62 protein-coding genes and 1 riboswitch are annotated in these 53356 nt (G+C 69.3%); of the genes, 34 read left to right on the top strand and 28 right to left on the bottom strand.

Translation table 11 applies throughout. The features are described from left to right. Positions 1–597: ATP-dependent Clp protease proteolytic subunit (locus AC1DU6_RS00310; RefSeq protein WP_056191611.1), on the top strand; the 597-nt coding region annotated here is incomplete at its 5' end. Positions 598–603: 6 nt separating this feature from the next. Then, positions 604–1500 carry an alpha/beta fold hydrolase gene (locus AC1DU6_RS00305; protein WP_477855784.1) on the top strand — a complete coding sequence of 299 codons (897 nt, stop codon included), beginning with the start codon at positions 604–606 and terminating at the stop codon, positions 1498–1500. Between the two features lie 5 nt (positions 1501–1505). Here the strand turns inward: AC1DU6_RS00305 and AC1DU6_RS00300 are convergent, their stop codons facing one another. From AC1DU6_RS00300 to AC1DU6_RS00290, 3 genes are all read right to left on the bottom strand, one after another. Continuing rightward, a complete protein-coding gene (locus tag AC1DU6_RS00300; protein WP_477855782.1) occupies positions 1506–2048 on the bottom strand; it encodes a hypothetical protein in 543 nt (180 codons plus the stop codon). 68 nt (positions 2049–2116) lie between these two features. Further along, complete coding sequence (locus tag AC1DU6_RS00295) at positions 2117–2521, bottom strand: DUF1801 domain-containing protein (RefSeq protein WP_477855780.1); 405 nt, start codon at positions 2519–2521, stop codon at positions 2117–2119. Between the two features lie 3 nt (positions 2522–2524). Next, positions 2525–2947, bottom strand: a complete 423-nt coding sequence (locus AC1DU6_RS00290) for a copper chaperone PCu(A)C (RefSeq protein WP_477855778.1) — start codon at positions 2945–2947, stop codon at positions 2525–2527. A gap of 133 nt (positions 2948–3080) precedes the next feature. Between AC1DU6_RS00290 and AC1DU6_RS00285 the strand changes: the two genes are divergently transcribed. Next, positions 3081–6407 (top strand): P-loop NTPase fold protein, encoded by a 3327-nt coding sequence (locus AC1DU6_RS00285; protein ID WP_457351338.1) that lies wholly within the window; start codon positions 3081–3083, stop codon positions 6405–6407. Here AC1DU6_RS00285 and AC1DU6_RS00280 read toward each other — a convergent pair. Beyond that, the gene (locus AC1DU6_RS00280; RefSeq protein ID WP_457322861.1) at positions 6404–6823 is read right to left on the bottom strand and encodes a hypothetical protein; all 420 of its coding nucleotides are present in this window, start codon (positions 6821–6823) and stop codon (positions 6404–6406) included. The two genes, AC1DU6_RS00285 and AC1DU6_RS00280, sit on opposite strands and share 4 nt — an antisense overlap. Before the next feature lie 146 nt (positions 6824–6969). On the opposite strand from AC1DU6_RS00280, the gene AC1DU6_RS00275 reads away from it, so the two are divergent. The 4 genes from AC1DU6_RS00275 to AC1DU6_RS00260 all read left to right on the top strand — a co-directional run bounded on the left by AC1DU6_RS00275 (position 6970) and on the right by AC1DU6_RS00260 (position 10842). Continuing rightward, the gene (locus tag AC1DU6_RS00275) at positions 6970–7365 is read left to right on the top strand and encodes a GntR family transcriptional regulator (protein ID WP_477855776.1); all 396 of its coding nucleotides are present in this window, start codon (positions 6970–6972) and stop codon (positions 7363–7365) included. Further along, positions 7362–8249: an ABC transporter ATP-binding protein gene (locus AC1DU6_RS00270; protein ID WP_056191604.1), complete on the top strand. Its 888-nt coding sequence runs from the start codon at positions 7362–7364 to the stop codon at positions 8247–8249. The genes AC1DU6_RS00275 and AC1DU6_RS00270 overlap by 4 nt, the downstream gene beginning before the upstream one ends. Then, positions 8249–9700 carry a hypothetical protein gene (locus AC1DU6_RS00265; protein WP_457322860.1) on the top strand — a complete coding sequence of 484 codons (1452 nt, stop codon included), beginning with the start codon at positions 8249–8251 and terminating at the stop codon, positions 9698–9700. Before AC1DU6_RS00270 ends, AC1DU6_RS00265 begins: the two co-directional genes overlap by 1 nt. Before the next feature lie 132 nt (positions 9701–9832). Beyond that, positions 9833–9923: riboswitch (cyclic di-GMP riboswitch) on the top strand. A 94-nt stretch (positions 9924–10017) separates the two neighbouring features. Beyond that, positions 10018–10842 (top strand): hypothetical protein, encoded by an 825-nt coding sequence (locus tag AC1DU6_RS00260; RefSeq protein ID WP_477855773.1) that lies wholly within the window; start codon positions 10018–10020, stop codon positions 10840–10842. 150 nt (positions 10843–10992) lie between these two features. On the opposite strand, the gene AC1DU6_RS00255 is transcribed toward AC1DU6_RS00260, so the two are convergent. Beyond that, positions 10993–11439 carry an SRPBCC family protein gene (locus AC1DU6_RS00255; protein WP_200955211.1) on the bottom strand — a complete coding sequence of 149 codons (447 nt, stop codon included), beginning with the start codon at positions 11437–11439 and terminating at the stop codon, positions 10993–10995. A gap of 87 nt (positions 11440–11526) precedes the next feature. Continuing rightward, positions 11527–12003, bottom strand: coding sequence for a flavin reductase family protein (locus AC1DU6_RS00250; RefSeq protein WP_056191594.1), 477 nt, complete (start codon positions 12001–12003; stop codon positions 11527–11529). Positions 12004–12134: 131 nt separating this feature from the next. Between AC1DU6_RS00250 and AC1DU6_RS00245 the strand changes: the two genes are divergently transcribed. Continuing rightward, positions 12135–13043: a M48 family metallopeptidase gene (locus AC1DU6_RS00245; protein ID WP_056192583.1), complete on the top strand. Its 909-nt coding sequence runs from the start codon at positions 12135–12137 to the stop codon at positions 13041–13043. On the opposite strand, the gene AC1DU6_RS00240 is transcribed toward AC1DU6_RS00245, so the two are convergent. The 6 genes from AC1DU6_RS00240 to AC1DU6_RS00215 all read right to left on the bottom strand — a co-directional run bounded on the left by AC1DU6_RS00240 (position 13044) and on the right by AC1DU6_RS00215 (position 17786). Continuing rightward, positions 13044–13676, bottom strand: coding sequence for a Crp/Fnr family transcriptional regulator (locus AC1DU6_RS00240; RefSeq protein WP_056191593.1), 633 nt, complete (start codon positions 13674–13676; stop codon positions 13044–13046). It lies immediately after the preceding gene. Between the two features lie 173 nt (positions 13677–13849). Then, positions 13850–14527, bottom strand: a complete 678-nt coding sequence (locus tag AC1DU6_RS00235; protein ID WP_082532346.1) for a helix-turn-helix transcriptional regulator — start codon at positions 14525–14527, stop codon at positions 13850–13852. A 117-nt stretch (positions 14528–14644) separates the two neighbouring features. After that, positions 14645–15289: an MBL fold metallo-hydrolase gene (locus tag AC1DU6_RS00230; protein WP_457322858.1), complete on the bottom strand. Its 645-nt coding sequence runs from the start codon at positions 15287–15289 to the stop codon at positions 14645–14647. Positions 15290–15475: 186 nt separating this feature from the next. Beyond that, positions 15476–17218 carry an FAD-binding oxidoreductase gene (locus AC1DU6_RS00225; protein WP_477855769.1) on the bottom strand — a complete coding sequence of 581 codons (1743 nt, stop codon included), beginning with the start codon at positions 17216–17218 and terminating at the stop codon, positions 15476–15478. 156 nt (positions 17219–17374) lie between these two features. Further along, positions 17375–17620 (bottom strand): hypothetical protein, encoded by a 246-nt coding sequence (locus AC1DU6_RS00220; RefSeq protein ID WP_457320242.1) that lies wholly within the window; start codon positions 17618–17620, stop codon positions 17375–17377. Further along, positions 17565–17786, bottom strand: a complete 222-nt coding sequence (locus tag AC1DU6_RS00215) for a hypothetical protein (protein WP_056191584.1) — start codon at positions 17784–17786, stop codon at positions 17565–17567. The genes AC1DU6_RS00220 and AC1DU6_RS00215 overlap by 56 nt, the downstream gene beginning before the upstream one ends. A 259-nt stretch (positions 17787–18045) precedes the next feature. Between AC1DU6_RS00215 and AC1DU6_RS00210 the strand changes: the two genes are divergently transcribed. Then, positions 18046–18381 carry a hypothetical protein gene (locus tag AC1DU6_RS00210; protein ID WP_457320244.1) on the top strand — a complete coding sequence of 112 codons (336 nt, stop codon included), beginning with the start codon at positions 18046–18048 and terminating at the stop codon, positions 18379–18381. A gap of 21 nt (positions 18382–18402) precedes the next feature. On the opposite strand, the gene AC1DU6_RS00205 is transcribed toward AC1DU6_RS00210, so the two are convergent. Beyond that, complete coding sequence (locus tag AC1DU6_RS00205) at positions 18403–19095, bottom strand: hypothetical protein (protein WP_235531777.1); 693 nt, start codon at positions 19093–19095, stop codon at positions 18403–18405. A gap of 107 nt (positions 19096–19202) precedes the next feature. On the opposite strand from AC1DU6_RS00205, the gene AC1DU6_RS00200 reads away from it, so the two are divergent. Together AC1DU6_RS00200 and AC1DU6_RS00195 are read left to right on the top strand one after the other, a co-directional pair. Continuing rightward, positions 19203–19709, top strand: coding sequence for an MOSC domain-containing protein (locus AC1DU6_RS00200; RefSeq protein WP_457320246.1), 507 nt, complete (start codon positions 19203–19205; stop codon positions 19707–19709). Between the two features lie 74 nt (positions 19710–19783). After that, positions 19784–20692 (top strand): hypothetical protein, encoded by a 909-nt coding sequence (locus AC1DU6_RS00195; protein ID WP_457320248.1) that lies wholly within the window; start codon positions 19784–19786, stop codon positions 20690–20692. Between the two features lie 57 nt (positions 20693–20749). On the opposite strand, the gene AC1DU6_RS00190 is transcribed toward AC1DU6_RS00195, so the two are convergent. After that, positions 20750–22213: an aminotransferase-like domain-containing protein gene (locus AC1DU6_RS00190; protein ID WP_457320250.1), complete on the bottom strand. Its 1464-nt coding sequence runs from the start codon at positions 22211–22213 to the stop codon at positions 20750–20752. Beyond that, complete coding sequence (locus AC1DU6_RS00185) at positions 22213–22797, bottom strand: LysE family translocator (protein ID WP_477855766.1); 585 nt, start codon at positions 22795–22797, stop codon at positions 22213–22215. The genes AC1DU6_RS00190 and AC1DU6_RS00185 overlap by 1 nt, the downstream gene beginning before the upstream one ends. A gap of 96 nt (positions 22798–22893) precedes the next feature. On the opposite strand from AC1DU6_RS00185, the gene AC1DU6_RS00180 reads away from it, so the two are divergent. From AC1DU6_RS00180 to AC1DU6_RS00150, 7 genes are all read left to right on the top strand, one after another. After that, entirely contained in the window at positions 22894–24087 is a 1194-nt protein-coding gene (locus tag AC1DU6_RS00180) for a PQQ-dependent sugar dehydrogenase (protein ID WP_477855764.1), read from the top strand. A gap of 3 nt (positions 24088–24090) precedes the next feature. Then, a complete protein-coding gene (locus AC1DU6_RS00175; protein ID WP_457320256.1) occupies positions 24091–25302 on the top strand; it encodes a helix-turn-helix domain-containing protein in 1212 nt (403 codons plus the stop codon). Positions 25303–25328: 26 nt separating this feature from the next. Next, positions 25329–25973: a Vgb family protein gene (locus tag AC1DU6_RS00170; RefSeq protein ID WP_457320258.1), complete on the top strand. Its 645-nt coding sequence runs from the start codon at positions 25329–25331 to the stop codon at positions 25971–25973. An 81-nt stretch (positions 25974–26054) separates the two neighbouring features. Beyond that, complete coding sequence (locus AC1DU6_RS00165; RefSeq protein ID WP_457320260.1) at positions 26055–26816, top strand: DUF899 domain-containing protein; 762 nt, start codon at positions 26055–26057, stop codon at positions 26814–26816. 5 nt (positions 26817–26821) lie between these two features. After that, complete coding sequence (locus AC1DU6_RS00160) at positions 26822–27379, top strand: hypothetical protein (protein WP_457320261.1); 558 nt, start codon at positions 26822–26824, stop codon at positions 27377–27379. Further along, entirely contained in the window at positions 27336–28259 is a 924-nt protein-coding gene (epsC, locus tag AC1DU6_RS00155) for a serine O-acetyltransferase EpsC (RefSeq protein ID WP_457320263.1), read from the top strand. The genes AC1DU6_RS00160 and epsC overlap by 44 nt, the downstream gene beginning before the upstream one ends. Before the next feature lie 36 nt (positions 28260–28295). Then, entirely contained in the window at positions 28296–28688 is a 393-nt protein-coding gene (locus AC1DU6_RS00150; RefSeq protein ID WP_477855760.1) for a YybH family protein, read from the top strand. On the opposite strand, the gene AC1DU6_RS00145 is transcribed toward AC1DU6_RS00150, so the two are convergent. Next, complete coding sequence (locus AC1DU6_RS00145; protein ID WP_477855759.1) at positions 28685–29917, bottom strand: potassium/proton antiporter; 1233 nt, start codon at positions 29915–29917, stop codon at positions 28685–28687. The genes AC1DU6_RS00150 and AC1DU6_RS00145 overlap by 4 nt on opposite strands. Before the next feature lie 5 nt (positions 29918–29922). Further along, complete coding sequence (locus AC1DU6_RS00140; protein WP_477855757.1) at positions 29923–31071, bottom strand: mechanosensitive ion channel family protein; 1149 nt, start codon at positions 31069–31071, stop codon at positions 29923–29925. Between the two features lie 206 nt (positions 31072–31277). Here AC1DU6_RS00140 and AC1DU6_RS00135 point away from each other — a divergent pair, with 206 nt between their 5' ends. The 9 genes from AC1DU6_RS00135 (at position 31278) to AC1DU6_RS00095 (ending at position 38291) form a co-directional block, all read left to right on the top strand. After that, positions 31278–31568 (top strand): DUF2789 family protein, encoded by a 291-nt coding sequence (locus AC1DU6_RS00135; protein WP_457320270.1) that lies wholly within the window; start codon positions 31278–31280, stop codon positions 31566–31568. Beyond that, on the top strand, positions 31565–32536 hold the full coding sequence (locus AC1DU6_RS00130) for an extracellular catalytic domain type 1 short-chain-length polyhydroxyalkanoate depolymerase (RefSeq protein WP_457320272.1): 972 nt from the start codon (positions 31565–31567) through the stop codon (positions 32534–32536). Before AC1DU6_RS00135 ends, AC1DU6_RS00130 begins: the two co-directional genes overlap by 4 nt. 57 nt (positions 32537–32593) lie before the next feature. Continuing rightward, complete coding sequence (locus AC1DU6_RS00125) at positions 32594–32929, top strand: ArsR/SmtB family transcription factor (RefSeq protein WP_056191556.1); 336 nt, start codon at positions 32594–32596, stop codon at positions 32927–32929. 7 nt (positions 32930–32936) lie between these two features. Beyond that, positions 32937–33443, top strand: coding sequence for an arsenate reductase ArsC (locus tag AC1DU6_RS00120; RefSeq protein ID WP_457320274.1), 507 nt, complete (start codon positions 32937–32939; stop codon positions 33441–33443). Beyond that, positions 33440–34114 carry an aquaporin gene (locus AC1DU6_RS00115; protein ID WP_477855753.1) on the top strand — a complete coding sequence of 225 codons (675 nt, stop codon included), beginning with the start codon at positions 33440–33442 and terminating at the stop codon, positions 34112–34114. The genes AC1DU6_RS00120 and AC1DU6_RS00115 overlap by 4 nt, the downstream gene beginning before the upstream one ends. A 115-nt stretch (positions 34115–34229) precedes the next feature. Beyond that, complete coding sequence (locus AC1DU6_RS00110; RefSeq protein WP_477855751.1) at positions 34230–34721, top strand: MarR family winged helix-turn-helix transcriptional regulator; 492 nt, start codon at positions 34230–34232, stop codon at positions 34719–34721. Continuing rightward, a complete protein-coding gene (gene arsN2 / locus AC1DU6_RS00105) occupies positions 34712–36571 on the top strand; it encodes an arsenic resistance N-acetyltransferase ArsN2 (RefSeq protein ID WP_457320278.1) in 1860 nt (619 codons plus the stop codon). The genes AC1DU6_RS00110 and arsN2 overlap by 10 nt, the downstream gene beginning before the upstream one ends. Positions 36572–36573: 2 nt before the next feature. Next, complete coding sequence (locus tag AC1DU6_RS00100; protein ID WP_457320280.1) at positions 36574–37758, top strand: MFS transporter; 1185 nt, start codon at positions 36574–36576, stop codon at positions 37756–37758. After that, a complete protein-coding gene (locus tag AC1DU6_RS00095) occupies positions 37755–38291 on the top strand; it encodes an arsinothricin resistance N-acetyltransferase ArsN1 family B (protein WP_457320282.1) in 537 nt (178 codons plus the stop codon). Before AC1DU6_RS00100 ends, AC1DU6_RS00095 begins: the two co-directional genes overlap by 4 nt. On the opposite strand, the gene AC1DU6_RS00090 is transcribed toward AC1DU6_RS00095, so the two are convergent. From AC1DU6_RS00090 to AC1DU6_RS00080, 3 genes are read right to left on the bottom strand one after another with little or no spacing between them, the layout of a single operon-like run. Then, positions 38275–39804 (bottom strand): tryptophan halogenase family protein, encoded by a 1530-nt coding sequence (locus AC1DU6_RS00090; RefSeq protein ID WP_457320283.1) that lies wholly within the window; start codon positions 39802–39804, stop codon positions 38275–38277. The two genes, AC1DU6_RS00095 and AC1DU6_RS00090, sit on opposite strands and share 17 nt — an antisense overlap. Continuing rightward, positions 39801–40298: a PIN domain-containing protein gene (locus AC1DU6_RS00085; RefSeq protein WP_457320285.1), complete on the bottom strand. Its 498-nt coding sequence runs from the start codon at positions 40296–40298 to the stop codon at positions 39801–39803. Before AC1DU6_RS00085 ends, AC1DU6_RS00090 begins: the two co-directional genes overlap by 4 nt. 7 nt (positions 40299–40305) lie before the next feature. After that, positions 40306–40557: a type II toxin-antitoxin system Phd/YefM family antitoxin gene (locus AC1DU6_RS00080; RefSeq protein ID WP_056191539.1), complete on the bottom strand. Its 252-nt coding sequence runs from the start codon at positions 40555–40557 to the stop codon at positions 40306–40308. Between the two features lie 206 nt (positions 40558–40763). On the opposite strand from AC1DU6_RS00080, the gene AC1DU6_RS00075 reads away from it, so the two are divergent. Next, complete coding sequence (locus AC1DU6_RS00075) at positions 40764–42128, top strand: cation:proton antiporter (protein ID WP_457320288.1); 1365 nt, start codon at positions 40764–40766, stop codon at positions 42126–42128. Positions 42129–42266: 138 nt separating this feature from the next. Continuing rightward, the gene (locus tag AC1DU6_RS00070; RefSeq protein ID WP_477855746.1) at positions 42267–42803 is read left to right on the top strand and encodes an HPP family protein; all 537 of its coding nucleotides are present in this window, start codon (positions 42267–42269) and stop codon (positions 42801–42803) included. Here AC1DU6_RS00070 and AC1DU6_RS00065 read toward each other — a convergent pair. Then, positions 42800–43903: an alpha/beta fold hydrolase gene (locus tag AC1DU6_RS00065; RefSeq protein WP_457320292.1), complete on the bottom strand. Its 1104-nt coding sequence runs from the start codon at positions 43901–43903 to the stop codon at positions 42800–42802. The genes AC1DU6_RS00070 and AC1DU6_RS00065 overlap by 4 nt on opposite strands. Before the next feature lie 69 nt (positions 43904–43972). Between AC1DU6_RS00065 and AC1DU6_RS00060 the strand changes: the two genes are divergently transcribed. Then, on the top strand, positions 43973–44470 hold the full coding sequence (locus AC1DU6_RS00060) for a DUF7482 domain-containing protein (RefSeq protein ID WP_457320294.1): 498 nt from the start codon (positions 43973–43975) through the stop codon (positions 44468–44470). On the opposite strand, the gene AC1DU6_RS00055 is transcribed toward AC1DU6_RS00060, so the two are convergent. From AC1DU6_RS00055 to AC1DU6_RS00025, 7 genes are all read right to left on the bottom strand, one after another. Beyond that, entirely contained in the window at positions 44371–45591 is a 1221-nt protein-coding gene (locus tag AC1DU6_RS00055; protein WP_056191533.1) for an acyltransferase family protein, read from the bottom strand. The two genes, AC1DU6_RS00060 and AC1DU6_RS00055, sit on opposite strands and share 100 nt — an antisense overlap. Positions 45592–45677: 86 nt before the next feature. Then, complete coding sequence (locus AC1DU6_RS00050; RefSeq protein ID WP_477855743.1) at positions 45678–46631, bottom strand: hypothetical protein; 954 nt, start codon at positions 46629–46631, stop codon at positions 45678–45680. Next, entirely contained in the window at positions 46598–47173 is a 576-nt protein-coding gene (locus tag AC1DU6_RS00045; protein WP_477855741.1) for a hypothetical protein, read from the bottom strand. The genes AC1DU6_RS00050 and AC1DU6_RS00045 overlap by 34 nt, the downstream gene beginning before the upstream one ends. A gap of 113 nt (positions 47174–47286) precedes the next feature. After that, on the bottom strand, positions 47287–47979 hold the full coding sequence (locus AC1DU6_RS00040) for a LytR/AlgR family response regulator transcription factor (RefSeq protein ID WP_477855739.1): 693 nt from the start codon (positions 47977–47979) through the stop codon (positions 47287–47289). Continuing rightward, positions 47967–49034: a sensor histidine kinase gene (locus AC1DU6_RS00035; protein ID WP_477855737.1), complete on the bottom strand. Its 1068-nt coding sequence runs from the start codon at positions 49032–49034 to the stop codon at positions 47967–47969. Before AC1DU6_RS00035 ends, AC1DU6_RS00040 begins: the two co-directional genes overlap by 13 nt. A gap of 75 nt (positions 49035–49109) precedes the next feature. Continuing rightward, positions 49110–49364 (bottom strand): hypothetical protein, encoded by a 255-nt coding sequence (locus tag AC1DU6_RS00030; RefSeq protein ID WP_056191525.1) that lies wholly within the window; start codon positions 49362–49364, stop codon positions 49110–49112. Beyond that, the gene (locus AC1DU6_RS00025) at positions 49361–49573 is read right to left on the bottom strand and encodes a hypothetical protein (RefSeq protein ID WP_477855735.1); all 213 of its coding nucleotides are present in this window, start codon (positions 49571–49573) and stop codon (positions 49361–49363) included. Before AC1DU6_RS00025 ends, AC1DU6_RS00030 begins: the two co-directional genes overlap by 4 nt. A 185-nt stretch (positions 49574–49758) precedes the next feature. Here AC1DU6_RS00025 and AC1DU6_RS00020 point away from each other — a divergent pair, with 185 nt between their 5' ends. From AC1DU6_RS00020 to AC1DU6_RS00005, 4 genes are read left to right on the top strand one after another with little or no spacing between them, the layout of a single operon-like run. Further along, a complete protein-coding gene (locus AC1DU6_RS00020; protein ID WP_457321948.1) occupies positions 49759–50895 on the top strand; it encodes an MlaE family ABC transporter permease in 1137 nt (378 codons plus the stop codon). After that, entirely contained in the window at positions 50895–51671 is a 777-nt protein-coding gene (locus tag AC1DU6_RS00015) for an ABC transporter ATP-binding protein (RefSeq protein WP_457388933.1), read from the top strand. Before AC1DU6_RS00020 ends, AC1DU6_RS00015 begins: the two co-directional genes overlap by 1 nt. Continuing rightward, entirely contained in the window at positions 51668–52708 is a 1041-nt protein-coding gene (locus AC1DU6_RS00010; protein ID WP_477855733.1) for an MlaD family protein, read from the top strand. Before AC1DU6_RS00015 ends, AC1DU6_RS00010 begins: the two co-directional genes overlap by 4 nt. Then, complete coding sequence (locus AC1DU6_RS00005) at positions 52705–53328, top strand: PqiC family protein (RefSeq protein WP_477855732.1); 624 nt, start codon at positions 52705–52707, stop codon at positions 53326–53328. The genes AC1DU6_RS00010 and AC1DU6_RS00005 overlap by 4 nt, the downstream gene beginning before the upstream one ends. The last annotated feature ends 28 nt before the right edge of the window (positions 53329–53356 follow it).

The raw sequence follows: 53356 nt of genomic DNA, 5'->3' as shown, positions 1-53356 counted from the left end.
ATGCAACACCACACCCTCGCCGCCGAAGACAAGGCCGCCAAGAAAGACGCCCCCGAGAAGATGGAAGAGCAGCTGCTCTTCAAGGGCCGCTTCGTGATGATCTTTGGCGAGATCGACGACAAGATGGCGCACGCCACCTGCCGCCGGCTGCTGGCCCTGTCGCAGGACTCCGATGCACCGATCACGCTGCTGATCTCTTCCCCTGGCGGCCATGTGGAGAGCGGTGACGCCATCCACGACATGATCCGCTTCGTGCGCGCCCCGGTGAACGTGATCGGTACCGGCTGGGTGGCCAGCGCCGGCACCCACATCTACCTCGCCGTGCCCAAGGAGCGCCGCTTCGCGCTGCCCAACACGCGTTTCATGATCCACCAGCCTGCCGGTGGCGCTGGCGGCCAGGCCAGCGACATCGCCATCCAGGCCAAGGAGATCCTGCGCGCGCGCGAGCGCCTCGCCACCACGATCTCGCGCGAGACCGGCCAGCCGCTGGAGCGCGTGCGCTCAGACATCGAGCGCGACTTCTGGATGAGCACGGAAGAGGCCATCGCCTACGGCCTGGTGTCGCGCGTCATCGAGCGCCAAGTGGACCTGGGCTGACCCGCGATGCGTGTCTCGGCCAACGGCGTGCAGATCGAAGTGGACATCCACGGCCCGGACAACGGCGAGCCCTTGCTGCTGATCATGGGCCTGGGCATGCAGCTCATCGCCTGGCCCGAGGGCTTTGTGGACGAGCTCGTGGCCCGCGGCTTTCGCGTCATCCGCTTCGACAACCGCGACGTCGGGCTGAGCCAGCCCTTCGATGAACTCGGCACGCCCAATATCCCGATGGCGGCCCTGCTGCACACGCTGCGGCTGCCGGTGAAGGCCCCCTACCAGCTCAGCGACCTGGCGCGCGACACCGTTGGTGTGATGGACGCACTGGGCATTGCCAAGGCCCATGTCTGCGGTGCGTCCATGGGCGGCATGGTGGCCCAGCATCTGGGTTTTTCACATGGCCAGCGCCTGAAGAGMCTGACGCTGATGATGACGACCAGTGGCGACCGCAGCGTGCCCAAGGAGAGCCTGAAGGTGCGCCGTGCGCTGCTGTCGCGCCCGCGGCCGGCCACGACGCCGCAGCAGAAGTTCGAGAACATCCTCGACCACTACGCCAGCCTCTACGGCATCATCGGCAGCCCCGGTTACCCACCCGAACCCAGCCAGTTGCGCGAACGCCTCGCGAGCGGCGTGAAGCGGTCCTTCCGGCCTCAGGCAGTCGCTCGCCAGATCGTGGCCGTCGCCGCCGATGTGCACCGCGCCGAGCGGCTGCCACGCATCACGGCGCCCACCCTCATCGTCCACGGCGAGGACGACGCGCTGATCCCGGTCGCCGCGGCGCATGACCTGGCCAAGCGCATTCCCGGCGCTCGGCTGGAAACCATTCCCGGCTGGGGCCACGACCTGCCGGAGGTGCTGTGGCCGCGGCTGGCCGCTGAAATCGCGGCCAATGCGGCCCGGGCCTGAGGGCCTCAGCCCTCGGCGCCGCCCAGCTGCTCGACCGCCTCGTAGGCCCTGACCGCAGCGTCGGCCTCGGCGGCGCGCGCGGTTTTCTCCGCCTGGGCGGCGGCCTTCTCGTCGGCCAGCTTGGCCTCGTAGGCCTGCCGCTCCATGGGGGAGACCGTGCCATCCTCGTCGGTATCGGCCGGCTCGTACGTCGGGGTGGCGCTGGTGCTGACCGCGGGCGTCTCGCTGCCGGCAGGCGCCGCACCGCCTGCGCCGCCGTCACTGGCATCCGCCGGGGGCGCCTTGGGCGCGCTGGCCTGGAGTTGCTGTGAAGTCACCTGGACGTCGCTGCCATCATCCAGCCGCGCCGGCAGGCTCTGGGCACTGGGCGCCGCCTGGGCGGCCTGAGTGACAGTGCCGGCTCGCTTCGCGCCCTCTACCGAGATATTGACGACCACGGCCCGCTGGCTGCCGCTGTCCAGCTCCTTGGCGGGCTGCTCGGTGCGGTCGACGGAGGCGCCGCCAGTCAGGGAACTGGCCGGGGCTTGGGTGTTGACGGCGGCGACCATGGGCAACTCCGGAGTAATCATGGGCTATCGGCAACCCTGGCCAGAACTGAACGGGCTTTACGCCCGCTTCACTGGCCCGCGACGCTCGCCCGCTGCGGGTTGCCCAGCTCGGCATTGAGCACGACGGCCGCGTTCACCAAGGCCAACGCGGTGTCGCGCTCGAATGGCGTGTCCTCTTGCAGTTCCAGCGTGCGCAGCTCGAACTTGCCGCCACCGCGCATGCGCGGCTCCAGATGCAGCAACCGCTTGCCGCGCCAGAAGCCGAACAGCACGCGCTCAGGCTCGGCGCGGATCAGCAGCACCGGGCCGTTGCTGAAGTAGACGAGGTGGCCCCACTTGAGCTTCTCCTCCAGGCCGGGCGCCGCCTCCAACACGGCCGCGCGCAGCGCCACCACCTGGGCCTGTTGCCAGCCGCCGAGCGCGGCGACATAGCCGTCGGGGTCGGCGGCATCAACGATGTACATCTTCGCCATGCGTCAGCGCGCCTGCGCCTTGATCTCGACCGTCGTGCGCTGCTTGTCCTCGCCCTCGACGGTCAGCGTCAGCGGCACGGTCTCGCCGGCCTTGATCGGACCCTTGAGGCCCATCAGCATGACGTGATAGCYGCCGGGCTTGAGCGCSACGGCCTGGCCGGCGGGCAGCGGCAGCGCGTCGACGGCGCGCATCTTCATGACGCCGTCGTCCATCTTCATTTCGTGGATCTCGACCATGGCCGCCACTGGCGAGCTGGCCGCCACGACCTTGGCCGGCTTGGCCGAGGTCAGCTGCATGAAGGCGCCGGTGGCCTTCTGCGGCGCGACGGTGGCGCGCACCCAGGGGTCGTCCACCCTGACCAAGGGGCTCTGGGCTTGGGCAGCGAAGGCGGCGAACAGGGCGGAGGCGATGAGCAGGCGGCGCATGGTTTGGTCTTGAAACGGAAGGCCCCCATTGTGGCGAGTTCGGGTTCGCCCTGATCGGCGCGCGCCCGCTGCGGGAAACGCATTGACGTCCGGCAAGGGCCGCGGAGAACATGCGCCCAAACAGGGAGAAGACATGAAAATGCGCGTTGCAGAGCCAGGCCCGGGCCAAGAGGCCGGGACGTATTCGCTGATCCAGTTGCGCGCGCCCGGCGCTCGCTCCGGGCCGCAGGTCGCGGTCAGCGATGAACTGCTGAACGCGTTGCGCCGGGCCGCCCGTATCAACGAAGGGACGCAGGACGCGCAGGTCACGTTCGCGTCGCTGCTGCTGGGTTTGTCGCTGACGGAGGGTGGCCCGGGGCGCTGGCTGCGCCAGCGGCTTGAGACGACGGGCCAGGCGCTGGAAGCGCTGCTGCGGCTGGCCAAGTCAAGCCGCACGGCCTACGACGCGCTGGCCGCCCAGCCCGCGCTGGAACTGCCCACGCCTGAGTCCTTCTCCGCCTCGGCCACACGCGCTATCGAGCTGGGCGGCGCGGCGACCGGCACCGGTTTCGTCGCCGACGTGCTGATGGCCATGCTGGCCACGCCGGGCTACCACGACGCCGACTTCCAATCCCTGGGCATCGACCGCATCGAATGGGCCCAGGCCTTGCAAGCCGCACGGCCCCACGGCTTTTCGCCGCCGATCGTGCAGCCTGCCAGCGGCTCTACCTTCACTCCCGAGGTCGCCGCCACCGCGCCTGCGGAAGACGGGCAGCTCGATCTGAATCGCATGGAAAGCCACGTGGCCCACGTGCTGAGCACGGCGCACGCGCTGGCCGGGAGCGCCCCGATCACGCCGCTACACATCCTGGAAGTGGCACGCGCGCAGGCGAACAGCGGCTCGCAGTCCTTCGAGCGCCTGCGGCAGTTGATGGGCCCGCTGCCCGGGCTGTCGCCGCCCTCTGCGACGGTGCTGCCCGGCGAGACGCTGGCACCCGAGCTGCGCACGCAGCTTGCACGTGCCCAGCGGCCGATGGAGGGCAGCACGGAGTACCGCACGATCTGGGGCCGTGACCTTATCACGGCGGCGTTGCTCTGCCCGGATGACGCCGTGCTGCCCGCCGTGGCCGGCGGGCGCGACGCCCTGGACCAGTTGCGCGATGCCTGGTACCGCTACGTGGTGGCCGACACCGTGAGCCGCCCCCCGAGCGATTGGGCCTTGTGGTGGCGCGAGGCCGGCGTGCCCCTGCCCCAGCAGCCGCGTGCCGGCTATGCCGTGGAGAACGATGTCGGCGAGGACCGCCTGGGCATCGGCGCCGAGGCGGCTGCGTTCGCGCGACTCATCCTCGACAAGGACGTCAAGCCACCGCTGTCCATCGGCCTGCTGGGCGACTGGGGCTCAGGCAAGTCCTTTTTCATCGAGCAGATCAAGCGCCACATCGGCGGCCTGCTCGAAGAGAAACGGCCCGAGCTGCATGCGTCGGTCGTGCAGATCGAGTTCAACGCCTGGCATGCGTCCGACACCAACCTGTGGGCCAGCCTCGTCACGAACATCTTCGACGAGATCTGGCGCACGGTGTCGGCGACGGACGAGAACATCGACCCCGAACAGGCCCGCGCCAAGCTGGGTGAGCAGATCGCGCTGGCACGCGGTGCGGTGCACGAAGCGCAGGCCCAGGTCGAGACCGGGCGCATCGCGCTGGCCAAGGCCGAGAAGGAGCTGCAGGCCAGGCAGGAACTGCTAGCCCTGACCCACGTGGCCGGCAAGGAGGTCAAGCAGCGCATCGACAAGCTGGCGCTGGCGGCCGGCTGGCGTGCTCCCATCCAGACCATCAACGACGTGGACAAGGCCGCGCGCGACCTGCTGGCGTCCGGCCAGCGCCTGCGCCAGATTGGCGCCGCGTTGCTCGAGCGGCCCGGCTGGCGCATCGGCTTGCCCGTCACGGCCTGCCTGGCCCTGGCCTGGCTTGGGCTGTCTTTGATCGACGCCGCCCGGCTGTCGGCCTGGCAGCAGCATATGTCCCAGGTGCTCACGACGGTGGCGGGCCTGGTGGGTGCGGTCATCGCGCCGCTCAAGCTGGCCAAGGGCAAGGTGGATGCGCTCGCCGACCAACTCGGCCATGTCCAGTCCGAGTTCGAGCGCAGCCTGAAGGACATGAAGGCCTCCGACAGCGCGGGCGACGCCGAGAAGGCGCAACTGCTCGAGCGCGCGCGCCGCGAACTGGAAAGCAACGAAGAGCGGGTGAAAGTGGCCCGCGCGCAACTGGCCGAGTTGATGAACCAGCAGGTGGCGCTGGACCCGGCGCACCGGCTCGGCAGCTTCTTGCAGGAGCGCGTGCAGTCAAGCCCTTACCGCTCCCAGCAGGGGATCATTTCGCTGGTGCACAAGGACTTCAGCGAGCTGTCGCTCTACATGAAGCGCCTGCGCGAAGAAGCCGCCCGCAAGGCCGAGACGCCGGGGGCCGGCGATGACACCGCCGCCCCGGCCGACGGGGCCGTGAAGATCAAGCCCATCGACCGCATCGTGCTCTACGTCGACGACCTCGACCGCTGCCGCCCCGCGCAGGTGGTGAACATGCTGGAGGCCGTGCACCTGCTGCTGGCGCTGGACCTGTTCGTCGTCGTCGTGGCGGTGGATTCGCGCTGGCTGACGCGTGCGCTGGAGGTGCACTACAGCGAACTGCTGGGCACGGTCCACGCGGCCGACGCCGACGGCCTGCGCGAATCGACGCCGCAGAACTACCTGGAGAAGATCTTCCAGATCACCTACGCCCTGGCGCCGATGCGGGCCACCCATCTGCGCGACTACGTCGACGCCCTGGCAGGGCAAGCCCTGTCCACGCCGTCCGAGGCGGCCGGGCTCGCGCCCGCTGCGGCCGCGGCGCCCCTGGCCCCGAGCGACGCGTCGTCGCTGCCCGTTGCGCCCACTTCTGCCGAAGTCCCGACGCCGCCGCAGCCACCGGTGCCGCAGGGCTCCGCCGCGGCCGTCGCGCCGCAACAGCCGCGAACCGCCCGCGCCATCACCATCGGCGCCCAGGAGCGCGAACTCATCGTGTCCCTGGCGCCGTTGCTTGGCACGCCGCGCCTGACCAAGCGGCTGGTCAACGTCTATCGCGTCATCAAGGCGAGCAAGTCGGCCGACGAACTCGATGCCTTCGAAAGCGGTCGCCGCTCCACCACCTGCCTCGTGATGCTGGCCATCCTGTTCGGCCGCCCGCTCGTCGCCAACGAACTGTTGCGCGGCATCCATGAAGGGACCACGCCTTTCGACAACGGCGGCATGCGCCTGATCGACGCCCTGAAGGCGCGCGTGCCGCCCAATGACGAACCCCTGCGCGTGACCGACGCCTGGCGGCAGACCGCCGAGCTGCTGGCATCCATCGGCATCCTGCACACCGTGGGCGCATTTGCGCGTGAGCCGCAGGAGGTGGCCCGCTACTCGCTGGCTTCGGGGCATGCCTGGCACACCTGGCAGCGCTAGGAGAGGGCGGGCACGCTGCCCGACAACAGCAAGGCAAGCCCGTCTGCGTGTACCCATCCCATTGCAGCGCGGGCTGGGCCCGCCTGCTCGGCGGGCTGGGCGCGGCCCGAGCTGAACTTGATCTTGTCATCGGTCAACAGGGCGCTCATCAGCAGGCTGGGCGGCTTGAGCAAATGTTGAAGGCCTGGGTTCGCGCCGCAGCCTCCCGCTGCAGAAGGGCCAGCATGCGCGCCTCGCGCTGCCTGCACCCGGCCATCCAGGGCCACCGCGCTGTGAGCAATCCCTGCAGCGTCAACCGGGCTCAACAAAGCCTTACCGTTGTGCGCTAAGGCGTGACGGTCACAGCTCGGCCAAACACCCGCCCAGGCCTTCTGCTGCGACTGACAGATGCCGCTCAATTCCAGCAGCCGCTTCACGTTTCTTTCGCCATCTCCTCGATGCTCTTCGTGAGGTGACAGAGGGGTTGGCCGCGGTGGGAAGCAGATGCCGCCCACCCTCAGCACAGGGCTTGACAGCCGCTGTCCACGTGTACTATCGTACTGATACACGTAGGCAGTTAACGATGGATCCCACCCATTTCGTCCACATCAACACCGGCTCGCCCGAGCCCATCTACCGCCAGCTCATCGAGCAGGTGAAGCGGCGCGTCGCGGCCGGGCAGCTCAAGGCCGGCGACGAGATCCCCTCGGTGCGCGAGCTGGCCCAGGCCCTGGCCGTGCACCCCATGACCATCTCCAAGGCCTATTCCCTGCTGGAGTCCGACGGCGTGTTGGAGCGCCGCCGGGGGCTGTMGATGGTGGTGGCGGCGCAGCACCAGCGCGCCCAACCCACTGCCGACCGCGTCGAGCTGCTGCGGCCGACGCTGGAGAAGGCGGCCGCCGAAGCGCGGCAACTGGAGCTCCCCAAGACCCAGGCCCTGCAGCTGTTCAAAACCATCCTCGACGAGACGCAAGCATGACTGCCTCCTCCGCCCACTTTCCCCACTCCGACACCGCCACCGCCGAACTCGCTGGCGTCAGCCTCGCCTATCCCAAGGGCGAGGCCGTGCTGAAGGCGCTGGACTGGACGTTGCAGCCGGGCCAGGTGGTCGGCCTGCTGGGCCGCAACGGCTGCGGCAAGACGACGCTGCTGGAGACGCTGCTGGGCCTGCGTGAACCGCAGCAGGGCCGCGTGCAGCTGTTCGGCCAGGACGCCGCGCGGCTGGATGACGCGGCGCGCGCCCGCATCGGCTATGTGCCCCAGCAGAGCGACCTGTTCGAGAGTTTCACCGCGGCCCAACTGCTGGCCTACTTCAAGAGCTTCTACCCGCGCTGGAACGAGTCCAGGGTCGAGGGCCTGCTGTCGCGCTGGGATATCGCCCGCGACAAGCCCATACGCAAGCTCAGTGGCGGCCAGCAGCAGCGCCTGTCCATCATCCGCGCGCTGGCCCACGACCCCGACCTGCTGGTGCTGGATGAGCCCGTCGCCAGCCTTGACCCCGTCGGCCGGCGCGACTTCCTGCGCGAGCTGGTCGACCAGGTGCTGGACCGCGGCACGACCGTCGTGTTCTCCACCCACATCCTGTCCGACCTGGAGCGGGTCGCCTTCAACCTCGCTTTCCTGAGCGGCGGCCGCATCGCCCTGCAGGCGCCGCTGGACGAGCTGCTGGAGCAGGTGCGCGCCTTCACCGGCACCGTCACCGAACTGGCTAGCCTGTTCGCGCGGCTGAACGCCCAGCCGCTCAAGCGCACGCCGCTGGAGGCCGGCCGCGAGCGCGTGCTGGCGCGGCTGCCGGCCGGCGTGAGCGCGCCGCTGGACGCACAGGCCGTCAACCTCGAAGACCTGTTCGCGGAGCTGACGTGATGAARGCCGCCCCCTACAGCCAATTGCTGCTGGCCTTCTGGCGCCAGCGCGATCGCGAATCCCCCTGGGGCCGCCGGGCGCTGTTCGCCCTCGCCGTGCTGGGCCTGGCGCTGGGCGTCTACCTGGCGCCGCAGCTGGCGATGCCCATGCTGGCCCTTTCGGCGGCACTGGTGCTGATGTCGCTGTGGATGGCCATCATCGGCAGCCTCATGCAGCAGAACCATCCTCATGCCGCGCGCTTCGTGCCCGGCCATCTGCGCCAGACGCTGGAGTCCGCGCTCGCAGCCTGGGCCGGCTTGTCRCTGGGCAGCGCAGCCCTGCTGTGGCTTTGCCTGCCGCAGATGCCCTCCTTCGCCCTGCTGCTGCTGGGCGCCGCGGCCGTGCTGGCCTTCATGGGCTGGGCGACGCGCGAATGGCAGCTCTGGCTGGTGATCTCCATCGGGCCGGTGCTGTTCTTCGGCACCGGACTGGACCGGCGGCTGGCGCCTCTGGGCACCGCGCTGCGCGAGCTGTGGCTGGCCCAGCCGCTGTCCGTGCTCGCGCTGAGCCTGCTGGCCCTGGGCTGGTCGCTCACGCGGCTGTTCGGCAGGGGCGACGCGGCCCACGCCGAGGCCTATGCCCGCCTGGGCCGCATGCGCCGCGCCGCCGAGGACAGCATGCAGGGCAAATACGCCGGTGCCGCCGCCTTCGGCCGGGTGGGCGAATGGCTGAGCCAGCCTTTTGCGCTCGCCGTGTCGGCCTGGCAGCGCCATGTCGTCGCGCAGGCCGAACCGACGGGCCAGAGCGCCATGCGCCGCGCCGAGATCGTGCTGCATGGCCGGCAGCACTGGCTGCACCAGAGCCTGGGCGCCGTGATGGCCGTGGGCATCGCCGCGCTGAGCTTCTTCATCGCGTTTGCGCTGGCCGGCCAGGGCCTGCAGGACAACTGGACCAAAGGCGCCTACGGCATGGCCATCGGCCTGGCGAGCATCGGCTTCAACCCTTGCTTCACCCTGCCCAACATGCTCTGGCACAGCCGCCGCGAACAGGCCCTGATGCGGCTGCTGCCAGGCCTGCCGCAGGGAGAGGCGCTGAACCGCGCGGTTGCGCTGATGCAGTTGCGCCACGCCCTGGTTGCCTGGGCGCTGACGACCGCCGGCCTGGGCCTGCTGGCCTGGGCCGCGAACAATGCCGCACTGCTGTGCCTGGCCTTTGGCGCCCTGCCACTGAGCACCGGCTGGCTGCTGCGCGCGCCTTCGCGCATGAAGTCGCCCACGGCCTGGACCACCGTCGTGCCCATCCTGGCCTTCATGCTGATGGGCTGGGGCATGTTCCTGCTGCAAAAGGATCTGGGCGCGCCGCTGCCTCTGCTGGCAGGCATCAGTGTTGCGCTCAGCGCCGCGCTGGGCGCATGGCGCTGGCGCACGCTGAGCGCTGCGCCAACGGCCTTGCCGGCCGGTCGCTTGAGCTGAAAACGCTCGGCGCAAGCCCGCCGCAAGCTTCAAAAACCGCTCGTCGCGGGCCTCGCGCCGCTCGCCGGGCGGGGGTCTCGGTTCGTGAACTGACGCACGGACAAAACACGGCTTACATCCGCACACTGCGTCCCATGCAGTCGGCAAACCCGTCGAAAGGCGGGGACGCAAAGCCACCGGTCTTCGTGCTCTGACAGGAGCAAAAGACAGCGGGGCCGCCCTGGGCGGACAAGGACATGTCCGCAGCGTGGCACACGGGGAGGTGCCGGCTACTGCCCAGTAGCCCCACCCTTTGCATCAACCCGAAAGACCACGCCATGAAGTACCAAGCCATTGCCTTCGCTGCCCTCGCCCTGTTCGCCCAGGCCAGCTTCGCCGCCGACCCGACGGCCCAGCTCACCGGCCTCGTGCGCATCGTCAAGAGCGACGGCCAGACCGTCCTCGCCCAGGCCGCGCCCATGCTCGTCGCCGCCAACGGCACGGCCACGGGCGCCATGCCCCAGATCACCGTCAGCGAGAAGGATGCCTTCATCTCCAGCCTCGGCCGCTGCGCCTTCAACTTCAAATACGACGAGGTCAGCGCCTCGGCCGTGGCCACCAGCACCAACCGCATCTACAGCAACGACACACTGATCGCGCAGAACACGYAAATCGCGCTGACGCCCAAGGTCGTCAAGACGATCTGGACCCAGCCCTATCTCTTCGCCGGCACGAACAACGTGAAAGTCGTCGTCAATGTCGACGGCGTGCCGAGCACGGGCTGGGTGCGCATCAACGTGAGCGGCACCTGCGGCAAGCCCGCCGCGGCACCAGCTCCGGCACCCGTGGCCGCACCGCCCGCACCGGCCCCATCGCCCGCTCCCGCACCGGTCGTCTATGTCCAGCCCGGCTCGGGCGACTGGAACAACCTCAACAACGCCTGGGGCTACAGCAACTACGCGGCAACCCAGCTCAAGGGCAAGGGCTATGCGAAGTACGCCGAGATCGTGCGCCTGAACGCCGCCCTCACGACGGCGATCAACGCCAAGAAGATCTCGACCGGTGACTACGGCAGCCTGATGGCGGCCTGGAACGCACTGATGGCCGACCCCGCCTTCAAGGCCGCGATGGCGGCCATCGTGCCGACACCAGGCGTCAAGTAAAGACCCCTCGTCCAGTCCCGCTCCGCTGAACACGAGCGGGCCTAACCGGCCCCCCGAGGGGGCGGCGATGCTTGGCGGCATTGAGCCGCAAGCACATCGCCATGGCGGGCCGGTTAGGGGCGGCCCGTCGCTCGGCCCGAGCGCACCACGTTACTGGTTGATTTCCGGCTCGGCCAGCTGGGCCAGCAGGGTCAGCGACTCCTGCCAACCCAGGTAGCAGGCCTCGGCCGGGATCATGGCCGGGATGCCTTCCTGCTTGATGTGCACCTCGGTGCCGCAGAACACGGCGCGCAGCTCGACGGTCGTCGTCATCTCGCCGGGCAGGTTGGGGTCGTCGAAAGCCGCCGTGTAGCGCAGCTTCTGGCCGGGCACCAGTTCCAGGTAACGGCCGCCAAAGCTGTGGCCGCCGCCGGTCGTGAAGTTGGTGAACGACATCTTGTATGTGCCGCCCACCTTGGCGTCCATCTCGTGGACGGTGCCGGTAAAGCCATGCGGCGGCAGCCACTTGGCCATGGCGGCCGGTGTCGTGAAGGCGCGGTAGACGCGATCGGGCGGGCAGCGCAGCACGCGGTGCAGGGTGACGGTGTTGGTCATGATGGGTTCCGTAGTTGGACAGAGGATGGCCCTCTGTCATGACGACGATCAGAGCCCGACCGGATCGACAACGCCAACCCGGAAAAAACCCTAGATCGGCAACTCGGTGAAATAACGGCCGCCGTGGAAGATCAGCGGCTGAGCGCCGAGCCGGGACGAGCAACGCTCGACTTCGCCGACGAAGATGACGTGGTCGCCCTCCTCGTAACGGCTGCGGTTGGCGCATTCGAAGACGGCAGCAGCCCCCTCCAGCACCGGCGCGCCGCCCGCGCCCTCGTGCCAGGCCACGCCGGCGAAGCGATCGATGTCACGCGTCGCGAAGCGCTGGGCCAGCTCCTTCTGGTCGGCCGCGAGGATGTTGATGGCGTAATGCGAGCCATGCGAGAACACCGGCATGGAGCCGGCGCGGCGCGCCAGGCTCCACAGCACCAGGGGCGGGTCCAAGGACACGGAGTTGAAGGAATTGGCGGTGAGGCCGACCAGGCCGCCGTCCGCAGCGCGAACGGTGACGATGGTCACGCCGGTGGCAAACATGCCCAGTGCGGCGCGGAATTGCTGGCTGTCCATGGGGTGATTGTCGCCAGTCCCGCGCCGCTGTCCTACGAAAGCCGCCATCGCCGCCCAAGCACAATGTCGGCATGGATGCCGACGACTTCCAGGTCCGCGACGACCTGCAGTTCACTGACCCGCCGACGCGCATGTTCGGCGACTGCGCCGACTGCGCCGCCGGCCGCTGCGCGCCCCCGGCCCTGCGCGGCCGCCGCCTGTTCACCGGGCTGCTCGCCGCTACCGGTGCCGCAGCGTTCATGCCAGCCTGGGCACGCGAAGGCGTGGAGGTCGGGCCCAAGAGCAAGTTCACCGGCTTCGTGTCGGCCGACCAGCTGGAACAGGCCGGTGGCCAGCAGTACGCGCTGATGATGCGCGAGGCCGGCCAGCAGCGTGCCCTGGCGCCGATGGACCACCCCCAGGCCCAGAGGCTGCGCTACATCGCCCAGCGCATCATTCCCTTCAGCTACGAATGGAACGACCGCGCCCGGCAGTGGAAGTGGGAAGTCAACCTGCTGGCCAGCGCGCAGCTGAACGCCTTCTGCATGCCGGGCGGCAAGATCGCGTTCTTCTACGGCATCCTCGACAAGCTCAAGCTGGAAGACGACGAGGTCGCCGCCATCATGGGCCATGAGGTCGCGCATGCGCTGCGCGAGCATGCCCGCGAGCGCGTCGGCAAGTCGGCGTTCACGAACGGCATCGTCGAACTCGGCTCGGCCTTGCTGGGGTTGGGCAACGTGGGCCGCGGCCTGGCCGGCATGGGGGCCCAACTGGTCAACCTGCGCTTCAGCCGCGACGACGAAAGCGAGGCCGACCTCGTCGGCATCGAGCTGTCCGCCCGTGCGGGCTATGACCCCGCCGCCGCCGTGCGCCTGTGGGAAAAGATGATGACGGCCAACAAGGGCGCGCCACCGCAATGGCTGTCCACCCACCCGGCCAGCACGACGCGCATCCGCGACATCCAGGCCAACCTGCCCAAGGTCGAGGGCCTCTACAAGCGCGCAGCCAAGCCGGACCAGCGCTTCCCGGTTGCGCCGCCGCTGCAGGTCAGGTCGCGGTAGCTACCAGCGCGCTGGCAGGCTCTTGAGTCGCTGGTATTCGCCGGCCGCCACGCGCCTCAGGTAGCCGCCCAGCTCCAGGTCCTTGACGAGCTTGGACACCATCTCACGCGAGCAGCCCAGGCGCTGGGCCATGCCCTGGTGGGTGAGCGCCAGGTGGCGGCCATCGCCGGTGGTCTCGTCGACGAGGTTCTTGAGCCGGCCGTAGACATCGTTGAGCGCCAGCTGCTTGGTCGACAGCGTTGCGGCGCGGGCGCGACGGATGACCTTGGTCAGCAACTCGAAGGCAAATTCGGGGTGCTCGCTGATGTGGGTCAGCAGGCTGGCCCGCGTGACCATGACCAGGCGGCTGCCTTCTTCGGTGATGACGCTGGCCGAGCGCGGCCCCCCGTCCAGGCTCATCTCGCCGACGTATTCGCCGGGGCCATAGACGCCGTAGGTGATCTCGCGGCCACGGGCGTCGCTGCTGAAGGCGCGCAGCGAGCCGGAGAGGATCAGATAGAGGTTGTCGCCGAGCGAGCTCTCCTCGATCAGCACGATGCCCTTGCGATAGCTGCGTGCAATGCCGCGCGCGGCCAGCTGCCGCAGCGAGGGCGGCAGGGCCAGGAGTTCGTTGTCGAGCGTGTCGTCAGGCATCCGGCGGCGCTCTGAGCATTTGGCTCCGGAGCGCGGTCGAATGTTAGTGCTTGCGGGCCGAGCGCCGGGCCGTCCCTAGCCGGCCCGCCTTGGGCGATGTGCTTGCCGGTCGATCCGGCAAGCATCGCCGTCCCCTCGGGGGACCGGTCAACGTACCCGTTGGACGAGGGGATTCAATTGACCAGCTTGGCCGGCCGCAGCGACGAAACAAGCGGCGGCAGCAAGGCCAACTGCCGCATCAGCTCGCCGATGCTGTCGGCGCCGCTCTTGGCGCGGATGCTCTGGATCTGGCTGCGCACCGTCGAGATCGCCACGCCCTGGCGCTGTGCGACCTCGGTCGGCTTGACGCCGTTGGACAGCGCCTTCAGCACCTCGGTCTCGGCCGGCGTCAGCTGGTAGCGCAGCGCGAACCACTGCGCGGCCAGGTCGCCGCAGAGCTGGCGGCGCTCCAGGATCAGCAGCACCGCCGCCTGGTTGACATCGCGGTTCAGCGGCACGACGACGACATTGGCGCGGCCGCATTCGGCGCGATCGTCACCCAGGCGCAGCAGGCAGCGCCGGCCACTTGCCTCGGCGCCCTCCAGCGCGTCGGCCAGAGGCACCGCGTCGGTCAGCAGGCGGGCCCGCAGATGCTGGCCGACGAGCTCCAGCGGGTGGTTGTCATCCAGCGACGCCCGCGCCGCGAGATTGCTGTGAAGCACACGGCCCGCGCCGTTGAGAAGCACGACGCCGTGGTCGAGCTCCTCCAGCACAAGGCCCATCCATTGGTTGGAAAGCGAGGCCGCCTGACGGCGCTCGCGAGGACGGGAGCCCGGGACCTGCCCCGGCTGCACAAACTCGGACATCCACATCGAAGCACTCCTCGGCCCACCCCATGCGAGCCCTCATCAAAGAGTAGGAGAGCACGTTTCGCTTCGGGCGTAAATGTTGCTGGATGTGTTTGTGAACGAATTACCTCCAACCGCCGTTCAAACGACATCGGCAACATAGGGATTGCTGCGGCGCTCTCTTCCGATGCTGCTTTCCGGCCCATGGCCTGGAATGAAAACGGTGTCGTCACCCATCGGCCAAAGGCGCTGGCGAATGGCGTCGAGCAGCTGCTGGTGGTTGCCGCCAGGGAAGTCGGTCCGGCCGATGCCGCCAGCGAACAGCACGTCGCCGACGAAGGCCCGCCGCGCCGAGGCGGAGTGGAAGACGACATGACCCGGCGTGTGGCCGGGGCAGTGGCGCACGGCCAGGGTCTCATGGCCGATCTGCACCGTGTCGCCATCGTCCAGCCAGCGGTCGGGCTTGAAACCTTCCGCTGGCGGGAAGCCAAACATCTTGCTTTGCTGTGCCAGACCGTCGATCCAGAACTGATCGCCGGGATGCGGCCCGATGATGGGCAGGCCCTGTTCGCGGGCCAGCTGGCCAGTGCCGCCGGCATGGTCGATGTGCGCGTGGGTCAGCCAGATGGCCTTCAGGTTCAGCCCGCGCTCGCTGACGGCGGCCAGCAAACGCGGCAGCTCACCGCCGGGGTCGATGACGGCGGCGTCTTTCGTGACGTCGCACCAGACAAGGGAGCAGTTCTGCTGAAAGGGCGTGACGGGGACGGTCAGGTATTGCAGGGCCATTCGGGTGGAAGCTGATAACAAAGTTTCGAACTGAAGGTCAATGTATCGAATCGGCCCACCGAGCTTCACCGAATGCCAATGCCAAAGTTGCGAAGCCCTTGGGCCGCAAGCAACGTATGAATCGGAAACGAAGCAAGCTGCCGACGGGCTAGCGCGGGTGAGCAGACCATGCGCAGAACTCAATCCTCAAACCCGCACAAACCCGTCCGCGCTCCACGCCTGCGAGCCCACGCCGTGGTGCACGAAGAAGAGACCATCGGGGTCGTACCGCGCCTTCACGGCCCGCAGCCGCGCGGCGTTGGCGCCCCAGAACTCGCGCTGCCAGTCGGCGTTGAAGAAGTTGCTCTCCGACACATAGGAGCCTGACCTCGGCGCCACGCGGCGCAGCGCGGCGGCGGTGGCATCAATGGCGCGCGCGTTGCGGTGCGCGTTGGTCAGGTCGGGCGGGGTGCGGGCCAGGCCCGGGTAGGCGGGCGCCTCGCCGTCGGCCATGATGACCAGCGCGAACGACTCGCACACCGCCGGGTTGGTGGCCGTGTTGGCGGCGCTGGCCAGTGCCGCGGGCGGCGCGCCGGCCAAGCCCTTGTTGAAGTGCAGGTCCAGGTGCTTGTGGCGTGTGCTGTCCAGCAGCGCCTGCACCATGCGGGCGCGCTCGCCGGGCTGCAGCAGCGCGGCGGGCAGCCAGAGGGACTCATAGCCGTGTAGCCAGGCGCCCACCTGGGCCTGGTCGCCTTTCCACCAGCCGTGGTGCTTGGGCGCGCCCTCGCGCGTGTCGGGGATCATGGAGCCGTTGCCCTCCATCCTCCACCAGCCGCGCGCATCGTCCGCCCACGCGCCGGGCTCCTCCACCACGCTGAAGTCCTCGGGCGAGTCCTTCACCCAGTCGAAGAACGGCGCCCACACCTGCTGCGCCTGCGCCTTTTCCAGGCCCTGGCACACCATGGAGATCTTGAGCGTGTTGTCCGGCCCGAACGACGCCTGCTCGCCCCAGTGCGGGTTGAAGAGTGAGTCGGCATAGAAGTCCACGAACCGCGCCACGAGGCGCCGGTAGGCCGCGTCGTCGCGGGCCTTGAACTTGCCCCATGCCGCGCCGAAGTGCTGCGGCAGTTCGTGCGTGCGCAGCGTCACGCGCGTCACCACGCCCCAGCTGCCACCGCCTCCGCCCTTCAGCGCCCAGAACAGCTCAGGGTCTGACCGCTCATTGACCGTGCGTACCTGCCCATCGGCCGTCACGATCTCGGCCTCCAACAGGCTGGACGCCGCCGTGCCAAAACCCTTGGAGAAGCTGCCAAAGCCCCCACTCTGGATGAGCCCCGCCACGCCCACGTCCGTGCAGCCACCGCCTTGCACATAGCGGCCAGCCAATGTCGTCACCGCGTGGTACAGGTCAATCCACACCGCGCCCGCCTGCGCGGACACCGCTGGCACCGGCGCCACCTTGCCCTCGCAGCCCTTGGGCACGAAGCCGTCGTGCAACGTCACCTCGTTCATCGCCCGCGTCCAGATCAACAGCGAGTCCGGCGCGTTGGACGTGCCCTGGTAGCTGTGCCCCGCGCCCTTCACCACCAGCCGCAGGTTGTGCTCGCGCGCGAAGTTCACGCCCGCCACCACGTCCGCCGTGCTGCCGGCCTTGATCACATAGGCACTCGCCGCTGGCGTCCACGCGTCCAGGTAGCCCGACACCTGTGTGCCCCCGGCCTGGTCGCCCACGAAGAACGGGTTGCGCAGGTTCTTCATCAGCACGCCGCAAGCCGCCGCGACGGGGCTGGCCGCGCACGGCGCCATCAGCGGCTCCACGGCCGACAGGCGCTCGCCCACCGCGTCCTTGAGCCGCTGCCACTGCGCGGCGTCGGGCCAGTCCGGGTCCGTCGGCCGCTTGCGCCGCCGCGCCCGGCCCTGTGCATGGGTGACCAACGGCAGCGCCGCCATGGCCGCTGCGCCTTGAAGAAGATGTCTACGAAGCAACGTGAACTCCCTGGGTCATTGGATGAGCACCAGCATTCCACGGCGCTGCGCGCCTGGCAGGCGCGTTGGGGTGAATGGTGGGGCGAGCGGGGCCAGCGGCTGGCCCGCTGGAAAGACGGGCTAAGGCTCGCAGCGCGCCGCCAGATGACCCACGGCGCGATAGAACGACGCCACATGCAGCGCCTGCGAGAACCGCCCGGCCTCGATGTCGCCGCTGATGGCCGCCTGCGCTATGAAGCTGACCTCGATCTCCTCCGACGGGTCGAGCGACTGGGCCGATGCATGGGCCAGGTCGGCCGCAGCGCCGCTGCTATTGCTTGCGGTCGTGCGGCGAGCGGCCCAGGCCGAACAAGAAGATGCCGCCAAGCAGAGCGGTGATCAGCGACGCCATGCCTGATCCAAACAAGGGATGGTGCCCCCACAGGGCCAAGTCATGGTGCTTGAGGGCATGGCCGAACGACAGGCCCAGGAAGGCCAGGCCGACGAGCGCGGCGAACAGCAGCAGYGATACGAAAGCGTGTTGAGCATTCATGTGACTTCCTCAGACTGCAACTTCGAATGGCGGTTTTAGCCAAGGCACCGAAGGTTGGCGAGGCCCAGGTTGAGTGGGGCGTCATCAAGCATGAGGACTTCGCCACGTTTCCGGCACCCAAAATACTGTTTAAATCAACAGTATCATGCCGGGTCGCCGTTGCCAGGTGTGAGGTGCACGCCAAGGCGTTCAATCCCGGCGGCCCAAGGGTCGCCGGGCTTTTTTGCCATCGTGGGGTCGCCAGACAATCCGCCGTGCCATGCCACGCCGACAACGCCGCGATCACCACCACGTCTATGTCGTGCTGCTGTCTGAACGCGTCTGGAACGAGCCAGCCTTTCGCAAGGCCAACCCCGGCCATGACATCGTCAAGCCCTGCCTGTACGTTGGCATGACGGGCCTGGACCCCGATCTGCGCTTTGACAGGCACATGGCCGGCGTGCAGGCCAATCGTTTCGTCCTGAAGTACGGCATGCGCCTGATGCCCGAGCTTTACGAGTTCTACAACCCGATGCCCTACGACGCGGCGCGCGACATGGAAGTGGAACTCGCCATCGGCCTGCGTGAGGCGGGCTACGCGGTGTGGCAGGCGTAGCCGGGAAAGAACAGCGTCAGCTCAGTCCCTGAGACCACGCGCCCAGACGCGGTCGGCGGCCTCGAACATCGTGCGGCCGTCCAGCATGGCCGGGTCGCGGACAAGGGCCAACCAGTCCAGCGTGTCGTGGTGGCTGCCGGGAATCAGGTCGGTCGACCGTTCCGCCACGAGCCAGGCATGCAGCCTGGCATACAGCGCGGGGTGGCGCGCCTGCGCCCAGGCCAGGCCAACGAGATCGCCATAGGCTTCCTCACGCCGCGTGGACCGCATGGCCAGCCAGGCCTGCTGCAGATCCGCGGCCAGGCCGTCCGGGGGCTTGGCGGCGACGAAGCCGGCCGGCACACCATGCCAGGCGCCATCGAGATAGCGGCGGCAATGGCCCAGTTCATGGGCGGCCATCAGCTCCAGGGCAGGGCCGCGCAACGCGGGGTCGAGGGCGTCGATCTGGCGCTGGCCTTCGGGGTTGCCGCGCATCGACAGCACCAGCTTGCAGCGGCCATCGACAAAACCCAGCGCGAGCGGCGCCGTGCCGGGCTCGGCCTGGGGCTGCACGACGATGTCCACCGGCAGGGCGAGCGCCTGGCGAGCATGGGCAATGACGGGCGTGATGCCCTGCAGCCAGCGCATTTCCAGGGCGGTCAGATCGGCGGCGTGAGCGGTCTGCGACAGCGCGACACACACAAAAGCAAAGGTGGAAAAAAGACGTCTCAGCACGGCAGACACTCCTTGAGAGCATCTTCGGGCGTGACCGGACGAGACTTGACTGCCCCGTGCCGCGCATCCGTGAACTATGCGGACCAAAGCCGGGCTAAGGTGTATCCATGAAAACCATGCGCGACCTGATGACGCCGCCGGCCCATATCCAGGGCCGCGTCGAGACCATCATCGTGCGCGGCGCACCGCGCGACCGGGCCCGACGCATCGAGCAGACGACGGCGCTGGCCGGCATTGGCCTGGCCGACGACCGGCTCGGCCAGCGCGGCGAGGCCGAGCTGTCGACGCGCCAGGTCACGCTGATCCAGCTGGAGCACCTGCCGCTGATCGCGGCATTTGCGCGCAGCGGCCCGATCGACCCGGTCGACCTGCGCCGCAACCTCGTCATCTCCGGCATCAACCTGCTGACGCTGAAGAACGCCAAGGTCCGCGTCGGCGCAGCGCTGATCGAGATCGTCGGCCCCTGCGCCCCCTGCTCGCGCATGGAGGAGGTCATCGGCCCGGGCGGCTATGCGGCGATGCGCGGCCATGGCGGCATGACGGCGCGCATCCTCGAGGGCGGCGCCATCCGCGTCGGTGATGTGGTGAGCGTGGGCCAAGCCGTCCTCATCTAGTCCGCACGTTCGACGATGTGGCGCCCGAACTGCACGCATCGCTATCCTGCCCGCCGATCGGGAGGCTACGTGATATGAAAATTGAGCAGGCGTACTACATCAAACTGGGACGCGGGGGCGAATGGGAGTCAAGTGCAATTGCCGGCAACAAGCTTCGTTTGGGCTGGCGCAATCAAAGCATCGAAGACGTTAACGCGGGTCGTTGGGAACTGATTGAGCAGCAACTGCGCCTTGAAAGCCAAGGAAAATTGGGCGTCGGTACAACCGACCTGAACCGCCTGCAGGACATCACGAACTCCGGCCCAAATGACGTTTGGGTGACCTTCCACTTAGCCAAGATGTGGTGGACTCGGCTACTTCCGGGGCCAGTTGAACAGGATGAGATTTCCAAGTTCCGCCGCACCACAGGATGGTCCGACGTCGGTGGCGAGAAGACCTTGTTCGCAAACGAGTTGCCCGGCCGTCTGGCGCAATTGCAGGCGTTTCGGGGCACCGTCTGCAGAGTGACTGATAAAAGCCTGCTGACCCGGGTTCTGACCGGCGAACGGAGCCCACTGTCATCCTCAATAGCCCTTTCTCGCGCCGACCTATCCAATTCGCTCTCGCGAGCCATTTGCGAATTGCATTGGAAAGACTTCGAGACGCTGGCGGATATGGTTTTCCGACATGCCGGCTGGATTCGAAACAGTGTGCTCGGCCAGCAGGCGAAGGCGCTCGACCTGGAACTTATTGAGCCGCTGACTCGCTCCAAGTACGTCGTGCAGGTGAAGTCACAGGCTGGTGTGCGAGATCTGGAAGAAACCATCAAGAGCTTCTCCAAGGACAACTATCGCCGGGTGTATTTCGTCGTTCACACACCGACACCGGAGCTGCGCTTCTACGACCGGCTGCCTGACCATGTCGAGTTGCTCCTGCCCGAACGGCTAGGCGAACTCGCCTTGGAGGCAGGTCTGACACATTGGATAGAAGCAAAGGTCGCATGAGCCGACTCAGTCTGGTCATGACCCAGACGTTCTGCGTCCCAGCGCGCTACCAGCCCTTCAAATCGCTGTTCGCTGCCCGCGCGCCCGCTCCAACACCCGCTGCGCGCTGGTCGTCGCACTGAGCTGATCTTGCAGAAACTGCGCCAGCCGCGGCTGCTGGCTGAAGGCGGCGTTGAAGCGGATGTGCGAGTCGCGAGCGCCATCGGCCGCGAAGGTGGCGCCGCGCACCAGCAGGATGCCGGCGCGAAAAGCCTCCTTCACGACGTTGTCCACGTCGACGCCGGCCGGCAGCGTGCCCCACAGGAACAGGCCGCCCTCGCCCGGATGCTCAAGCAGCACGCCGGCCTGGCGCAGCTGCAGCGTTGCCGCGGCGCGGGCCGCGGCCAGGCGCTGCTGCAGGCGGTCCAGGTGCTTGCGCCAGCGGCCGGCGGCCAGCACTTCCAGCAGCACGTATTCGTTGAGCGCGGCCGTCGTCAGCACCGAGATGATCTTCTCGCGCATCAGCGCCTTCAGCAGCGCCGGCTCGGCCGCCATATAGCCCAGGCGCAGCGCCGGGCTCATGGCCTTGCAGAAGCTGGAGTAGTAGATGACGCGGTCCAGCCCCGAGAGCTGGGCCAGCCGCGTCGGCGCGCCGGGGTGGAAGTGGCCCTGCACGTCGTCCTCGGCGATCAGGAAGTCGTGGCGCTGGGCCAGCATCAGCACCCGGTGCAGGTTGGCGGCCGTGCTGCCCCAGCCGGTGGGGTTGTGCAGCACGCTCTGGATGAAGAGCAGGCGCGGGCGGTGCTCGGTGCAGGCGGCGTCCAGCGCCTCCAGGTCGATGCCGTCGGGCCGTCGCGGCACCGGCACGATGGTCACGCCGGCCTGGCGCAGGCGGTCAAAGAGCAGGAAATATCCCGGCGTCTCGACGGCGACCGTATCGCCCGGGCGCAGGAAGGCGCGGCAGATCAGGTCGATGGCCTGGGTGCCGCCATAGGTCGTCAGGATGCGGCCGGCATCCACGGCCACGCCCTGGCTGCGCAGCAGCATCGCGATGCGCTCGCGCAGCTCAGGCAGGCCCTGCGGCGGGCAGCGCGAAGCCATGCCGGCCGTGGCGCGGGCCAGGCCGCGCTGCACGGCGGCCGCGGGGATGGCATCCTCCAGCCAGGTGGCCGGCAGCGCGCCGCTGCTGGCCAGCAGCACGCCGGCCTTCTGGTCGTTCGCCTGCTGGGCCAGCCAGACAGCCTCCTGCTCCTCGCCGGCTTCCACGCGCGCCGCCTGAGTCAAAAGGTCAGGCATGGCGTCCGCCGGGCCCTCGGCGACGAAGAAGCCGGCCGTGCCGCGCGAGTCGATGAGGCTGGCAGCGACGAGGCGGTCGTACGCGACGACGACGGTGTTGGGGCTGACGCCCAGCCGCGACGCGAGCTGGCGGATGGAGTTCAGTCGGGCCCCGGGCGGCAGCTGGGCGCTGGCAATCAAGGCATGCAGGCGCTGCTCGATCTGGTCGGCCAGCGGCGTCGGGGAGTCGCGGTCCAGAGAAAACATCAGCGCAGCAGCATCAGGGCCAGCACAACCAGGGAGGTGGCCATGATGACATTGAAGGCGCGGCGGCGCGCCGGGCTGGACAGGAAGCGGGAAATGCCGACGCCGAACAGCGCCCACATCGAGACGCAGGGGAAACCGATGAGGGCGCCCGTGAGACTGACGAACAAGGCGCCGCTGACGATGCTCCACTGTGCCGGCATGAAGACCGACGCCACCGTCACCGCGCGGATCCAGCTCTTGGGGTTCACCGCCTGGAACAGCGCGGCCTCCGCGAACCCGACCCGTTCCGGTGRCCGACCATTGGCGGCGGGCGCCACGGCCAGCTTCCAGGCCAGCACCAGCATGTAGAGGGTGCCTGCCAGCTTCAACATTTCGTGCAGCACCGGCCAGGCCGTGAAGACGGCACCCAGGCCCGTACAGGTCGCGAAGGTCAGCACGGCCACACCGGTGTTGGTGCCCAGGATGGCCGGCAGCGTGCGCCGGTAGCCGTAGTGGGCGCCGTTGGCCACCAGCATCATGTTGTTGGGGCCAGGGGTGCTGGACATCAGCAGGCAGTAGGTGGCGAAGGGCAGCATCTCGTTCATGGGGCCATTGCAGCGCCCGGCGGCCGGGACGTGAAGCTACAGCGCGCGGTGCCGTGCGGCGTGCTGTATCAATGCGGCGACCGACACAATGGCCATATGAGCTTCACCCTTCGCGCCGCCTGGGCCCTGGCCGCTGCCGTCGCCGCACCCGTCTGGGCCGAGCCGCCCGCCTATCGCACCCAGGGCCAATGCGACGGCCTGCCCGCCATCACCTCGTTGAAGGTCGCGCCCGAGTTCTGCCTCGCATTGGCCGCCTCCAACCTGGGTCGGCCACGCGGTGTGCTGGCGCTCAGTGCCAACCGCCTGCTCGTCACCGACATGGGCAACTGGAACTCCGGCCATGGCCGGCTGCTGGAGCTGACCCGCGAGCCGGGCCAGCCCTTCAAGGTCACGGTGCTGCTGAAGGGCCTGGACCGCCCGCACGGTCTGCGCAAGGATCCGCAGGGCCATGTGCTGCTGGCCGAGGCGCACCGGATCAGCCGCGTCGAACTGCCCGCGGGCCGGCTGCAGCCCCTCGTCACCGAGCTGCCCACCCAGGGTCGCCACCCGCTCAAGTCTTTCGCCGTCGACGCCGCCGGCGCCCTCTTCGTCAACTACGGCGCGCCGAGCGACCATTGCGAGGCCATGGACGGTGTCGCGGCCGGCACGGCCCAGGGTTGCGGCCAGACGGGCGGCAAGGCGCCGCTGGCGGCGGTCTGGAAGTTCACGCCGAAAGATGGCGGCGCATGGGAGGGCCAGCCCTTCGCGTGGGGCCTGCGCAATTCCGTCGGGCTGGCTTTCCACCCCGACAGCGGCGAGCTCTGGCAGGCCGAGAACAGCCGCGACAGCCTGCCCGGCGACAAATACGACAAGGCCAGCCCGCCCGATGAACTCAACCGCGTCGAACCCGGCCGTCACTACGGCTGGCCGCATTGCACCGGCGCCGACATCCTGGACAGCAGCTACGGCGCGCGCCGCTGCCAGGACTTCACCCCACCGGTGAAGCTGCTGCCGGCGCATGCCGCGCCGCTGGGCATGCTGTTCTACGGCAAGGCCGGGCCGGCGAAATGGCAGGGCAGCCTCGTCATGACCTGGCATGGCTACCAGCCGACGGGCCACCGGCTGATGGCCTGGCGCTTCGATGGCAAACACCAGCCCATGGGCGAGCCGCTGCCGCTGATCGTGGGATGGAGCGCCCAGGCCGGCAAGCACCCGATGGGCGCGCCGGTCGATGTCGACCAGGACGAGCAAGGCCGCCTGTGGATCACCGAGGACCGCAATGGCGACCTGCTGCTGCTCGCGCCGCGCTAGTCCATGGACTCGCTGATCTCCGCCGCTGCCCGCGCGCTGGCCGCGGGTGACGCGCTGGCGGCACTGAAGCGCGTCGCGCTGCGCGAGGACCCGCCTGCGCTGGCCTTGCGCGGCATCGCGATGGCCCAGCTCGGCGAGCTGGCCCGGGCGCGCGAGCTGCTCAGGCGCGCGGCCCAGGGCTTTGGCGCGCAGGAGGCCACGGCACGGGCGCGCTGCGTCGTCGCCGAGGCGGAGGTGGCGCTGGCCATGCGCGACTTCAGCGCCGCACCGCGCGCGCTGGAGGCCGCCATGGCCGCGCTCGAAACGCGCGGCGACCGCGTCAACGCGCTGCAGGCCCGACTGATCGCGGCGCGGCGGCAATTGCTGCTGGGCCGACTCGATGCCGCGGCAGCCCTGCTTGCGCCGCTTGACGACCAGGCATTGCCACCCCTGCCCGCTGCCGTGGCCGCCCTGGCCGGCGCGGAACTGGCGCTGCGCTCGCTGCGCATGGCCGAGGTGCACGCCGCCCTCGCACGCGCTCGCGACGCTGCCGCACGGGCCGGCGTGCCGGCGCTGATGGCCGAGGCCGCCGACGCAGCTGCCGTGCTCGACCACACCGCCGCACGCCGGCTCGTGGCCGGCGCCTGGCAGCCGCTGCGCCTGCACGAGGTGGCCGCGCTGATGGACTCGGGCGCCGTCGTCGTCGACGCATGCCGCCACGCGCTGAGTGCCGGGAAGTTGCGCGTGCCACTCGCCCGCCGCCCCGTCCTGTTCACGCTGTTGCGGGCCCTCGCCGAGGCCTGGCCGGGCGAGGCCGAGCGCGACACGCTGATTGCCCGCGCCTTTCGCATCCGCGAAGTCGACGAAACCCATAGAGCGCGGCTGCGCGTCGAGATTGGAAGGCTGCGTGCCCTGGTCAAGCCCGTCGCCGGCATCGAGGCGACCGCACGCGGTTTTTCGCTGCGCGCTCCGGAGGTGGCCGTGCTCTCGCCACCGATGGAAGGCGAGGCCAGCGAGCTGCTGGCCCTGCTGTCCGACGGCGCCGCCTGGTCCACCTCGGCCCTGGCCCTGGCCCTGGACGCCAGCCAGCGCACCGTGCAACGCGAGCTGGCCGAACTGGAGGCCGCAGGCCGCGTGCGCGCCATCGGCCAGACGCGCTCGCGGCGCTGGCTGGCGCCGCCGCTGACCGGATTCACGACGATCTTGTTACTCCCCGCCGCGCTGCAGCTTGGCTAAGGTTCGCCCATCGCAAGGAGCAAACCATGAACACCGTGATCCACCCCGCCGAGATCGTCCGCGAATACGGCCCCTTCGAAGGCGGCAAGAGCGTCGCCGGCGTCACCCACGATGGTCGGCGCGTCTGGGCCGCCACCGGCGCCGCCCTGGTCGCCTTCGACCCCGCCAGCGGCGAGGCCCAGCAGCGCATCGAGCGCCCCTGCGACGCCGGCACGGCCTTTGACGGCCGCTACCTCTACCAGCTCGCCGAGGCCCGCATCGACAAGATCGACCCCGCGACCGGCAGCGTCGTCGCGTCCATCCCGGCGCCGGGCCAGGGCGGCGACTCCGGCATGGCCTGGGCCGAGGGCAGCCTGTGGGTGGGCCAGCACCGCGGCCGCAAGATCCACCAGATCGACCCCGCCACCGGCGCCATCGAGCGCACCATCGAGTCCAACCGCTTCGTGACCGGCGTGACCTGGGTCGATGGCGAACTCTGGCACGGCACCTGGGAGGACGACGCCAGCGAGATCCGCCGCATCGACCCCGCCGATGGCAGCGTGCTTGAAAGCCTGCAGATGCCCGCCGGCACCAATGTCAGCGGCCTCGAATCCGACGGCGCCGACTTGTTCTACGCCGGTGGTGGCGGCACCGGCAAGGTCCGCGCTGTGCGCCGACCCAAGCGCGCTTAACCACTGAATTCCCCTGAGCAGAACTCACCCGAACCCCGGGTGGAGCCGCTGCATTGCCTTCACCCACCCAAGGAGCCTTTGATGAACGCCCCCATTTCTCATCCTGTCGTCACCCGCGATCTCTGGATCGCCGAACGCAAGAACCTGCTCGCCCGCGAGAAGGAACTGACCCGCCTGCGCGACCAGGTCGCCGAAGAGCGCCGCACCCTGCCCTGGGTGCGCCTGGACGATGCCGCCTACGTCTTCGACACGCCGGCCGGCCCGCGCAAGCTGAGCGAGCTGTTTCAGGGCAGGCGCCAGCTGTTGGTACAGCACTTCATGTTCGGCCCCGGCTGGGAGCAGGGCTGCAAGAGCTGCTCCTTCATGGCCGACCACCTCGACAGCATGGCACCCCACCTGGCCCAGCGCGACATTGCGCTGCTGGCGGTGTCGCGCGCGCCGCTGGCCGACCTCGAGGCCTTCAAGCGCCGCATGGGCTGGCAATTCGCCTGGGCCTCGTCCAACGGCAACGACTTCAACCGCGACTTCCACGTCAGCTTCACGCCGGCGGACCGGGTCGACGGCGAGGTCTATTACAACTTCCACATGACACCCTTCCCGAATGAAGAGGCGCCCGGCATCAGCATCTTCTGCAAGGACGACGACGGCCAGGTCTTCCACACCTACTCGACCTTCGGCCGTGGCGTCGAAGTGATGATGGGCACGTACAACCTGATCGACCTGACACCCAGGGGCCGCGATGAGGCGGGCCTGAGCTACACGATGGAGTGGGTGCGCCACCATGACCGCTACGAGTCGGCAGCACCCGCGGCGGCAGCCTGCTGCGGCGGCGCCAAGGCCTGACAGCCATGAGCGCCACCAGCCTCTGGCCCTGGCTGGCCCTGGCCGGCGCCGGCGCCCTGCACGGCCTGAACCCGGCCACCGGCTGGGGCCTGGCCGCCTGCTCAAGGGACGCGCGCCGCGCCCTGCTGCCGATCGCGCTCGGCCATGCCGGCGCCGTCGGTGGTGTGGCGGTGCTGGTGGCTTTGGGCGGGACCATGGGCAGCGGGCAGCTGCTGTGCGGCCTGCTCTTGCTGCTGGCGCTGGCGCTGCGGCGCGCCAAGACCGGGCTGGCGTTGTGGTCCTGCCTGGTGGCCAGTGCCCATGGCAGCGGCATGATGCTGGTGCCAGCATTGGTGCCGCTATGCCTGAGTGCCTCACCGGCCCGCGAGATCACTGCCTCGGGCTCGCTGTTGCTGGCCTTGGCGGCCGTGGCCGTCCACATGGCGGCCATGCTGGCCGTGACGGCGGCCCTGGCCCTCGTGGGGAAACGGTGGATTTCTATACTGGCCGCCCTTGCCAACCGCCTGCGCGGCGCCCGCCATGACCCAAGCCCTCACTCCTCCGTCAACGCCCGCGCCCGGTGATGAACTGCAGGCTGTCGTCGAGGCCTTGCGTGACGAACGCAGGCGCTGGCGCGAGGCGCACCGCCGCGGCGGCGACGGCCGCGAGCTGCCGTCGCGCGAGCTGCTGGCAGGCATGGTGCAGTGCCTGTCGGGCGCGCTGTTCCCGATGCGCCTGGGGCCGCCAACGCTGCAGCCCGAGAACGAGGATTTCTACGTCGGCCACACCATCGGCACCGCCATGGCAACACTGCGCCAGCAGGCCGCGCTGGAGCTGCGCCACGAGGCCCGCCAGCGTGGCGATGACGCACCCAGCCAGGATGCCGCCGAGCTGGCCACTCGCTTCCTGCGCACCCTGCCCGGCGTGCGCGTGCTGTTGGACAGCGACGTGCTCGCCGCCTACCAGGGCGATCCGGCGGCGCGCAGCGTCGACGAGGTGCTGCTGTGCTACCCCGGCGTGCGCGCCCTGATCAGCCACCGCCTCGCGCATGAGCTCTACAAGCTCGGCCTGCCGCTGATCGCCCGCGTCGTCGCCGAGCTGGCCCATGCCGACACTGGCATCGACATCCACCCCGGTGCCACGATCGGCAGCGGCTGCTTCATCGACCATGGCACCGGCGTGGTCATCGGCGAGACGGCCGTCATCGGCGAGCGCGTGCGCATTTATCAGAACGTCACGCTGGGCGCCAAGAGCTTCCCCACCGACGGCGACGGCAATCTCGTCAAGGGCCAGCCGCGCCACCCCATCGTCGAGGACGAGGCCGTCATCTATGCCGGCGCCACCGTGCTGGGCCGCGTCACCATCGGCCGCGGCGCCGTCATTGGCGGCAATGTCTGGCTGACGCGCAGCGTGCCGCCGGGCAGCCTTGTCACGCAGGCGGACTCCCTGGCCGGCACAACCTGAAACAGCGAGCGCCCGCCGTGGCGCTAAGGTGGTGACATGCAAGCCGATGAACAAGAGATCCGTGATCTCGTGACGACTTGGATGGCCGCCACGCGCGAGGGCGATGTCCAGGCCGTGCTCGCACTGATGACGGATGACGCCGTCTTCCTGACGCCCGGCCGGGCTCCGATGACCAAGAGCGATTTCGCCAAGGCCGCYGAGAGCCAGGCACGCGGCAAGGCGCCGAAGTTCGACGGGCACAGCGAAATGCTGGAGCTCCAGGTGTTGGGCGACTGGGCCTWCATGCGCACCCGCCTGAGCGTGACCGCCACGCCGCCGGATGGCTCGCCGCCGACACGCCGCGAAGGGCACACGCTGACGCTGCTGCGCAAGGACGGCGGCCGCTGGAAGCTGGCGCGTGACGCCAACCTGCTGGCGCCGGTAGCCTAGCGCTCACTCTGATCAAGCCCCAGCCAGCGCGCCAGTGGCGCCAGCGTCGGGCCCTGGATGAGCAGGGACAACAGCACGACGACGAAGGCCACGTCGAAGAAGCGCCAGCCGTTCGGCAGGCCGGCCAGCACCGGGTAGGTGGCCAGCACGATAGGCACCGCGCCGCGCAGGCCCGACCACKCCACGAAGCACTGCGCCCGCCAGCCAAAGCCCAGCGGCGCCAGGCACAGGAACACCGCGGCGGGCCGCGCGACCAGCATCAGGCCGGCCGCCAGCAGCAGGGCCGGGCCGATCAGGCGCAGGACCTCATGCGGCGTGACCAGCAGGCCCAGCAGCAGGAACAGCACCGCCTGGGCCAGCCACGTGTAGCCGTTCAGCCCGGGCAGGCTCATCGCCGCCACGCGTTCGGCACGGTGGCGCACCAGCAGGCCGGCCACATACACAGCCAGGAAGCCCGAGCCGCCGCAACGGTTGGTGACGGCAAACAACAGGAAGCCCAGGGCCGCCATCAGCAGCGCCGTCAACCCGTCGTGGTCATCTGTGATGGGCAGCTTGCCCACCCACCATGCGGCCAGCAGGCCGCCCAGTACGCCGGCGAGCAGGCCCAGCCCGAGCTGCTCGCCCAGCAGGGGCAGCAGGTCGACCAGGCTGTTCACTTGCGCGTCGCCCGACTGGCCGAAGGGCATCAACCAGGCGATCAGGCCGATGGTCAGCACCATGGCCATGGGGTCGTTCAGCGCCGACTCCACCTCGATGGTGGCCGCCAGGCGCGGCTCCAGGCGCAGCTTGCTGGCGGCGAACTGCGCAAACACGGCGGAGGCATCGGTGGACGAGACCGCCGCGCCCAGCAGCAGGCCTTCGGTCCACGGCATGTCCAGCACCRCCTTCGCGATTCCCGCGACGATGGCGGCCGTGATCGCGACGCCTACCGTGGCCAGCAGGCTGGCCGGCAGCATCGCGCGGCGCACCTCGCTCCAGCGCGTGCGCAGGCCGCCATCGAACAGGATGAGGGCGAGCGCGAGATTGCCGACGGTGACGGCCAGCCGGTGGTCGTCGAAGGGCAGGCCCAGCGGCCCATCCACGCCGGTCAGCATGCCAACCGCCATGAAGACGAGCAGATGCGACAGGCCGAGGCGGTGGGTGTAGAGGGCGCCGGCGATGGCGACCAGAACGAGCGCAGCAATGGCCGCCGTCAGCAACTCGGGGCCGGCGGCGGCGCTGTGGATCACAAAGTTCAGCCTGCCGCGGCGGGCACGATGTCAGGCGCGTCGGGCGAGGCGCCTTTGCGCGTTGGCGCCGGGCCAGCCGGCGCCGGTGACTGCAAGCCGACAACGTTGACGGTGTTGGTGGTGAACGCCAGACGGATGCCGCGCTGCTGCAGCTCGCGCATCAGCGCCAGGTTCAGCGTCTGCTGGTGGTCCATGTAGACGTCATAGCTGGGATCGTTGACGCGGTAGACCACCTCGAAGTTCAGCGAGTTCTCGCCGAAGCCCTTGAAGTGGGCCCGTACCAGTTCGAGCTTGGGGTCGGCGTCRATCAGCCCCTTGACCAACGGCGGCACCGCGGCAGCGTCATCGGCGGACGCATCGGACGTGATGCCGAAGGTGAAGGCGACGCGACGCGTCTGCAGGCGCTTGAAGTTGGCCACCGTGCGCTTGAGCAGCTCGGCGTTGGACATGACGATCTGCTCGCCGCCCAGACTGCGGATGCGCGTCGTCTTCAGGCCCACGCGCTCCACCGTGCCGGTGACGTCGCCGACGGTGATGGAGTCGCCCACCTCGAAGGGCTTGTCCACCGCGATGGCGAGTGACGCAAACAGGTCGCTGAGGATGTTCTGCACGGCCAGCGCCAGCGCGATGCCGCCGATACCCAGGCTGGCGACGAAGGCCGTGATGTTGACGCCCAGGTTGGACAGCACGGCCAGCACCACCACCACCCACAGCGCGCCGCGCAAGCCCCAGCTGAGCAAGGTGGCCGAGGCCGAGAGCGCCGCCGTACCGCCATGGCGCGTCTGCTGGGCYGCGAGCACCTGCGCCACCGCCTGCTGGGCCCACAGGCCGAGCTGCAGGGCCACGACGGCGAACCACAGCTGCGACACGCGGTCATGCCAGCGGTCGTCCAGCGGCAGCATGTTGAGCCCGACCAGCAGGCCCACCACCCAGATCAGCGCGCCATTGGTGCGCTCCAGCACGCTGACGAGGCCGTCGTCCAGCGTGCTGCTGGTGCGCTGCGACAGTTTGCGCAGCCGCTGCACGACGAAGCGCAGGCCGACCTTGATGATGACGATGGTCAAGGCGCCGGCCAGCACGGCGGGCAACACGTCGGTCCAGCCCACATCGGGCCAAGCGGCCTGCATGCGCGCAATGAATTCATTCCAGGTCATCGCGACCTCCTGCAGTCTTCAATCCCATGACCGTAGGTGCGCTGTTCCCGCCAGTCTGTCAGCGGGTGACAGCCGGCAGTGTGGGCCTCGGCTGACAGGGACGACCGTCGTGGACGGGGTGTCGGCTGACACCGCGCAGCGGCGCCGACATCTAAGGTCTAAGCCTCACGGTTTCCGCCTTGAAACCCTTTGAAAGAGGATCCGCCATGGACACCACCACCCACCATGACATGCAGGCCCTGTTCTGCCAGCTCGGCCTGCCGGATTCGCCGGCCGAAATAAAGCAGTTCATCCGCCTGCACCGGCCGCTGCCGCAAACGCTGAATCTGTCGGAGGCCCCGTTCTGGAACGCCAGCCAGGTCGCCTTCATCCGCGAGCAATGGCATCAGGACGATGGTGACTGGTGCGGGCAGATCGACCAGCTGAACGCTCTGCTGCGCGAGCATCCCGACCCCTCGGAGCTGGCCCAGGCTCCAAACGACAGCGCCGGCGGATGAAACAGCCCTCGTGGTCGGCGCTGCTCAACCGCAACGCCGCGCTGTTCAAGCGGGCGACCCAGCCGCTGCGCGAGCGCCATCGTCCGCCGTCCAGCGCGGGCAGCTGGTTGATGGGCCTGGTGATGGCCGCGGACGGGCCGCGCCGCTACTACCTGTTCCGGCCCGCGAGCGTGCGCTTCGGCGAACGGCTGCCGTTGCTCGTCATGCTGCATGGCTGCCACCAGGACGCCAAGAGCTTTGCCGCCAGCACGCGCATGAATGCCGTCGCCACGCGCGAGCGCTTCCTGGTGCTCTATCCCGAGCAGCCACGGCTGTGCAACACCCAGGGCTGCTGGAACTGGTTCGACACACAGTCGGGCCGCGCCTTCGCCGAGGCCGGCTGGATCATGAAGGCCGTCGACCAGGTCTGCATGCTGTACACGGCCGACCGCGAGCGCATTGCCGTGGCCGGCCTGTCGGCCGGCGCCAGCATGGCGGCCCTGCTGGCCACGCGCTACCCGCAGCGCTTCAAGGCCCTGGTCATGCACTCGGGCGTGCCGCCCGGCACGGCGAGTTCGCCGGTCTCGGCCGTCGGTGCGATGCAGGGACGGCGCCAGCCGCTGCCGCCCGGCTCGGCCCACGACTGGCCGCCGCTGATGGTCATCCACGGTGACGCGGACCGCGTCGTATCAGCCCGCAACGCCGGTTCTGCGGCGCTGATGTGGTCCGAGGCGGCCGGCGCGCACCAGGAGCCGGCGCAAGAACAGCGCCGCGGCAAGCGCTACCCGATGCGGGTGACGCAGTTCAAGCGCTCGCGCGAGGTGGTGGCGACGCTGGTGGAGGTCGACCGACTGGGCCACGCCTGGAGCGGCGGCGCGGCGCGCCAGCGCTTCAGCGACGCCAACGGGCCGGACGCATCACGCATGGTCTGGCGCTTTGTGGCGCGGCAGTTCGAGGCGCAGCAGACAAAGATCCAATCCCTTCGCTGAGCGCCGGCATTGCCGGACCGCTTGCACTTCAATCCATGATTCGATAATAATGGAAGTATGGATGAACAAGCCGTCGAGCAATTTGTAATCAAGGCCCTCGCCGCCCTGGCCCAGCCGCTGCGCCTGCGGGTGTTCCGCGCCCTGGTCGTCGTCGGTGATGCGGGGCTGACACCCGGCGCCATCCAGGAGGGGCTGGGCGTAGCACCAGCCACGCTGTCCTTCCATCTGAAGGAACTCGTCAACGCGGGCCTGGTGACCCAGGAGCGCGCCAGCCGCAACCTGATCTATCGCGCCCAATACGACAGCATGAACTCGCTGCTGGGCTATCTGACCGAAAACTGCTGCCAGGGCGCCACCTGCGTCGTGCCGAGCGGCACGGCATCCTGCTGCTGAGATCGCCATGACCACCCACGTCCTCATCCTCTGCACCCACAACTCCGCCCGCAGCGTGCTCAGCGAGGGCATGCTGAACCACTGGGCAAAGAAGCTCGGCCGCGACGTGCARGCGCACAGCGCCGGCAGCGCCCCGAGTGGCCGCATCAACCCCTTTGCGCTGGAGGCGCTGAGCAACGCCGGCGTCGATATTTCGGGCTACCGCAGCAAGAGCTGGGATGAATTCAGCCAGGACGGCGCACCACCGCTGTCCATCGTCATCACCGTCTGCGACAGCGCGGCCGCCGAGCAGTGCCCGGTCTTCTTCGGTGGCAGCGGCAGCCAGCCGGTCAAGGTGCACTGGGGCTACCCGGACCCTTCCAATGCCGAGGGCGGCGATGAGGGCAAGCGCCGCGCCTTCGAGCTGACGCGCCAGGCCATCGGCTTTCGGCTCCTGCAACTGCTGGCCCTGCCACTGGCCACGATGAGCAAGGCCGAGCTGCAGCAAGCCCTCGTCGGGATCTCGAAGGCATGAACCTGCCTCGCCGACTCCTCGCCGAAGCCCTGGGCACGGCCCTGCTGCTGGCCGTCGTCATCGGCTCCGGCGTCATGGCCGAGCGCCTGTCCGGCGGCAACGTGGCCCTCGCGCTGCTGGCCAACACGCTGGCCACGGTCGGCGGCCTGTACGTGCTGATCGAGGTTTTCGGCCTAGTCAGCGGCGCTCACTTCAACCCCGCCGTCAGCGCCGTGATGGCTTGGCGGGGCGAGCTGCCCGTCGCCGCCCTGCTGCCCTATGTCGCCGCACAACTGACCGGCGCAATGCTGGGCGCGTGGCTGGCACACGCAATGTTCGACATGAGCGTGCTGCAGTTCTCGACCAAGCTGCGCGCCGGCACGGGGCAGTGGGTCGCGGAGGGCGTCGCGACCTTCGGCCTCGTGCTCGTCATCCTGCGCGCGCCGGGCTCGCGCGTTGCGGCCATGGTGGCAGCTTATATCGGTGCGGCCTACTGGTTCACCGCGTCGACCTCCTTCGCCAACCCGGCGGCCGTGTTCGGCCGCATGTTCAGCGACAGCTTCGCCGGCATCGCGCCCGCCAGTGCACCGGGCTTTGTCGTTGCTGAACTGGTGGGCGCCGTGATGGCCGTGGCGGTGAACCGCGTGCTGTCAAGCACGGCCGCCGAGGTCACGGCCCGACGCGCGGCCTGACCGTGACTTGAACGCGCGGGGCTGCGAGCCCCGCCTTTTTGACCCAGGTAGTTGCTATTGACAACGAACAAAGCGGACCTCAACATGCGCCCGGATAGTTGCTATACACACCCAAATGACCGAGTCCGCCCCCGGCAGCCTGTTGCGCGAAGTGGCGCGCCTGTACACCCGCGCCCAGCGCGTCGTGGCCGACTGCTGCCGCACCACCAGCACGCAATGCCATCTGCTGACCGAGCTGGGCCRCTCCGGGCCGCTGCCGCTGTCGGAACTGGGCACGCGGGTCAGCCTGGAGAAGAGCTGGGTGTCGCGTGCCGTGGAAGCCATGGCAGCCCGTGGGCTGGTGAGCAAGGAGCCGAACCCGCTCGACGCAAGGAGCTGGCTCGTCACGCTCACCGCCGACGGCGAACGCACCGTCCGTGAGCTGAACCAGACCCTCGACGACCATGCCCAGCAGCTGCTGGCATCCCTGAGCGAGCGCGAACGCGCCGCCGTCGAGACCTCTTTGCTGACGCTCCTGAAGGCCTTGCGCGAAGACCCGGCCGCGACCTGCTGCCTGCCGCCCCAAGTGCTGAAGGAGCCCATCCAGGATTCCAAACCATGCTGTTGAACGACACCCCCTCCCTGCGCCAGGCCGGCGCCGCCGACTGGCCCGCCATCGAAGCCCTGCTGCTGGCGAACAAGTTGCCCACCGAGGGCGCGCAGGCGCACCTGCCCACCTATCTGCTTGCCATCAGCAACGGCGAGCTCGTCGGCTGTGCCGGCGCCGAGGTCTACGGCCACGTCGCCGGAACCATCGCGCTGCTGCGCTCGGTGGCCATTGCCCCGGGCCTGCACAAGCAGGGCATCGGGCGCCTGCTCGTCGAGCGGCTGCTGCAGGAAGCCCGCTCGCGCGACATCGCGGCCCTCTATCTGCTGACCGTCACGGCGCCGGAGTACTTCGCGCAATACGGCTTCAAGCGCATGAAGATCGAGGACGCACCGGCCGCATTGAAGGCCTCGGCCGAATTCCAGGGTGCCTGCCCGGCCTGCGCGGCGCTGATGACGCTGGTGCTGCGTGAAGCGCCGGTCGCCGATGGCCCGCTGCCGGTCGCGGTGCTTGGCGCCGGGCCGGTCGGGCTGGCGGCGGTCGCCCAGCTGATCGAGCGCGGCCTGCCGTTTGTCGCGCTGGAGGCCGGCGCGACGGTGGGCGCCAATCTCGTCGACTACGGCCATGTGCAGCTGTTCTCGCCGTGGCAGTTCGACGTCGACCCCGCGATGGCCCGCCTGCTGTTGCCCACTGGCTGGACAGCGCCGCCGGCGGCCGAGCTGCCCAAGGCCGGCGAGGTGGTCGAGCGCGTGCTCAAGCCCTTCGCAGCGCTGCCCCAGGTGGCTGCCGCGCTGAAGCTCGGCGCACGCGTCGTGGCCATCAGCCGCGAGGGTTTCGACAAGGTCAAGAGCGCCGGGCGCGACCAGGCTGCCTTCCTGATCCGCTACGAGCAAGGCGGCGAAGTGCACGAGCTGCGCGCCCGCGCCGTCATCGACGCAACCGGCACCTGGAACCAGCCCAATCCGGTCGGCGCCAACGGCCTGCACGCCATCGGCGAGACCGAGGCAGGGGCGCAGATCTTCTACGGCATTCCGGACGTGACGGGCGCGCAGAGGGCGCGCTACGAGGGCCGGCGCACCCTGGTCGTCGGCGCCGGCCACTCGGCCGCGAATGCGCTGCTGGCGCTGGCCGAACTGGCCAGGCAGTCGCCCGGCACGCGCCTGGCCTGGGCCGTGCGCACGCCGACGCTGCAGCGCGTCTTCGGCGGTGGCGACGCGGACGCCTTGCCTGCCCGCGGCGCGCTGGGCACGTCGCTGCGCCGGCTGCACGATGGCGGTGCACTGGGGTTCTTCGCTGGCCTGCGCATCACGCGGATCGAGCGCGTGGGCGGGCAGCTGCGCCTCAGCGGTTTGGACCCGAAACAGCAGCCCGTCGTCGTTGACGGTGTCGACGAAATCATCTGTGCGACCGGCCAGCGCCCCGACCTGTCAATGGCCAGCGAGCTGCGCGTCAAGCTCGACCCGTGGCTGGAATCCACCGAAGCGCTGGGGCCGCTGATCGACCCGAACCTGCACAGCTGCGGCACGGTGCGCCCGCATGGCCACCGCGAGCTGGCCCACCCGGAGCCGGGCTTCTACACCGTGGGCGTGAAGAGCTATGGCCGCGCACCGACCTTCCTGATGGCGACGGGCTTCGAGCAGGCGCGCTCGGTCGTCGCCGCTATCGCGGGCGACCTGACGGCGGCGGACCGGGTCGAACTGGAGCTGCCGGAGACGGGTGTCTGCTCGGTCAACCTGGCGGTCGAAGGCGAGGCGTCCGGCTGCTGCGGCCCGGCAGCGGTGGTGGCCGTGGCCGCGCCCAAGTCGGGCTGCGGCCCGAGCAGCTGCGCCCCCAAGCCGGCGCCGGAGCGCGCCACGCGCTGCTGCGGCTGAGCATGGCAGCCAGCCGCCTGCGCGTCGTCGGCTCGCTGGGCACCGCCCAGACCCTGGCCTGGGCCTCGACCTACTACCTGCCCGCCATGCTGGCGCGGCCGATGGCGGCGGAGCTGGGCGTGTCGGAACCGACGGTGTTCGCGGCCTTTTCCGCGGCCCTGGTCGTCTCGGCGATCGTTGGGCCGCACTCGGGCCGCCGCATCGACCACTGGGGCGGCCGGCCGGTGCTGATGGTGACCAGCCTGCTGTTCGCCGTCGGTCTGGCGCTGCTGGCCCTGGCCGATGGGCCGGTCGGGCTTTTCGCCGCCTGGCTGGTGTTGGGCGTGGCGATGGGCAGCGGGCTCTACGAGGCAGCCTTCGCGTCGCTGGTGAGGCTGTACGGCCATGACGCGCGCAGCGCCATCACCGGCATCACGCTGATCGCGGGCTTTGCCAGCACCGTCGGCTGGCCGTTGACGGCGGCGCTGGAGCACACCTTCGGCTGGCGCGGCGCCTGCTGGGCCTGGGCGGGGCTGCATCTCCTGGTGGGCCTGCCACTGAACGCCTGGCTGCCCAAGGCCGCGGCGCTGGCGGTGTCCACCCAGGCGCCAGCGGCTGCGAACGGCGAAGCGCCGCCGATGCGGACCGCCGCGCTGCTGGCCTGGGTGTTCGCGGTGACCTGGTTCATCAGCACGGCGATGGCTGCACATCTGCCACGGCTGCTGGGTGCCGCGGGCGCCGCGCCAGCGGCGGTCATCCTGGTGAGCGCTCTTGTCGGGCCGGCCCAGGTCGCGGGGCGGCTGCTGGAGTTCGGGTTCCTGCGGCGCTTGCACCCCTTGCAATCGGCGCGCGCCGCGGCGCTGATGCATCCGCTGGGCGCGGCCCTGCTGGCCGTCATCGGCGCGCCTGCCGCGATGGTGTTTGCGCTGTTGCATGGCGCGGGCAACGGCGTGCTGACCATCGCCAAGGGCACGCTGCCGCTGGCCTTGTTCGGGCCGCTGGGCTACGGGCAGCGCCAGGGCTTGCTCGTGCTGCCGGCGCGTCTGGCGCAGGCGCTGGCGCCATGGCTGTTCGGCCTGCTGCTGGCGGACTTCGGAACCGGCGTGCTGTGGTTGTCGACCGGCCTGGCCTTGAGCGCGCTGGCGGCCCTGCTTTTCATCCAGGTGCCCGCGCGCACCATCCCACCCCCTATGGAGGACCCGCCTTGAAGATCCGCACCGCCACTCCCGAGGACGGCACCGCCGTCGCGGCCATCTACGCGCCCATCGTGGCCCACACCAGCATCTCCTTCGAGACGGACCCGCCGGACGCGCTGGAGATGCGCAGCCGCATCGAGAAGACGCTGGCCAGCCTGCCCTGGCTGGTGGCCGAGGATGCGGACGGCACCGTCTGCGGCTATGCCTACGCCAGCAAGCACCGCGAGCGGGCGGCCTACCAGTGGTCGGTGGACACGACGGTCTACGTGCGCGAGGACACACGCGGCCAGGGCGTCGGCCGGGCGCTTTACGAGAAGCTGCTGCCGCTGCTGGCCGAGCTCGGCTACTTCCAGGCYTTYGCCGGCATCGCCYTGCCCAATGCGGGCAGCGTGGGCCTGCACGAGGCGGCGGGCTTCGAAGCCCTGGGCGTGTATCGCAACGTCGGCTTCAAGAACGGCGAGTGGCGTGACGTGGGCTGGTGGCAGAAGTCGCTCAGGCCTCTGGAAACGCCCTCGGCACCGCAGGCCTTCAGCGCCCCGCGTTGATCTGCTGGATCAGCGCTCGGTGGCTGGGCAGATCGGCAATGGCGCGGTCGGCAAAACGCTGGATCTTGGCGAACAGCTTGTCGGCGTCCACCATCTGCGGGAAATCGCTGCGCCCGGCGCTGAGGTCGGTGGCGAAGCCCATGCCGTAGAGGATGTACTGGTAGTTGAAGAAGGCGAAGGTTTCGGTGTCGAGCACGAAGTCGAAACGGCCCGGCGGGCGCAGCTGCCACTCCTCCAGCAAGCCGGCCAGTCGATCCGGGATGGTGGCCGGCGCGGCGTTGTCGCGCCAGAAGGGCTCCTGCCGCTGGCTCAGGCAGTAGTGCAGCTTCAGGAAGTTGATGATGTTCTCGAAGCGCGCCGTCATCAGCTCGTTGAAGCGCCGCGCCGGTGCATGGATGGGGCCGCTGTGCGGCAGCATCTCGGCGATCATGCCGACGGCTGCTTCGATGAGGACGAGGCCCGTGGCCTCCAGCGGCTCCAGGAAACCGGCCGACAGGCCGACGGCGACGCAGTTCTTCACCCACTGCTGCTCGCGGTAGCCGGGCGTGAAGGGGATGCTGCGCACGCCCAAGTCTTCGTGCCCGGCACCGCAGTAGGCCCGCAGGATGTCGGCGGCACGGTCGTCGCTGAGGTGGTCGCTGGAATAGACGCAGCCGATGCCGCGCGCGCCGTTCAAGCCGATCTCCCACAGCCAGCCCGCCTCGTGGGCGGTAGCGATGGTGGAGCTCTCCATGACCGCGTTGGCATCCAGCGGCACCTTGCAGGCCAGGGCGCGGTCGACGAAGAGCTGGTGGCGCACGGACTTGAAGTTCGAACCCATCGCCCGGCCGATGAGCTCGGCGCGAAAGCCCGTGCAGTCGATATAAAGCTCGGCCTCGAAACGGCCCAGCTGGGCGGTGTCGAGATGGGCGATGGCGCCCGTCGCATCGAGAACGACGTCAGTCACCGTGCCTTCGACGTGGCGCACGCCGAGCTCACGGGCGCGCGCGGCCAGCAGCTTGGCGAGCTTGAGCGCGTCGAAGTGGTAGGCGTAGTTCAGCGGCGCCGCATAGGGCGCCTCGCCGGCCCGCTTGGGCGCGCGGTGGGCTTCGGCAACGCGCACCTGCAGCGTCATGGCCTCGGCGAAGGGCATGCGCCCGGCCTCGTCCTGCAGCAGCCAGTAGGGCACGAGGTTGAGATCCTCCGTGTAGAAGGGCGCCTCGAAGGGATGGAAGAACTGCTGATGCTGACCCGCGGTGGGCGTGCGCGCCCAGTCGACGAAGCGGATGCCCTGCTTGAGCGTGGCCGAGGTCTCGCGGATGAAGCGGGCCTCGTCAATGCCGAGAAATTGCAGCGTACTGCGGATGGTGGGGAAGGTGCCTTCACCGACGCCGACGCTGCTGATGTCGGGCGACTCCAGCACGGTCACCTCCAGGTGGCTGCGCTCGGACAGCTTGAGGGCCTTGGCCAGGTAGGCGGCGGTCAGCCAGCCGGCCGTGCCGCCGCCGACGATGAGAATGCGTCGCTTGTTCATGCTCTCGTATAGAGGTTCTTCAGCCACTGCTGGCCGGTCTGGGCGCCATGGCTCCAGTCCTCGTCCTCGTCACTGGGCTGGGCGACGTAGCCGGAGGGGTTGAGCAGCTTCACGCGCCCGACGCGGAATGCCGAGACGCGGTGGGTGACGAAGGTGAGGCCATGTTCCAGCGCCGTCGCGGCGAGCAGCCCGTCGCGGGTGTTGGCGTAGGGCAGCTGGGCCCGGCGGCGCACGACGGCCGCGTCCACCGGCAGCACGCGGCCTTCGAAGGCGGGGGTGACGCGACTGTCGATCCAGTCGCGCACGACGAGGCCGGCGGCGCGGTCCTTGCGGCCCAGGCGGGCGGCGGCGTTCTCGATCTCCAGCAGGTTCAGCGCCGAGATGAAGAGTTTTTGCCGCGGCAGGCCGGCGGCCCAGGCGGCAAGACCCGCGTCGGACTGGCCGGCCTTGGCCTTGCGCAGTTCGAGAACGATGCTGGTGTCGAGCAGGAACATGGCGCCCTCAGGGGAGGTTTTCGCGGTGATCCCAGGCGCCATCGGCCGCGGCGTCGGCCGCATCGATCGTCACGACCTCGGGCATGGCCAGCAGCTCCAGGATGCTCTCGCCCTCGCCGGTCAGGCGGCGGTACTCGGCAATGCTCATCAGCACATGAGTGGGCTGGCCGCGGTCGGTGATGACGACCGGCTCGACCTGCGCCGCCCGCTTGGCGAGGCTGACGTCACGGTTGAAATCGCGGCTGGTGAGCAGTTTCATGGCCTCGTCAATGTACCTACCTACCTGCAATCGCGCAATTGGGATGTAGGTACATAGGCCCGGATCTGCTCGACCCAATGGACATTGAAAACCCGGCTGGCAAAGTGTTCCACGTGGTGAGAGCGCTTTCACCAAAAGAGGCAGACAACGTTGTACAAAACCGCGCGGCGGTGCGTGGCAACGGCAAAAAATCTACAGGAACAGCCATGGAATTCGACCTTCTTGCCATCATGGGCGACGTGTTCGCCAAACATGGTCCCGCTGCGGCCGCGGCCGCCAAGACCTACGCGCCGGGCGACTTCAGCATCCACTTCTTCCTGCAGCTGGGCATCATCATGCTGGCCTGCCGGGTCGTCGGCTGGGCCGGCCGCAAGTTCCTGGGTCAGCCCCAGGTGGTCGGCGAAATGATCGCGGGCGTCATCCTTGGGCCGTCGCTGCTGGGCCTGTTCTTCCCCGACGTGCAGTCCGCCATCTTTCCGAAGGAAATGCGCACCGTGCTGTACACCGGCGCCCAGCTCGGGGTGGGCCTGTACATGTTCCTGGTCGGCACGACGTTGCGGCTGGACCACTTCGCCAGCAAGGCCAAGAGCGCCATCGGCGTGTCGGTGTCCGGCATCGCGGCCCCGTTCTTCATCGCCTTCCTGATCACGCCCTTCCTGCTCACCGTGCCGGGCCTATTCGCCGAAGGCATCTCGACGACCAACGCGACCCTCTTCATGGGCGCCTGCATCGCACTGACGGCTTTCCCGATGCTGGCCCGCATCATCAACGAGCAAGGCCTGGCCCACACGTCGCTTGGCACGCTCGCGCTCACGGCAGGCGCCTTTGACGATGCCGTCTCCTGGTGTGTGCTGGCCCTGGTGCTGGCGGCCTTCGGTGCCGGCCCTGGCGTGGCCGTGCTGGCCATCGGCGGGGGCGTCCTCTGGGCGGCCTTCATCATGCTGTTCGGCCGCAAGCTGCTGGCGCCTCTCGGCCGCATGGTCGAGCGTGACGGCCACATGAGCCACACGGTGCTGGGCATCACGCTGATCTGTTTCTGCCTGTCCGCCTTCGTCATGGACGCCGTCGGCATCCACGCCATCTTCGGCGGCTTCATCATGGGCGCCGTCATGCCGCGCGGCCTGTTTGCCGCCGAGCTGAAGAAGAAGGTCGAGCCGCTCACGGTGATCCTGTTGCTGCCGATGTTCTTCACCTACTCCGGCCTGAACACGCGCCTGGACATGATCAATTCCGTCGACCTTTTCCTGATCGCGCTGGGCGTGCTGGTGGCCTCGGTGCTGGCCAAGTTCGGCGCCTGCTACCTGGCGGCCCGCATGGCCGGTGAAGACAACCGCACCGCTTTGGGCATCGGCGCGCTGATGAACTCGCGCGGCCTGATGGAGCTCATCATCATCAACATCGGCCTGCAGAAGGGCATCATCGGCCCGGCCCTGTTCTCGATGCTGGTGCTGATGGCGGTGGTGACGACCATGATGGCCACGCCGCTGTTCGAGATCTTCTACGGCCGCAAGGCGCGTGCATCGGGCGAGCTGGAAGCCGTGCCCGGCACGCCGGCCAGCAACCCGGCCTGAGGCCTCGTTTCGCTCTCCTCGCCATCGCTGAGAGGTGTCGGTGGCGTTCTCAGGGGCAAGGCTGCAGGCCTGCCCCCTTTTTTATGCCCTGAGTTGGCGCGCTCCTTGCTGCGACTCCGAGACCTGCCGAGGACATCCATGAGCGAGCTTGCTCCCGACGTCGTGGCCCGCCCGCCCGCGCCGGCGCCCGTCGTGCATCCGCCCACGAGGGCGCCCACTTACACCCTGAGCCAGGGCGTCCTCGCCTGCGCCGGCGTGTTCACCATCATTGGCGTGCTGGCGATCGGCTCGTTCAACCTGGGCGTGCTGCTGCTGCTGGGCTCCTTCGGCTCGACCGCAGTGATGATGTTCACCTTCCCGGAGCTGCACTTCTCGCAGCCCCGCAGCGTCATCGGTGGGCATTTCATCTGCACAGCGGTGGGCCTGGCGGCGCTGGCGGTGTTCGGCCCGGCGTGGTGGTCGCTCGCCGTGGCCGCGGCGGTCTCGGTGGCATTGATGAKGCTCACGCGGACGATGCACCCACCCGCGGGCTCCAATCCCGTGATCGTGTTCCTCGTTGCACCCAAGTGGGGCTTTTTGCTCTTTCCCACGCTGTTTGGTGCGCTGACGATGGTGGTCGTCGCGGTGCTTTATCACCGGGCCACGCGGCGGCCGTATCCGGCGTACTGGTACTAACGCACCAACGGACGCACCTGCTCGACCAGAGCGAGCAGGAACTTGCCGGGCTCCTCGTGGGGCGCCAGATGCGCCGAGTGCTCGAACCAGACGAGCTTCTTCACCGGCGCCTTCAGCTGGGTCAACCAGGGTTCGATGACCGAGGACGGCGTCGTCATGTCGTGGCGGCCGAGGAACATGAAGACCGGGAAGCGCGTCTCGCGGATGCGCGTGTGGTCGACGCGCCGCATGTCGGGCAGCAGGGCCGGCACCGACAGCTGGCCGCCCTGGTCGATGGCCAGGCGGTCCTCGAACTCGTAATAGGGCGACAGCCGCGCGGCGCGGAAGTAGAAATCGGCGTTGTCGCGATAGGCGGCCAGGCCGCCATAGGCCATCACCCATTTGCGCGCGACATTGACCTTGGCGAAGGGGATCTCGCCCTCGCCGGGATAGGGCGCGATGGCTTCCAGCTCGGTCAACGCGACCGTGTCATGGCGCTTGCGCGCCTCGGCCAGCAGCGCCTCATATTGCGCCTTTTCGTTGGCCTGCAGATTCATCAACGGCCCGACACCGACATAGGCGCTGACCCAGCTCGGCTTGGCCATGGCCGCGTCCAGGCCGATGACATTGCCCCAGGAATGGCCCAGCAGGATGACGCGCTCGACCTGGAGGCGCTGGCGCACCATGGCGATCAGCTCGATGAGGTCGTCCGTCATTTGCTGGCGCGTCAGCGAGACCTTGTTGGCCGCCTCGCCACCATGGCGCAGCGTCTTGCCGGTGCCGCGCTGGTCCCATTGCACGACGGTGAAGAAGTCCTCCCAGCCGCGCTGGTAGGGCCAGCTGCGCCCCATCTCGGCCGCGCCCGGCCCACCGTGCACATAGATGAGCACCGGGTTGGCCCGGTCGGCGCCACGGATGGTGACCCACTGCTTGAGCCCACCCAGCTCGACGGCTTCGCTGATCTCGACCGCATTGGGCGCCACGAGGCGCTGCTGGTCGGCCATCATGGGCCGCACGGTGGCGTAGGCGGGCTCGGCAGGGGGCGGTGCGACGGGCGCGTCCGCGGCATGGGCCAGGCCGGCGAAAAACAGCAGCGTGGCGGGCAGGAATTTCTCGATCATGGCGGCCGGGCGTTGAACGGGCGGCGCACCATAGCACCAGGGCCGCCCGGCCTGCACGACCGCCACGCCATGAGAGCCCTTCCCTGGTTCCTGCTACCCGCCCTGCTGCTGTCCGCCTGCGCAGCGCCAACCGGCATCACCTTGCCGCGCCAGCAGGCCTGGGTCGACGGCAAGCGCGTTGAGTACGTGACGACGGACATCTCCGACGGGACGATGGCCGCGCAGGCGGGCATCCACCACGTGCCGCGCCTGGCCGGCGCCGTGGGCATGGGATCGGCCTCCCTGACCGAGCGCGTCTACAAGTTTGCCGACGGCGCGCAGATCAGCGTCTTCGCCTCCGGGCCGGCACCGGTGGGATCTGCTCGGCCGGACCCGAACTACAGCCCCCTGTGGCGGCTGGTGCTGGTGCGCTGGAAACCGGCCAGGCCGCCGCGCGAGCTGCGCTCCGAAGAGGCGGTGCTGGACGCTCAGGCCTCGGGCGACGTCGAGCTCGACGTGACGGGCATCGTCGTCAACTGCCCCATCACGCGCGGCGTGGACGGCAGCGCCTTGCGCGGCGTGCGCTGAATGCCGACCAGCAACGCCAGCCCCGGCACGCGGCGCAGCACGAGATAGGCGCCGCCGCTGATGGCAAAGGTCAGCACGATCAGCAGCACCGCCTCCAGCCCCCAGGGCAGGGCCAGAGGTTTGAGCCACTGGCTCAGCACGACGATGACGCTCTGGTGCAGGATGTAGAGGCAGAACACCGCCTTGCTCGCCTCGCGCAGCAGCGGCGACTCCTTCGTGAAGGCGCGCTGGGCCCATCCGCCCGCGGCGACGATGGCAAACCAGGTCAGCGAGCCCCGCAGCGTGCGGGCGGCGGTCAAGACGGCATCGCTCGGCGTCGCCTCGGCGTACTGCTGGCTGAAGACCATCAGCACGGCCCAGCCCGCCAGCGAGACGCCGAGGGCCACCCAGCGCAACCGCAATGCCGCCGCCCAGAAGTCTTGCGCCAACGGCGTGCGGCTGGCCCAGCCGATGGCAAACAGCCAGCCGTATTGCAGGTGGTTGTAGAGGTCATGCACCAGGTCGTGCTCGACCGGGAACCGCGGCTTGATGAAGATGCGCATCAGCGCCAGCGGCACTGCCGGCAGCAGCAGCCAGGCCCAGGTGGGCAGCCGCAGCTCGCCGCGCAGGCGGATGAAACGGGCCAGCAGCGCCCCCAGCACCGCGTACAGCCACAGATAGGGCAGGAACCACAGGTGGTTCCAGGTCGGCACGTCCATGCAGTCCTGGCCGCGGCAGTATTTGCCGCCCTTCAGGTAGGCCTGCCAGAAGTCGAGGTAGCCGCCGTCGCCGGGCAACTGTGCCGGCACCTTGGTCAGCACCTCGAAATAGGCCTGCGGCGTGACGATGACGGCCATGCCGAAGAGCAGCGGCAGCAGCAGGCGCAGCGAGCGGTCCTTCAGCGTGCCCAGGGCGCCGCGCTTGGTGAACAGCCCCTGGCAGGCCGCGCCGGCGATCAGGAAGAGCAGGCCCAGCCGCCACGGCGAGCTGAGCTGCATGAAAGGCTCGAGGGCGCCGCTGGCCGCGGGGCTCTTCACATGCCAGTCCCAGGTCACGTAGTACATGCCCACGTGATACGGGATCAGCAGCGCGAAGGCGGCAACGCGCAGGCCGTCAAGGAAGGGGAGGCGGTTCGTGTTCATGGCCGCCAGCTTCGCGCTAGCACGGCGCGCGAGCCAGCGCGCTGGGGCGAGTGGCGCCGCTCCAGGGGCCAACGGCTCTCAGCCTCTCAGGGCAGGCTRCTGAGCCGGATGCTGGCCGCCGCGTCGGGCGCGCCGCGCAGCTCGGTCAGCAGCACCGCCTTGCCGTTGACACGATGGAAAACATAGCGGCCAACCTGCGCGAAGCGGTCCGCGCCCACGGTGACAGGCGCCAGCGAGGCACGTGCCTGCAACGCCATGTCGGTCGCGTTGAAGGTGCCGACCCGTGTGAAGCAGGCGTAGAGCATGTCCAGGCGAGGATCGCAATTGAACTTGTCCTGCTCCAGCACCACGAGCTGGTTGCTCACGAGGCTGTCGCTGATGGACAGCGCCGCATAGCCGAAGCTGGCCGTGGACGTTGACGCCGACATCGCGAAGGAGCCGGCATAGCGCATGTCCAGGCTTGGATCGCTGGACGCCGTGAAGACCTTGCCGCAGGCGGTGTACAGCCGCGAGGTGGTCGCCGAGGTCCACACCTGGCCGCAGATTTCATGGTCGCCGTGATAGGGCGAATCGACGGCATCACGCGGGCCGGTGGCTTCCAGCGTGACGTTGTAGATGTCGTTGGGCGAGACGTCCCGGGTCGAGAAATAGATGCGGTCACCGGCGGCGTGCAGTACCGGCCGCACCGGGCTGTAGATGTTGGCCGTGGCGGTCTTGTCGATGCCGTTGGCCGTGTCCACCCAATGCAGGTAGGCCCAGGTCGGCGCCGAGCCGAAGGCGTAGATGCGGCCCTGGCCGTCCAGCACGACGGTGCCGACCGGCACACTGACCGCAAACCGGCTGACCGCCATCGCCGCGCCCGGCGTGGCCGGCACGAGGTCGACGAGTGAAACGGCGCCGTCATGCCCCACTGCCGCGCGCCGCCCGTCGGGCGACAGCGCCACCGAAGTCGGCACCGCGGCCAGCGCGACGCTGCGCGTCTGCCCATCGGCGAGCGAGCGCAGGTTCAGCGCGGCGGCCGGTGCCTTGGACACCGACACGACGGCATCCAGGCTCGCGCTGTAGGCGGCGGCAAGACGTCATGCGGCAAAGTGACGGCGTCGGCCTGCACCTGCTGCGGCAGCCCGGCCTCGGGTTCGGCGAAGTAGCCCACCTTGAGTTTGACCGGCACGACGAAAGGGCTGCCGCGCGCGGGCGTGGCGCATTTCGAATCGATGCAGACCTCGACGGTGATCGTGTCGTCATAGCTGCCCAAACCGAGCACGCCAGGAGACGACAACCCGACCTGCAGGTCCAGCCCCGAGTCGGTGCGCGGTGATTCGCCAATGAAGTTCAGGGCCTTTTTCGTGTAGGTCACGCGGTAGTAGTAGCCCTCGGCGGGCGGACGATCCACCAGCAGCGCGAGCTCGACCTTCTCGACCTGGTTGCGCCGGTAAAGGTCGCGCTCCACGGTCACGCTGGACATCGACATGTGGGCGCCGATGTCGTTGGACGGGGTCACCGGCGTGGTCGTGTCGCCGGGCGTGCTCGACCCCCCGCCACCGCCACCGCCACAGGCGGCCAGCACCAGGCAAGAGGCCATCAACGCCCACCACACACGCCTGCCCATCGCGTCCCCCCCGGCCTGTGGCCTTTTGATTGGGCGACGATGCTAACCCGGTCAGCGGCTTGCTTCGTTAGCACACGTATCGACCGTCAGCCGGCGATCGCGTCCAGAACCCCGCGGTAGCCGCGTGACACGCGCAGTGTCTCGCCGCAACTCAACGTCAGCACGGCCTCGCCACTGGACAGGCGCTCGATGCGCTTCACATGCACCGGATTCACCGCGTGGCTGCGGTGCACGCGTACAAAGCGCGCGGCCCAGCCGGGGCGGCCCAGCGCATCGGCCAGCGTGGCGCGCTCCAGCAGGCTGCGCGGGGGCAGGTGCAGCTCGATGTAGTTGTCGGCTGCCGAGATCCATTGCACTTCGGCCAGCGCAATGCGCTCGCCTTCAACCCACCACTCGCCCACTGGCGCCGCGGGGCGCGCCAGCGACTCGCGCACGCGCGCCAGCGCCGCGGCCAGCCGCTCGGCCGTGTAGGGCTTGAGCAGATAGTCCAGCGCCGCCAGCTCGAAGGCCAGCAGCGCGTGCTCGGCGTGCGCCGTCGAGAAGATGATGCAGCGCACACCGGCCTCGCGCAGCGCGGCGGCCAGCTGCACGCCGTTGCCGCCGGGCATCTCGATGTCGAGCAGCGCCAGGTCGGGCGGCGTGGCGAGCGAGCGCACGAGGGCCAGGGCCGACGGCGCGTCGGGCGCCTCCATCAGCTCGGCCACGTCCGTCTCGGCCGCCAGCAGGCGGCGCAGCTTGGCGCGCGCGGCGGGCTCGTCGTCGACGATCAGCGCGCGCATGGCAGCTCCAACGTCAAGCACATGCCGCCACCGTCGGGCCCGAAATTGACGCTGGCAGCATCGGCATAGCGGGCTTCCAGCCGCTCCCGCAGATTGCGCAGCCCCAGGCCGCCATCAGGGTCGGGCGGCGAATCGGGCACAGGGGTGTCGCCATGGTTGCTGACCTTCAGATGCAGCCGCTCGCCGACGCGCTTCGCGACGACGCTGACTGTGACGCGGCCGCGATGCCGCGCCACGTCATGCTTGACGGCGTTCTCCACCGGCGCCAACAACAGCAGAGCAGGCAGCCGGCAGGCGCTCGCCGCCTCGTCGGCCTCGATATGCACGACCAGCCGCTCCGGCCCGAAGCGGGCCTGCATCAGCGCGAGGAAGGGCTGCACCAGCGCCAGCTCCTCGCCCACCGTGTGCTCGGCGCGCTGTTGGGCTGCCAGCGTCTGGCGCAGCAGGTCGGCGAGCTGGCACAGCAGCTTGTCGGCGCGCGGCACGTCCTCGTACATCACCGAGCTGATGAGGTTGAGCGTATTGAACAGGAAGTGCGGCTGCACCTGGTCGGCCAGGCGGGCCAGCCTCACCTCGGCGAGCTCGCGGCGAGCCCGGTCCAGCTCCTGCGCGCGCAGGGCCGCCGCCTGGGCCATCCAGACCCCGCGCGAGATCAGGCAGAAGCTGAGATAGCTGACGGCGTCCTTGCCACCCTCAAAGACAAGCACCGTGGCCAGATCGTCTGGGTGGTAGTCCACGCCTGCGAGGCCGTAGACCGCAAAACGCAGGCCGAACATGCCGGCGATGTGCAGCAGGCTGAACAGGGGCATCGCGGCCGCATGCGCCGCCAGCTGGCGCTGCCAGGACCGGCCCCGCAGTTGGCCCAGCAAGGCATGCACACCCAGGGCCAGCAGGCCGATGACGCTGACCGAGCTGAACTCCCACAGGAACGGCTCCCAGGGGTGGGTGCCGCCCGAAAGGCGGTAGGTCTGCAGCGCGGAGATGCTCAGCAGCAGGCCGATGATGGCCAGCACGGCGACATAAGGCAGGCGCCAGCGGCGCGGCAGGATGGTCATGCCGCGAGGTTAGCCCGGGCAGGGGCTGCGCCTCGGCGCTTCGCCCCGGCCAGGGCGCCATTCGTCCCAGGACCGTCAGCGGTTGGGCCGTGGTTTGCTGTCGGCCGCGCCGTGCTCGCCACCCTTCACCATGCCGCCGCGGCGATCGGCATCCAGCCCCGGCGTAGCGCGCAGGTCAGTGTCAACCTGACCCTGCTTCAGATCGCGCGCCGCACGATCCACCTGAGGGTCGGGCTTGGCATTGGTCGCCGAGTTCTGCTGGTCACGCTCGTGCGGCAGCGACGGCTTGCCCTCGGGGCGAGCGGCGTCGGGGTTGATGGTCTTGCTCATCGCCTGGCGTGGCTCTTGCCAGCCTGCTCGGCGTCGCGCATCTCGCGGGCCTCCTCGATGCTGCGCGGCGCGGCCTCGCGGGCGGCTGGTTCCACACCGCCGCTTTTCACGAACTTCTCGGCGGACTCGCGGTGGCGGCGCGCGGCGTCGTAATTGCCTTCGCCCTGCAGACCGTCGCCCTGGGTCGGGCTTTTGGAGGTGGATTTCATCGCGGGCTCCGGAAGAAGATCAGTTGAACAACTTTCGGCGACGAGCGCAGCGGTCGCGGTCATCCAGGCCGCCTTCGCCCTGTCGGCGCAGGCCGACAGGGCGGTCGCGGCGGCGCGCCGTCCTACAAAGCGCGCAGTCGGCGTCCGGGCCACTGGCAAGACGGCGCGGCAGAGCATGGGTCGTCATGTCCTCCACCCCTGCTGCCTCACTGCCTCCGCCCGCCGACACCGCAAGCACCGGCGAGGGCAAGGCGCATTGGGAAGGCGAAGGCCCGCAGTGGCGCCTGGTGCTGGCGGGCGACGGCGCCGATGTGGCACTGCCCAAACCGCCCGCCGAGTTGCCGGTGGCGGCGGGCACGCGGCTGGGCTTTGACAGCTCGGCGCTGTCGCACTGGCAGCCACCACTGGCCGGCGCGCTGTGGCAGCTGCTGGCACCGCTGGCGCGAGGCGGCGTGCAACTGGACCTGGCTGGCCTGCCGCGCGGCCTGCAGCCGCTGCTGTCGCTCAGCCTGCCCAAGACCGAGGTTGCGCAGAAGAAGAAACCAGCCGCCGATGACGAGCCTCAGGCGGAGCCCGAATGGCGCAAGACCCTGGTCTTCGTCGGCGACATGCTGGGCGCCGTCGGCCGGCTGGCGCGGGGCAAGAGCGCTATGCGCATGAGCGACTGGCTGTGGCAGATCGAGCAGACCGGCCCGCGCAGCCTGCCCATCGTGCTGCTGGTCAGTTCGCTGGTGGGGCTGATCGTGGCCTACATGGGCGCCGAGCAGCTGAAGCGCTTCGGCGCGCAGAGCTACATCGCCAATCTCGTCACCGTCGGCGTCGTGCGCGAGATCGCGGCCCTCGTCGTCGGCATCGTGCTGGCCGGCCGCGTGGGTGCGGCCTTCGCGGCCCAGATCGGCAGCATGCGCGCCGGCGAGGAGATCGACGCGCTGACGACGCTGGGCGTGGACCCGATCGAGCACCTGGTGCTGCCGCGCATGCTGGCCCTGCTGGTGACCGGCCCACTGCTGACGCTGTGCGCTGGCGCCGCAGGCCTGGCCGTGGGCTGCGGCGTGGCCGTCGTGCTCTACGACGTGCCGGCCGCGGCCTACCTGGCGACGACGCGCGAGGCGCTGGAGGGCTGGGACCTCTTCGTCGGCCTGCTCAAGGGCAGTGTGTATGCGGTGCTGGTGGCACTGGCCGGCTGCCGCCAGGGGCTGAATGCCGGTCGCAGCGCCCAGGCAGTGGGCGAGGCGACGACGGCGGCGGTCGTGCAGGCCATCGTCTGGATGGTGGTGGCTGCCTCGGCGCTGACCGTCATCTTCCAAAGGCTAGACATCTGATGGACAAGGGCGAGGTCCTGATGCGTGTCGAGAACCTCAGCCTGCACGCCGGCGGCAAGGAGTTGCAGCATGGCCTGAACTTCGAGGTCAAGGCGGGTGAGGTGCTCGCCATCGTCGGCGCCAGCGGCTGCGGCAAGAGCACACTGCTGCGCCACATGATCGGGCTGCAGACGCCGCAGACCGGCCGCGTGCTGTGGACGGCCGGCGGCAAGGAACGCGATGTGCACGGCGACGATCCGCCGCGGCGCGAGATCGGCGTGGCCTTCCAGGCCGGCGCGCTGTGGAGCAGCATGACCGTCGGCGAAAACATGATGCTGCCGCTGGAGCTGTATACCGAGCTGGACGAGGCCGAGCGCGAACGCCAGGCCCGCTTCAAGCTCGCCTTGGCGGGTTTGAACGACCCCGCCACCTTCGACGCCGAACCGGCCGCGCTGTCGGGTGGCATGCGAAAGCGCGCGGCCATCGCCCGCGCGCTGATGCTGGACCCGCCGCTGCTGTGCCTGGACGAGCCCTCGGCCGGCCTGGACCCGCTGACCTCGGCGCGGCTGGACGACCTCATCAAGCAGCTGAAGAACGATGTCGGCTCGGCCATCGTGCTCGTCACGCACGAACTGGAGAGCCTGTTTGCCGTGGCTGACCGCGTGCTCTTTCTCGACGTCGAAGCACACACGGCCACGGCGCTCGGACCGCCGGCAGAGCTGCGAGATCAAGGGCCCGAGCCGGTGCGCGAGTTCCTGACCCGTGGCCAGTACGAACCGCAGAAGGAAGCCGCGTGAAGCGCCGCCGCGCCAGCCCCCTGGCCATCGGCGCCTTCGTCGTCGGTGCGCTGGCCCTGTTCGCCGTGGCCCTCGTCGTGCTGCCGGGCCAGCACTGGTTCAAGCAGCCGCAACGCGTCGTGATGTTCTTCTCCGGCTCGGTGTTCGGGCTGCAGAAGGGCGCGCCGGTGGTATTCCGTGGCGTGCGCATTGGCGACGTGACCGACATCAGCGTGCACTACGACAGGGAAACCGACAGCTTCGCCATCCCCGTCGTTGCCCAGCTGGATGCCGACGCCGTGCGCGGCCTGAACGGCCGCAACGACAGCGACGACATCGGCCACGCCTTGCCTGCCCTCATCAAGCGCGGCCTGAGCGCCCAACTCGGCACGCAAAGCCTGCTGACCGGCCAGCTCTACATCGACCTGGACATCCGCACCAAGCAGCGCGGCACGCTGCGCGGGGGCTTTCGCGGCGACATGACGGAGATCCCGACCGTCGCGACCGCCTTCCAGGCGCTGAAGAACCAGCTCGAGAGCGTGGACCTGCGCAAGATCCTCGATGACCTGAGCCAGATCGCCAACTCCGCTCGTTCGCTGATCGCAGCGCCCGAGTTGAAGCAGGGCCTGAAGGACTTCGCGGCCACCGCGGGCCACGCACGCAAGCTGGCCGCGCAGCTGGAACAGCGCGCCGCGCCGCTGACGCGCGGCGCCGAACGCGCCATGGCCAGCGTGGATAGAGCTGGCGACAAGGTGTCCGGCGCGGCTGACAAGGTGGGCGTCGGCGCCGACAAGGCCAGTGCCGTGCTCGACCCGAACGGCCCGGTCATGCGGGACCTGCAACGGGCCCTCGCAGAGCTGAGCCGCGCCAGCGCCTCGCTGCAGGAGGCCGCGAGCAGCGATGGCCCCTTGCTGCAGCAGACCGAGCGCACGATGCGCGACTTGTCGCAAGCGGCGCGGGCCTTGCGCCAGCTCGCCAACACGCTGGACGCGCAACCCGAGGCGCTGCTGCGCGGCCGCAAGCCCGACACCACGCCTGCACCGGAGCCCGCACGATGAAGCCGATCGCCCTGCACCGCCGAGACCTGGTCCTGGGCCTGCTGGCCGCGGCCACCCTGGCCGGATGCGCCACGCGCGACGCGCCGCCGCGCCGCCTCTATGGCCTGACAAGCACGCCGCCCCTGCCGGCCAGTGCCAAACCCGGCCAGGATGGCCGCGCCTGGGTGCTGAGCCCGCAGATCGCGCTGCCCGAACTGCTGGACCGCGACGAGATCCTGGTTGCCGAGGGCAGCGCGGGCCTGAGGCCCTGGCCCGAGGCGCGCTGGGCCGAGCCGCTGCGTGACGCGCTGCCGCGCGTGCTGGCCGAGGACCTGGGGCGGCTGCGCCAGCCCTACCCGGTCACGTTGGGCACCAAGTCGCAACCGGACAACGGCGCGGAGTCGCTGCGCCTGGTCGTGCAGGTCGATGAATGGCTGGCTCGCCAGGATGGCGGTGGCCTGCAGCTGAGACTGCGCGCGCGCTGGCGCTGGGCACCGCTGCACGCGCCGATCAATACCGCCCTGCCTGCCGCCGGCGCCGCCGAGCTGACCGTCCCGTGCGCGGCGAACGCCGATGCACTGGCCGACGCTTACCGGCGCAGCATCCTGGAGCTGGCCGCACGCATGGTCGCGGCCTCCTGAACCCGTCACTTCAGGGAGACCCTGAGGT

This window comes from Roseateles sp. P5_B10, from assembly GCF_056400485.1.
The sequence above is the reverse complement of the archived record's forward strand: the minus strand, read 5'-3'. Positions and strand labels throughout refer to the sequence as shown.

Bases quoted from the DNA above. Each gene is read 5' to 3' on its own strand.
- AC1DU6_RS00085 (WP_457320285.1), bottom strand. From the start codon at position 40,298: ATGTTCCTGCTCGACACCAGCATCGTTCTCGAACTGCGCAAGGCCAAG.
- AC1DU6_RS00125 (WP_056191556.1), top strand. From the start codon at position 32,594: ATGGATGAACAAGCCGTCGAGCAATTTGTAATCAAGGCCCTCGCCGCC.
- AC1DU6_RS00175 (WP_457320256.1), top strand. From the start codon at position 24,091: ATGGACTCGCTGATCTCCGCCGCTGCCCGCGCGCTGGCCGCGGGTGAC.
- AC1DU6_RS00195 (WP_457320248.1), top strand. From the start codon at position 19,784: ATGAAAATTGAGCAGGCGTACTACATCAAACTGGGACGCGGGGGCGAA.
- AC1DU6_RS00180 (WP_477855764.1), top strand. From the start codon at position 22,894: ATGAGCTTCACCCTTCGCGCCGCCTGGGCCCTGGCCGCTGCCGTCGCC.
- AC1DU6_RS00170 (WP_457320258.1), top strand. From the start codon at position 25,329: ATGAACACCGTGATCCACCCCGCCGAGATCGTCCGCGAATACGGCCCC.
- AC1DU6_RS00285 (WP_457351338.1), top strand. From the start codon at position 3,081: ATGAAAATGCGCGTTGCAGAGCCAGGCCCGGGCCAAGAGGCCGGGACG.
- AC1DU6_RS00300 (WP_477855782.1), bottom strand. From the start codon at position 2,048: ATGGTCGCCGCCGTCAACACCCAAGCCCCGGCCAGTTCCCTGACTGGC.
- AC1DU6_RS00190 (WP_457320250.1), bottom strand. From the start codon at position 22,213: ATGTTTTCTCTGGACCGCGACTCCCCGACGCCGCTGGCCGACCAGATC.
- AC1DU6_RS00250 (WP_056191594.1), bottom strand. From the start codon at position 12,003: ATGGACAGCCAGCAATTCCGCGCCGCACTGGGCATGTTTGCCACCGGC.
- AC1DU6_RS00200 (WP_457320246.1), top strand. From the start codon at position 19,203: ATGAAAACCATGCGCGACCTGATGACGCCGCCGGCCCATATCCAGGGC.
- AC1DU6_RS00065 (WP_457320292.1), bottom strand. From the start codon at position 43,903: ATGATCGAGAAATTCCTGCCCGCCACGCTGCTGTTTTTCGCCGGCCTG.
- AC1DU6_RS00075 (WP_457320288.1), top strand. From the start codon at position 40,764: ATGGAATTCGACCTTCTTGCCATCATGGGCGACGTGTTCGCCAAACAT.
- AC1DU6_RS00115 (WP_477855753.1), top strand. From the start codon at position 33,440: ATGAACCTGCCTCGCCGACTCCTCGCCGAAGCCCTGGGCACGGCCCTG.
- AC1DU6_RS00040 (WP_477855739.1), bottom strand. From the start codon at position 47,979: ATGCGCGCGCTGATCGTCGACGACGAGCCCGCCGCGCGCGCCAAGCTG.
- epsC (WP_457320263.1), top strand. From the start codon at position 27,336: ATGACCCAAGCCCTCACTCCTCCGTCAACGCCCGCGCCCGGTGATGAA.
- AC1DU6_RS00235 (WP_082532346.1), bottom strand. From the start codon at position 14,527: ATGTGGATGTCCGAGTTTGTGCAGCCGGGGCAGGTCCCGGGCTCCCGT.
- AC1DU6_RS00295 (WP_477855780.1), bottom strand. From the start codon at position 2,521: ATGGCGAAGATGTACATCGTTGATGCCGCCGACCCCGACGGCTATGTC.
- AC1DU6_RS00230 (WP_457322858.1), bottom strand. From the start codon at position 15,289: ATGGCCCTGCAATACCTGACCGTCCCCGTCACGCCCTTTCAGCAGAAC.
- AC1DU6_RS00035 (WP_477855737.1), bottom strand. From the start codon at position 49,034: ATGACCATCCTGCCGCGCCGCTGGCGCCTGCCTTATGTCGCCGTGCTG.
- AC1DU6_RS00015 (WP_457388933.1), top strand. From the start codon at position 50,895: ATGGACAAGGGCGAGGTCCTGATGCGTGTCGAGAACCTCAGCCTGCAC.
- AC1DU6_RS00100 (WP_457320280.1), top strand. From the start codon at position 36,574: ATGGCAGCCAGCCGCCTGCGCGTCGTCGGCTCGCTGGGCACCGCCCAG.
- AC1DU6_RS00090 (WP_457320283.1), bottom strand. From the start codon at position 39,804: ATGAACAAGCGACGCATTCTCATCGTCGGCGGCGGCACGGCCGGCTGG.
- AC1DU6_RS00135 (WP_457320270.1), top strand. From the start codon at position 31,278: ATGGACACCACCACCCACCATGACATGCAGGCCCTGTTCTGCCAGCTC.
- arsN2 (WP_457320278.1), top strand. From the start codon at position 34,712: ATGCTGTTGAACGACACCCCCTCCCTGCGCCAGGCCGGCGCCGCCGAC.
- AC1DU6_RS00080 (WP_056191539.1), bottom strand. From the start codon at position 40,557: ATGAAACTGCTCACCAGCCGCGATTTCAACCGTGACGTCAGCCTCGCC.
- AC1DU6_RS00005 (WP_477855732.1), top strand. From the start codon at position 52,705: ATGAAGCCGATCGCCCTGCACCGCCGAGACCTGGTCCTGGGCCTGCTG.
- AC1DU6_RS00020 (WP_457321948.1), top strand. From the start codon at position 49,759: ATGTCCTCCACCCCTGCTGCCTCACTGCCTCCGCCCGCCGACACCGCA.
- AC1DU6_RS00225 (WP_477855769.1), bottom strand. From the start codon at position 17,218: ATGGCGGCGCTGCCGTTGGTCACCCATGCACAGGGCCGGGCGCGGCGG.
- AC1DU6_RS00210 (WP_457320244.1), top strand. From the start codon at position 18,046: ATGCCACGCCGACAACGCCGCGATCACCACCACGTCTATGTCGTGCTG.
- AC1DU6_RS00045 (WP_477855741.1), bottom strand. From the start codon at position 47,173: ATGGCCTCTTGCCTGGTGCTGGCCGCCTGTGGCGGTGGCGGTGGCGGG.
- AC1DU6_RS00160 (WP_457320261.1), top strand. From the start codon at position 26,822: ATGAGCGCCACCAGCCTCTGGCCCTGGCTGGCCCTGGCCGGCGCCGGC.
- AC1DU6_RS00025 (WP_477855735.1), bottom strand. From the start codon at position 49,573: ATGAAATCCACCTCCAAAAGCCCGACCCAGGGCGACGGTCTGCAGGGC.
- AC1DU6_RS00060 (WP_457320294.1), top strand. From the start codon at position 43,973: ATGAGAGCCCTTCCCTGGTTCCTGCTACCCGCCCTGCTGCTGTCCGCC.
- AC1DU6_RS00130 (WP_457320272.1), top strand. From the start codon at position 31,565: ATGAAACAGCCCTCGTGGTCGGCGCTGCTCAACCGCAACGCCGCGCTG.
- AC1DU6_RS00165 (WP_457320260.1), top strand. From the start codon at position 26,055: ATGAACGCCCCCATTTCTCATCCTGTCGTCACCCGCGATCTCTGGATC.
- AC1DU6_RS00270 (WP_056191604.1), top strand. From the start codon at position 7,362: ATGACTGCCTCCTCCGCCCACTTTCCCCACTCCGACACCGCCACCGCC.
- AC1DU6_RS00245 (WP_056192583.1), top strand. From the start codon at position 12,135: ATGTTCGGCGACTGCGCCGACTGCGCCGCCGGCCGCTGCGCGCCCCCG.
- AC1DU6_RS00055 (WP_056191533.1), bottom strand. From the start codon at position 45,591: ATGAACACGAACCGCCTCCCCTTCCTTGACGGCCTGCGCGTTGCCGCC.
- AC1DU6_RS00030 (WP_056191525.1), bottom strand. From the start codon at position 49,364: ATGAGCAAGACCATCAACCCCGACGCCGCTCGCCCCGAGGGCAAGCCG.
- AC1DU6_RS00240 (WP_056191593.1), bottom strand. From the start codon at position 13,676: ATGCCTGACGACACGCTCGACAACGAACTCCTGGCCCTGCCGCCCTCG.